Here is a 40,832-nt window from a genome sequence, read left to right as displayed (position 1 = left end):
GATGAGCAGCATCAATCCGGTGCTGCTACTACCCGCGGCGCTCGAATTCCGCGGCGCCGAGCTGGGTGCCGCCTTCGCCGGATCGCTGACGCTCGGCGCCGGACAGTTCTGCACCAACCCCGGTCTGGTGCTGGCGGTCGAAGGACCTGGCCTCGACGCGTTCACGAAGGCCGCTGCCGACGCCGTCGCCGCCGACGCCGGAGCCACCATGCTCACCAAGGGCATCGCCGACCACTACGCCGCCACCGGCGACGCCCTCGCGGCCCGGGAAGGCGTCGAGGAATCCGCACACGGCGGCCGGCCCGACAGTGCGGCGTGTGGCCGCGCCCGGCTGCTGACCGTCGACGGCGCCCGGTTCGCCGCCGACCCGCGGCTGCAGACCGAGATCTTCGGCGCGACGTCCCTGATCGTCCGATGCGCGGACGCCTCCGAGCTGACCGCGGCGGTCGACGCGCTGGAAGGCCAGCTCACCGCGACCGTGCACGCCGACGAGGCCGATCATCCACTCGCCGCGACCCTGCTGCCGCTCCTGGAGGAGCGGGCAGGCCGCGTCCTGTTCGACGGCTGGCCCACCGGGGTCGAGGTCGGACACGCGATGGTGCACGGCGGGCCGTTCCCGGCCACGACCGACCCACGCAGCACTTCCGTCGGAACGCTCGCGATCGAGCGCTTCCTGCGCCCCGTTGCCTACCAGGACGCGCCGACCGCGCTGTTGCCTGCTGAGCTCCGTGACGAAAATCCGCTTGGTGTATGGCGCCGGCTCGACGGTGAACCCGGTCGAGACGCCCGCGCCGTCGACAGCGCCAGCTGACCGTCGGCCGGGTGAGCCGTTGTCCACCTGGCCGAGGTCCGGCCACGCCGGCCACACCCGCGACTGCCCAGTGGCAACCCTTCCAATGTTGTGAGGACGAAATGACACTGCGATGGCTCTCGCCGTCCCCATCGTCGCGCCGGATACCGGCCGCGTCGCCCCTCCCCGCCACAGGTTCCTGTTGGCGTAGTACACACCCCCAGCCCGTAGCCGCGGCCCTGTCCGCGCACGGCGCGCCCTTTGACGGGAGGTTCAGCCATGGCCTCTCCTGAAGTCGGCGAAGCCGGTCCGGAGAACCTGCTTCGGACCTCGCCCGGGGCAGCGCCCGGTGACCCGACGGCAACCAGACCGAGAATGCTCAGCCGTGACTCGATCGTGGTCGGTGCGAAAGCAGTCGCCGGGATCGTCGGACTCTTCGTCGTCTGGCAGCTGCTGGTGATCGTCTTCGACCCGCCGGAGTACCTGGCCGTCGGGCCTCTCGCGGCCTTCGCGGAGCTGATCGAACGGCCCGAGTACTTCGCGAGCAACACTTTCGTCACCTTGCAGGAGGCGCTCGCCGGGTTCGCGCTCGGCACCGCGCTCGGGGTCCTGTGCGGCGCGGCGCTGCATTACTCAAGCACCGTGCGCAGCTTCCTCTACCCCGCGCTCATCGCGATCGACACCATCCCCAAGGTGGCACTCGCACCGCTGTTCATCGTGTGGTTCGGGTTCGGCTTCGAGTCGAAGGCGTTCGTCGCGATGGCCATCGCCTTCTTCCCTCTGGTGATCAACACCTATGACGGCCTGAGCGCGGTGCCCCACGAGCTGCAGGAACTCGCGCGGATCAACAAGGCGTCGCCGTGGAAGAAGATGACGAAGATCGATTTCATCTACGCGATCCCGTCGATCTTCTCCGGAGCGAAGATCTCCATCTCGCTCGCCGTGGGCGGAGCGGTCGTCGGTGAGTTCATCGCCGGCTCGAAGGGGCTGGGATACGTCATCCTCCTCGCCAACAGCCAGGTCGACCTCCCGTCGATGTTCGCGGCCTTCATCGTGCTCGCCGCCATCGCCCTCGCGTTGTTCTTCCTCGTCGACTTCGCGGGACGAAAGCTGGCCCCGTGGAAGAACCACGCGAAGTGAGCGCGGGATCGGAGACTCGAATGCGTAACTCGATCCGCGGGATCTCCGCGATCACCGGGATGGTGCTCCTCGTGACCCTCTCGGGCTGCGTGAGCAGCGGCGGGAAGAATTCGATGACCCTCATGCTCGACGTGGGGTACCTGCCGAAGCACGCCCCGTTCATCTCGGCTGTCGAGCGCGGCTTCTTCAAGGAGGAGGGCCTCGACGTCACGGTCATGCCGGGGTCCGGTTCGACCAACACGGTCACCTCCGTCGTCACGGGCAAGGTCGACGTCGGCTGGGCCGACTTCGGCGCCACCGTCACCGCCCAGGGCAGAGGAGCCGAGGTCAAGCAGGTCAACCTCCTGCAGGCCAGGTCCGCCTACGCGGTCGTCGGCCTCGCGGGCACCGGCATCAAAGGATGGGACGACCTCCCGGGCAAGACCGTCGCCACCGAGGGCGGCGGCGCGATGACCGCGATGTGGCCGCTCGCGATGAACAAGCTGGGACTCAAGGAGGGCGATGTCAACGTCGTCCCCGCCTCCAGCGCGTCGAAGATCCCCGGACTGCTCGCCGGTCAGTGGGACGCCAACCTCGCCCTGTACGTCTCCGACCAGCCGGCCATCGACGCACTCGGCCGGAAGGCCGTCGTACTCAAGTGGTCCGACCTGGGCATCGACCTCTACGGCAACGGGATCGTCGCCTCCGACGAGAAGCTCAAGAAGGATCCCGAGCAGATCCGGCGATTCAACCGGGCGATGCAGAAGGGCTTCCTGTGGGCGTGCGGGCACACGGCCGACGCCGCGAAGGACTTCCAGAAACAGGTCTCGGGCTACGAGACGAAAACCATCACCCTCGCGATCGACGCGCAGTGCGCTCTCAACCGCAGCACCGGTGAGTCGGTGAACCAGTACGGCGTCATGGACGACGCGGGCGTCCAGGAAATCATCGACGTCGCCCAGAAGTTCCTCGGCCTGAAGCAGGGCAGCAACCTCACGCCCGAGGACGTGTACAGCAACTCGTACCTCACGCCGCTGAACTCCACAGAGACCATTCAGGCCCCGTGACGGCCGGACGGAGAGTCACATGAACAGTCACATGAACAACGAGTACGCCATCTCGGTCAACAACGTGAGCAAGACCTACCGTTCCCGGGACGGCCAAGACAACACGGTACTCAAGGGGCTGGACTTCCACGTGAAGCCGGGCCAGTTCGTCTCGATCGTCGGACAGTCGGGCAGCGGGAAGACCACACTGCTCAAGACGATCTCCGGCCTGCAGGAGCCCACCGAGGGCGAGATCATGGTCAAGGGGCGTCCGATCCGCGACGGGATCGAGGACATCGCCATGGTGTTCCAGAGCCCCGTGCTCCTGCCGTGGCGCAACAACATCGACAACGTGCTCCTGCCCCTGGAGTTCCGCGGAACCCGCACCGACGAGTCACGCCGCTACGCCCAGGAACTGCTCGAGATGGTGGGTCTTGGCAACAAGACCAAGCAGTACTCCTACGAGCTCAGCGGTGGTATGCAGCAACGAGTGGCCATCTGCCGCGCGCTCGTCTCCCACCCCTCGCTACTGCTCATGGACGAACCCTTCGGCGCGCTCGACGCCATGACCCGCGATTCGATGAACTTCGAGATCCAGCGCATCTGGCAGACCACGGGGTGCAGCGTCCTCTTCGTGACGCACAGCATCCCCGAGGCGGTCTGGCTCGGCGACCGGGTGGTCGTCATCGGCGACCGCCCCGGCCGGATCGTCGCCGACATCTCGGTCGACCTCCCGCGGCCCCGGGGCAAGGAGCACCGGTTCTCGACGGCTTTCTCCGACTACACCACGGAAATCGAATCCCACATCGGAGTCGTGACCGGAATCAGCTGACCGCCGCCGGCCCGGAAACCGACACCGAAATCGACACCATAGGAGCACCCATGCTGAGCCTCATCGCAGACGCCTCGCAGGTCGAGGCAGCCTACGGACTCAACGCACGCAAGAGCTTCCTGTTCTCCGCGATCCGCCTCGACTCCTACCCGTTCGTCGCACCATTGATCGCGCGGAAGGACGAGCAGCAGTACCTGCTCGTGCGCCAGCAGGAGCAGGGCAACGCTCTCTCCGCCGGGGTCCCGAAGGAGCAGATCAGGTTCTACGCCCCCTGGGTCACGATCGACCCTCGAATCGTCGCCGACACTCCCGCCTCGGCGTCCCTGACGAGCCTGGTGCGGGAACTCGCCGACGGCGCCGCGGTGCACCTCGCCGCCGACATCGTCTACAGCCACTACCTCACGTTGTCCGGCTCCTGCGAGCTGGTCGTCGCCGACCAGGACCCCACTCCGGTCACCGCCTACGAGCTCGATCCCGATGAGGTCCTGGCGGGGTTCGCGTCGTGGCGCGAGACGGGCGTGCGCACCGCGCGCCGGCTCATTGAGAACGTCGAACACCTCTCCGGCCTGGCGGAGGAGTTCACCGCCGGCGAGGACAGCCGTTTCTCGGCGCTGAAAACGCTCGTCGGGGACCGCTCCCTCGACGCGCTGCTCCTCGCCGCACCCCCCAACTTCACCGAGGCGACCGGGTTCGCGCAGCCGGATGGCGCGGTCGGCCTGTGGCTGGCCGGCTCGGACAAGCTGATCGTGCTGGCGCCTGAGGGAACCTCCGGGGTCTCCGGGACGGCCGTCGGCCGGTTCCCGTCCATCGGCGCCGCCGTCCGAGCGCTGACCGACGGCGCGCGGACCGGGGTCGAGGAAGAGTGGATCAGCGTCGGTCTGGCCCGCGAGCTGGAGCGCGAAGGTGCGGAACTGGTCCCGGTCTCGGCAGACCTCGGCCACTGGCGGGACATCCGTGACCACGAGGACCTCGCCTTCCAGGTCGTCGCCGCCCGGGCGAGTGTGTTCGCCATCGAGGAGGCGCTGGCCTGGGCGGAGGAGGGCCTCGACGCCGGCCGCTCTTTCACCGAGCTCGACATCAACGCGGTGTACGTCAAGAAGGTCGCCGAGTTCCGCACGGTGAACGAGATCCCCTTCGGTATCGAGCCGTACTTCACCAACCTCCACTCGTCGAACCGGATGCTCTTCCCCGGCCCGCCGGTCGACTACCCGATCAACGACGAGACGACCTGCATACAGCTCGACGCCGGGGTGCGCGTCGTGTTCGACGGGGTCAACGTCGCCACCTCCGACATGGCTCGCTCGCTGCCTCGCACCCCGGCCGCGAAGGAGGCGTACGAGTTCTTCTTCGACGTGGTGCGTGAGGGGATCATCGGGCAGCTCAAGCCCGGCGTGGTGTGCGAGGACGTGCATGAGGGAACCCTGCGCTACCTGGCGCCGCACCTGGACCGGATGGTCCAGATCGGAATGCTCGGGACGGACGTCGACTTCAACACGGAGTACCGCAAGCGCAACGTCGGCCACCTCATGGGCAAGCAGGAGTCATTCGCCAACGAACTCCGGCCCGGCTACAAGCACGTCCTTGAGGTCGGTTCGTACGGCGCCGCCGAGATCCCATGGCGCTACGAGAACGCGGCGATCGGCACAGAGGACCTCTGGTACATCGGACGCGACCGTACCTACATCGTGAGCAAGCGATGACGGCTGAACCGCTCAAGAGCCAAATCGTTCGCAGGGAGCGGCGCGCTGTACAGAACGCGCGGCCGTGTCGCTCGTCCGACTTGTTGAACCGGGATGCAACATGACTGACGTGCAGGAGCGCCTCAAGGCGCTGTCCATCGAGCTTCCAGTGCTCGGCGCGCCCCGCTACGCCTATGAGGCGACCGCTCGATGGGGCGATCTGCTTTTCGTGTCCGGCCAGATCTCACGGACCGCCTCGGGCGAGACCCTGCGGGGCCGCTTGGGAGATGATGCCACCTTGGCTGATGGAGTGACCGCCGCGAGGACGTCCGCGCTCAATCTCCTGGCGCGCATAGACGACGCAGTCGGCCTCAACAATGTGCAGCAGATACTGAAGCTCAATGCCTGGGCATCGAGTTCACCGACCTTCGTGGACCAGCCGTCGGTGATCGACGGGGCTTCGCAGCTGTTGCTCGACGTCCTGGGCGACGCGGGCCGTCACGCTCGGACGGCCTTGCCGGCCCATGTGCTGCCCCAAGGCGCGCTGGTGGAACTCGACGCCACGATCGCTATCCGCGGCTAGGGCCTGTCTTTTGGATCAGGCCGGTTCAGGGAGCGGGGTCTGGTGCGTGCGATCGCAAGGCGGAGGAGGGAGGCATGGCGGGGCCATGCCTCCCTCCTGCGCTGTCAACGCGGCGAACGTGCGTGCCAGGGACCGCGAGCCCGGCAAGATCCGAAAGACAGGCCCTAGGTCTAAAACTGACGGAGGTTATTGGCGACACGTCGACCGCCAGGACCAGGCGCCCGCCCTCGAACCGGGGCAACGACAGCCCGGCGAGCAAGATCCGCACCTCTCGACGTCGATCCGGCCCCGATCAAGAGCTCCGTACAACGCGCCGGGGCTCGCTCCTTGTCCCCATGGGAGACCAATGGGAGAAAGAGTAAAGCTAGAGCAAGCTGACTAAGGCTGGATATCTACCATGCATTCCAGCAGGTGAGCCGCTGACCAGCGACCTTCTGGGTCACACCGTTGATCCAGACGATCACGGTTCCCCCTCTTTCGTAGCCCCATGTGGATTGCCCGCACCACCCGGCAGTGGAAACACGTGGCCGATTCCGGCTGCCCCGCCGACACCTCGCCGTTGCCGGTCCGTGGCCTGATCGCCACCTCTTACGGAGGCGGTGCGGCGTTCTGCCTCACGGAGCGTTTTGGGCCGGAGCCGTAACACACACGGACGGAGGGTCGTTGGACACGGATGTGACAAGGGGGTATGCGATGCACCGCGTCGTACTGGAGACATTTCCGGCCGGGGACCCGCGGGGGAGCCGGCCCGCCGAGGAGTTCGCGCGGGCTCGGCGGGACGAGGGCACTCCCGCGGAGGTGGTGATGGACCTGGAGTCGGACGTCTTCCTCGTCGTGGTGGTGCCGCAGCAGTCCAGAGAATCCGCCTCCTGAAGAAGTCCCGGCCCTCCACGGCCCCCGCCGGCTCAGCCCTTGCCGGATCCGAGGGTGAGGCCGGCGATGAAGTGCCGCTGGAGCAGCAGGAAGACGATGATCGTCGGCAGGGCCACGATGAGCGACCCGGCCGCCAGGAGGTTGTAGTCCGTGAAAAACTGCCCGCGCAGATTGTTGAGCGCCGAGGTCACCGGCAGTTTGTCGCCGTCGGAGATGAAGACCAGCGCCCACAGGAAGTCGTTGTACATCCAGGTGAACTGGAGCGTGCCGAGGGCCGCGAGGGCCGGCCGGCACAGCGGCAGGGTGATCCGCCAGTACTGCGCCCAGACGCCCGCCCCGTCGACGATCGCGGCCTCCAGGATCTCGATCGGCAGCGTGCGCATGAAGTTGGCCAGGACGAAGACGCAGAAGCCCATCTGGAAGCCGACCTGGACGGCGACGACGGCCCAGTACGAGTCGTACATCGTCATCGAGTCGGACATCCAGTACGGCAGCGGGATCCGGTTGAACAGCACGTACAGCGGCGTGATGATCACCTGCTGCGGCAGCAGGTTGCCCGCCGTGAACAGCATCAGCAGCACGATCGACCCGCGCATCCGCAGCCGCGCGACGGCGAAGGCGACGAACGAGGCGAGGAAGAGCGCGAGCAGCACTCCGGGAACGGCGATGATCAGGGTGTTGACGAAGTACTTCGTCATCCCGGAGTCGGTGAACGCCTGCCGGTAGTAGTCGAGGGACAGCCTGTCGGGCAGCGAGAAGTAACCGCGCTCGGACGTCTCGTCGTACGGCCGCAGCGAGGCGTACACCGCCAGCAGCAGCGGCGCGAGGAACCCAAGCGAGACGGCCATCAGGAAGGCGTGCACACCGAGCCGCCCCGGGGTGACGCGGCGCCTGCGGGCGGGCGTCGGGGCGGCCGGGGCGGCGGTGTCGGCGTGGGCGTGGGCGCTCATCGGGACTTCTCCCCTCGGATCTCCTGGACCAGATACGTCACGACGAAGCCCATGGAGACGACGAGCAGGACGACGGCGATCGCCGATCCGAAGCCGATCCTGCTCGCCTCTCCGATGATGTTGTCGGTGACGAGCACCGAGAGCAGTTCGAGGCCGTTCCTGCCCTTGTTGACGGCGTAGACGATGTCGAAGGCGCGCAGCCCCTCGATCACCGTGATCACGCCGACGATGACGTTGACCGGTCGCAGGGTGGGGAGGACGACCCGGAAAAATGTCTGAGTCTCGCTCGCACCGTCGATGGCCGCCGCCTCCTTGAGAGAGGCGTCGACGGCCTTGAGGCCCGCCAGATAGAGGATCATCACATAGCCGGTGTGACGCCAGGCCGCCGCCAGCAGCACCATCCAGATGTTGATGTCCGGATCGCCGAGCCAGTCGGTGGGATTCGCGGTGTCACCGAGGATCGCGTTGAGCGCGCCCTGGTCGCGGGAGAAGACGAGTTGGGCGATGAAGCCGACGACGGCCAGCGAGAGCACGACCGGCAGATAGATCGTCGACTGGTAGAAACGGCTGAAGCGCACACCGCGGTCGATGAGTACGGCGAGAAGCAGCCCGAACGGGGTGGCGACCAGTCCGAGGAAGGCGAGCCACAGGAGGTTGTGCCGGACGGCGGGCCAGAACTGCGGGTAGTTGGTGAACAGGTTCTCGTAGTTCTCCGTGCCGACCCACTCGATGTCGCTGATGCCGTCCCAGCCGGTGAAGGACAGCACGATCGAGGCGACGGTGGGGCCCCACACGATGACGAGGTCGAGCAGGAGGGGTATGCCCAGCAGCACAGCGAGGACGGCACGGTCCCGGGCGGAGAACCGCCGCGGGCCCCGCCGCCGGGTGCGCCGCGCAGTGAAGATCGCCACGGATCAGAGCTCCTGGTCGGAGTCGGCGGACGGACGACGGACGGAAGGACGGTGCACGCCGCAAAGGCCGGCGGACAGGAGCCCGCCGTCCGGGCTCAGTTGCCGGCGTCGGAGGCGAACAGGGTCTTCTTCTGCCGCTCGATCCCGTTGACCAGCCCGTCGATGTCCTTCGGGTCGTTGATGAAGCTCTGAATGGCCTGGATCATCACCGTGGAGGCGAAGTCGGGCCGGGTGTCGCGGTCCATGAACTGCGATATCTGCTTCGAGCCGGCGATCAGCTCCACCGCCTTCTTCTGCAGCGGTGTGTACTTGGCGATGTCCGCTTCGTCGCTGACCGCGACGTTGTTCGGGTCACCGGCCAGATAGACGTCCTCGGCCCTGCCCGTGGCCAGCCACGACAGCAGGTCCCTGGCGCTCTCCATGGTCCGGTCGTTCTTCAGGCTCTTGGAGTTCTTCGCCAGCAGGAATCCGTCGATGGGGGCCTCGACCGCGTCCTGACCGTGCTCCGGGTTGATCTCGGGGAAGGCGAAGAAGTCGATGTCGTCCTGCTCGGCCTCGGGGAACTGCTGGCCGGGGTGCGGGAGTCCGAAGACGGCCATCCCCGTCTCCTTCTTCTGGAGGCTGCTGGCGGCCTCCTGCCACGTACGGCCGTTGGCGCCCTGCTGGCAGAAGGGGAGGATGGAGCGCCAGGTGTCGAAGACGTCCTTGACGCGCCTGTCGGTCCAGGCCTCCTCGCCCGCCATCAGGGACTTGTGGAACTCGTAGCCGTTGGTGCGCATGTTGATGTAGTCGAAGGTGCCCATCGCGGGCCAGCCGTCCTTGTCGCAGAAGGCGATGGGGGTCAGCTTGTCCTTGCGCATCTGCCTGGCGAGCGCCAGGTACGCGTCGAGGGTGCGCGGCGCCTCGTAGCCGTACTGCGCGAAGACGCTCTTCCGGTGGAAGACCGCCCACGGGTAGTAGTAGTACGGCGTGAGGTACTGCTTGTCGTCGGAGCCGGTCGACTGGGCCCTGAGCGCGTCGGAGAAGCCGGTGTAGTCGCCCCAGAGGTCGCTGATGTCGTGCAACAGCCCCTTCTCGGCGAAGAACTGCATCCGGTAGCCGGCGAACCACATGAAGACGTCGTCCGGCTTGCTCTGCAGATAGCGGCTGATGTTCTCCTGGAAGCTGTTGTGGTCGACGGTGTTGACGTCGACCGTCCGCTTGTCCTTCGACTGCTTCTCGTACGCCGCGAACGCCTGGGCGAACGCCTTCTTGGGGACCGGGTCGGAGGCGTTGGAGCCCACCGTGACGGTCTTTCCGTCACCGCCGGGGCCACCACCGCAGGCGGCGAGCAGCGACGGCAGCGTGATCGCGCCCGCCCCGGCCGCCGCGCCGCGCAGAAGATTTCGCCGGGAGATCGGACGGCCCGCCAGACTCGCCGGTACCGCCGAACCGTTGAACGGAGATCGAGACATGTCCCCCTCCTCAGGGGTTCAACCCAACACAACCGAACGCGAGGATTGGATCTCACTCCCCTGAGTGGGAGCCGTCAAGGGTTCTGACGGGATATCGAACAACCGTTACCCGGCCTCATTCAACAGAGTTGAACAGGCCCCACCGCAAACGCGCGCAAGGGCACAGGGTTGAAGAGAGCGTCGGCGGAGCGACTTTGACGGTTCGTCACATCGCTCTCCGGACGTCTTCCCTGACGGTCTGTCACAGCGCAGTCGGCGCGCTCATCGCCGTGTCGGCCTCTCTCGGCGCGGCGGGCGCGCGGCCCAGCGAGGCAGCCGCGGCGGCTCCCACCAGACCGGCGTTCGTACCGGTCAACGCCGGTGCCACGGTGAGGTTCTGGACGAACGACAGCGTCGCGTACTCGCGCAGCGCCCGGCGCAGCGGCAGGAAGAGCACATCGCCCGCGTTGGCCACTCCCCCGCCGACGACCGCGATGCCGATCTCGACGAGCGTCGCGGTCGCGGCGATCCCCGCGGCAAGTGCCTGCGCGGCGCGCTCGAACGAGGCGATCGCGACCGGGTCGCCGGTACGGGCCGCCGCCGCGACCGCCGCCGCGGAGGTGTCACCGTCCGGGCCGGGCCGCCAGCCGCCCTCCAGCGCTCGCCGGGCGATGTTCGGTCCGCTGGCGATGCGCTCGACGCAGCCGCGCCCGCCGCACGGGCAGAGGTCGCCGTCGAGGTCGACGCTGATGTGGCCGATGTGGCCCGAGTTGCCGGAGGGGCCGGGGTGGAGCTTGCCGCCGAGCACCAGTCCGCCGCCGACGCCGGTGGAGACCACCATGCACAGGGCGTTGTCGTGGCCGCGGGCCGCGCCCTGCCAGTGTTCGGCGGCCGTCATGGCGACACCGTCGCCGACGAGCGTCACCGGCAGGCCGCCGGTGGCCCGCCGGACCCGCTCCACCAGCGGGAAGCCGCGCCAGCCGGGGACGTTCACCGGGCTGACGGTGCCGGCCGCCGCGTCCACGGGCCCCGCGCTGCCGATGCCGAGAGCCGTCGCGCGCGTCCACAGCGGCGAGGCACCGACCTCCGCCAGCACCTCCGTGACCGCGCGCATCACCGACTCGCCGTCCTCGGTCGCCGGGGTCGGCCGGCGAGCCTGTACGAGAATCCTCCCGTCGCCGTCCACCAACGCCCCGGCGATCTTGGTACCGCCGATGTCGAGAGCGGCTACGAGGTCGTTATGCATCAGTGTCGGATCTCCAGTGGACGAGTGTTCCCCGCGGGCGGGGGTTGGTGTGGACGCGCGTGGGACCTGCGGGTTCGTGGAACAGTCTCCATTCACCTGACAACGTTGTCCAGGGCCTATGCTCAACGCCACAAGCCTTGCACGACAACCGAACGACGACAGGACAGCGCACCGTGGCCGACACCGCCCGTCACCCTGAGCCCCGCTACGGTAATCGGCCCACCATGAAAGACGTGGCAGCCCGTGCCGGTGTCGGCCTCAAGACGGTGTCGCGCGTGGTCAACGCGGAGCCGGGCGTGACCCCCGACACCGAGCGGCGCGTCCAGGAGGCCATCGACGCGCTGGGCTTCCGCCGCAACGACTCGGCGCGGGTGCTGCGCAAGGGCCGTACCGCCAGTATCGGACTGGTACTCGAAGATCTGGCCGACCCGTTCTACGGCCCGCTGAACCGGGCGATCGAGGAGGTCGCGCGCGCCCACGGCGCGCTGCTGATCAACGGGTCGAGCGCCGAGGACCCGGACCGCGAGCAGGAGTTGGTGCTCGCCCTGTGCGCGCGCCGCGTGGACGGGCTGATCATCATTCCCGCCGGTGACGACCACCGCTATCTGGAGCCGGAGATCAAGGCCGGGGTCGCGACGGTCTTCGTGGACCGTCCCGCCGGCCGGATCGAGGCGGACGCCGTGCTCTCCGACAGCTTCGGCGGCGCGCGTTCGGGCACCGCCCACCTGGTCGCCCACGGCCACCGGCGGATCGGTTTCATCGGCGACCAGCCGCGGATCCACACGGCGGTCGAGCGGCTGCGCGGCTACCGCGCGGCGATGGCCGAGGCCGGTCTGCCGGTGGAGGACTCCTGGGTGTCGCTGGGCACGACCGTTCCCGAGCGGGTCCACGAGGCCGTCGTCTCGATGCTCGACGCCCCGGAGCCCGTCACCGCGATCCTCACCGGCAACAACCGTGTGACGGTGACGGTCGTACGGGCGCTGGCCGCGCACGAGCGGCCCGTCGCCCTGGTCGGCTTCGACGACATCGAGCTGGCCGACCTGCTGAACCCCGGGGTCACGGTCATCGCGCAGGACGCGGCCACCCTGGGGCGTACGGCGGCGGAGCGGCTGTTCCGCAGGCTGGACGGGGCGGCCGAGGCGCCCGGCCGGGTGGTGGTCCCCACCAGGCTGATCGCGCGCGGCTCGGGTGAACTGCCGCCGCCGGCCGACCGGTAGACCCGGCGGCCGGGTCGGTACGTCCGGCTGGGCCGTGTCCGACAAATGGCGCGTCCGCCCGCAGGGCGGGCGCCGGCAGCGGCTGATGCGGTGCATCGCAAGGTGGGGCCGGGCCCCGGCCAGCCGACGACAACGCGGCGAGGTGCCGTGCCCGCCGCCACGGGCCGGGGGGACTTCGAAGACAGGCCCTACGGCGCCGAGACCGTCAGGTCCGCGCGGCGCGGGGCCGCGTAGCTCCCCAGCTCGGCGCGGGAGAGCCCGGTCAGCCGGGTGACCTCGTCGCCGTCGAGGGCCCCGCAGTCCAGTCCGCGCAGCAGGTAGCCGCTGAGCGCCTTGGCGGTGGCGGGTTCGTCCATCACGTCGCCGCCGGCCTTGGACACGTACGCGGCGAGTCGCGCGGCGGCCTGCTCCAGTCCCTCGCGGTAGAAGGCGTAGACGGCCGCGTAGCGCGTGGGCAGGTGGCCGGGGTGCATGTCCCAGCCCTGGTAGTAGGCGCGGGCCAGGGCGCGGCGAGTGAGCCCGTAGTGGAGCCGCCACGCCTCGTGGACCTGGGCGGTGGGGCCGACGGGCAGCACGTTGGTCGAGCCGTCGCAGACGCGGACGCCGGTGCCGGCGGCGGCGACCTGCATGACGGCCTTGGCGTGGTCGGCGGCCGGGTGGTCGCTCGACTGGTAGGCGGCGCTGACGCCGACGCAGGCGCTGTAGTCGAAGGTGCCGTAGTGCAGTCCGGTCGCGCGGCCGTCCGCCGCGACGATCATCCGGGCCACCGCGGCGGTGCCGTCCGCGGCGAGGATGGACTGGCTGGTCTCGATCTGGATCTCGAAGCCGATCCGGCCGCGCTCCAGCCCCCGGGCCTTCTCGAACTCCTCCGTCAGCCGCACCATCGCGGCGACCTGTTCGGGATAGGTGACCTTGGGCAGCGTGAGTACGAGCCCTTCGGGGAGTCCGCCGGCCTCCATCAGTCCGCTGAGGAAGATGTCGAGGGTGCGGATGGCCCGGTCCCGTACGGGGGCCTCCAGGCACTTCATCCGGATGCCCGTGTACGGGGCCGCGGTGCCGTCGGCGTACGCCGCGTGGACGAGGCGCGCGGCGCGCGCGGCGGCGAGGTCCTCCTCCTCGTCGGAGCGCGGTCCGTAGCCGTCCTCGAAATCGATCCGCAGGTCTTCGACGGGCTCGCGCTCCAGCTTGGCCCGCACCCGCTCGTACAGGGGTTCCGCGAGTTCGCCGGGGAGGCCGAGGGCGCGCGCCAGTGAGCCGGCGTCGGGGGCGTGTTCGTCGAGGGTGGCGAGGGCCCGGTCGCCCCAGGAGCGGACGGTGCCCGCGTCGAAGGCGTCGGCGGGGACGTAGACGGTGTGGACGGGCTGGCGGGTGCCGGGGTCTCCCGGGTACCGGCGGGCGAGTTCGGCGTCGACCGGCGCGAGCGAGGCGCTGATACTCGCGCCGACCGCGCCCGCGAGGCTCGTCGTCACCTTCTCCTGCTGGCCCTGACCCATTCCCACGCCTCCGTCTGCCGCGCTCGATTTTCCGCTATACGGAATGCGTCATCCGCATGGTGAAGTTAATCGCCCGATCCGGGATGCGTCAATGGTCGCCCGGCGCGGGCGGGGAGGCGAGCGCACATCACACGGGGGCCGCGCGGCGGTGATCCCGCCGCGCGGCCCCCGGGAGATGCCGTGACTCAGCCCTCAGCCCTTGCGCGCCTTGATGGCCTCGGTGAGCTGGGGGACGACCTGGAAGAGGTCGCCGACCACGCCGTAGTCGACGAGGTCGAAGATGGGCGCCTCGGCGTCCTTGTTGATCGCGACGATCGTCTTCGACGTCTGCATGCCGGCCCGGTGCTGGATCGCGCCCGAGATGCCGGAGGCGATGTACAGCTGCGGGGAGACCGACTTGCCGGTCTGGCCGACCTGGTTGGAGTGCGGGTACCAGCCGGCGTCGACGGCGGCGCGCGAGGCGCCGACGGCCGCGCCGAGGGAGTCGGCGAGCGCCTCGATGATCGCGAAGTTCTCGGCGCCGTTGACGCCGCGTCCGCCGGAGACGACGATCGCGGCCTCGGTCAGCTCCGGGCGCCCCGTGGACTCGCGCGGGGTGCGGTCGACGACCTTGGTGCCGGTGGCCGCCTCACCGAAGGTGACGGCCAGCGCCTCGACGGTGCCCGCGGCGGCGGCCGGCTCGACGGGGGCCGCGTTGGGCTTCACCGTGATGACCGGAGTGCCCTTGGTGACGCGGGAGTTGGTGGTGTACGCGGCGGCGAACACGGACTGTGTCGCCACCGGGCCCTGGTCGCCGGCCTGGAGGTCGATCGCGTCGGTGATCAGACCCGAGCCGATGCGCACCGCGAGACGGGCGGCGATCTCCTTGCCCTCGGCGGAGGACGGGACGAGTACGGCGGCCGGAGACACGCTCTCGTAAGCGGCCTGGAGCGCGTCGACCTTCGGGACGACGAGGTAGTCGGCGAACTCGGGGGCGTCGGCGGTCAGCACCTTCACCGCGCCGTGCTCCGCCAGCTTGGCGGCGGTGTCGGCGGCGCCCGCGCCGAGCGAGACGGCGACGGGGTCACCGAGGCGACGGGCCAGCGTCAGCAGCTCCAGGGTGGGCTTGCGGACGGCACCGTCCACATGATCGACATAGACGAGGACTTCAGCCATGGGTTCTGTTCTCCTGCGAATGCGTGTGCGTGAGGGTTCCGGGACCGGCTACTGCGGCGGCACGGGGCGTGGCCCGGGTGCCGCGTTCCGTCAGATGAACTTCTGGCTCACGAGGAACTCGGCCAGTTCGTCGCCGCCCTTGCCCTCGTCGTTGACGATCGTGCCCGCCGTACGGGCGGGGCGCTCCGTGGCGGAGTCGACCGCCGTCCACGCGCCTTCGAGGCCGACGTCCCCGGCCTCGATGTCCAGGTCCCCCAGGTCCAGGGACTCCACCGGCTTCTTCTTCGCCGCCATGATCCCCTTGAACGAGGGGTAGCGGGCCTCGCCCGACTGGTCCGTGACCGACACGACGGCCGGCAGGGACGCTTCGAGCCGGACCGTCGCCGCGTCGCCGTCGCGGCGGCCCTTGACGGTCCCGCCGTCGACCGACACCTCGGACAGCAGGGTCACCTGCGGGACGCCCAGGCGCTCCGAGAGCATCGCGGGCAGTACGCCCATCGTGCCGTCGGTGGAGGCCATTCCGCAGATCACCAGGTCGTAGCCGGTCTTCTCGATCGCCTTCGCGAGGACCAGCGAGGTGCCGAGGGCGTCCGTGCCGTGCAGATCGTCGTCCTCGACGTGGACCGCCTTGTCGGCGCCCATCGACAGCGCCTTGCGCAGCGCGTCCTTGGCGTCCTCGGGGCCCACCGTCAGCACGGTGACCTCCGCGTCGTCACCGGTGTGGTCCCCGGCGATCTGGAGCGCCTGCTCGACCGCGTACTCGTCCAGCTCGGACAGCAGACCGTCCACATCGTCACGGTCCAGCGTCAGGTCATCGGCGAAATGCCGGTCGCCCGTGGCGTCGGGCACGTACTTCACACAGACAACGATCCTCAAGCTCACGCCGGCTCTCCTACTGCATCGTCATTTCTGGGCTGCCTTGTTGCTCGCAGCATAGGCGCCTGATGGGAGGTTTTCCGGTCAGGTCGACCGGCGCACCGACCATAATATTACTCGCCGGTACATTGATCTGTTGCCCGCTGACCGACCGCTTCGAACTGTGACGTTCCCAACGCCCCACCGGCCCGCCGGCCGGGAACTCTCAGCCGCTCGGCGTCGTGCCCGACACGGCCACGCCCAGCGCGGCGATCACATCGGCCCTGCGCGGCGCTCCCGCCGCCCGGCGGACGATCCGGCCCGCCGCGTCGAGGACGAGCACCGTCGGCGTTCTGAGGATGCCCAACTCGCGCACCAGCTCAAGGCGGTCCTCGGCGTCGAGTTCCACATGGGCGACGCCGTCGACCATGCCGGTCACCTCGGCGAGCGTGCGCCTGGTCGCGCGGCAGGGCTGGCAGAACGCGCTGGAGAACTGGACGAGCGTGGCACGCTCCCCCAACTCCGCGCCCAACTCGGCCGCGCCGAGCCGCCTTTCGCCGTCACGCCCGCGCACCTTGAGCCTCCCGTTCGTACGGCGGTGCAGCACACCGAAGAGACTCGCCGCCGCGAGCACCGCCACGCACACCATCACTCCGGTCACCGTCATCCCAGGTGGAGCGTTCACACGACCGCAAAATATTCCGCGTTCCCGGCCGGGCGGCCCTGAGTGATGCTGGTGTCATGAACATAGATGTCAGGGGCCCCCGCTTCGGCGCGGCCGTCACCGCCGCCGTCCTGGCCGTGGTGCTCGTCACCGGCAGCGGCGCGCTCCTGGGCTGGCAGGCCCTGTGTTTCGCGGTGGGCGCGCTGGCCGGTGTGGGGCGCTCGCCGTACGGATGGCTGTTCCGCACCGTCGTACGGCCGAGGCTCGGACCGCCCACGGAGTTCGAGTCCCCGCGGCCGCCGCGCTTCGCCCAGGCGGTCGGACTGGTCTTCGCCGTGGCCGGGTTGGCGGGCCATCTGTGGGGTCCGCTCTGGCTCGCCCTGGCCGCCACCGCCTGCGCGCTGGCCGCCGCCTTCCTCAACGCCGCCTTCGCCTACTGCCTCGGCTGCGAGCTGTATCTCCTGCTGCGCCGCACGACCGCCGCCCCGCGTTGAGCTGCGGCGAACGTGCCGGACAACCGGGAATGACGTGATGAGAATCTCGCTCCGCGCCGTCGGCAGGACTGGCCACAGGCCCTCGTTTGGGGCACGATCTGCCCAATGCCGAAAACCTACGGCTGCGTAACTTCCGTCGGGAGAACCCTCCCCGGGAACAGAAGGGTCTCCTCCAGATGGCAGAGCTCGTCTACCGGCCGGTCGTCGGCGCCGCCCGCACGATGTTCAAGGCGCTGGACCTCAAGATCGAGACTCAGGGCTCCGAGAACATCCCGCGTACCGGCGGCGCCGTGCTCGTCAGCAACCACATCAGCTATCTGGACTTCGTCTTCACCGGGCTCACCGCGCTCCCCCAGAAGCGGCTCGTGCGCTTCATGGCGAAGGACTCCGTCTTCCGTCACAAGGTCTCGGGGCCGCTCATGCGCGGCATGAAACACATCCCGGTCGACCGGAAGCAGGGCGAGAGCGCCTACGCGCACGCGCTCGACTCGCTGCGCTCCGGCGAGATCGTCGGTGTGTTCCCCGAGGCGACCATCTCCCAGTCGTTCACGCTCAAGTCCTTCAAGTCGGGCGCGGCGCGCCTGGCGCAGGAGGCGGGTGTGCCGCTGATCCCGATGGCGCTGTGGGGCACCCAGCGGATCTGGACCAAGGGACGCCCGCGCAACTTCCGGCGCAGCCACATCCCCGTGACGATGCGGGTCGGTGAGCCGCTGGAGGCTCCCACCGACCAGTACGCGGGGGCGATCACGCGGCGGCTGCGCGAGCGGGTGCAGGAGCTGCTCGAAGCGGCCCAGCGCGCCTATCCGGTACGGCCCAGGGACGCGAGCGACACCTGGTGGGTACCGGCGCACCTCGGCGGTACGGCTCCGACACCGGCCGAGGTCCGCGAGGCCAACTGAGCGGGCCCCGGCGGCGACCGCACCGAAACGTCACTGCTGGAGCGGTCGCCGGGTGGGACGTCAGCCCGCGGGGTGGACGGTGATCCGTGCCCCGGGGCTCAACTTCTCCAGGGATTCGGCGAGTTCGGTACCCGCGGCGTCAAGTGCCGCGCGGCTCATGGGGGCCAGGCTCTCCAGCAGGAAGACCGCGTTGACCGACTCCTCGGTGAGCCGGGTACGCACGCCCTGGCGCCAGTTCCAGCGACGGCAGGTGACGCCCTCGTCGTCGCGCCACACCACCTCGCCGGCGTCCGGGTGTTCGACGACGGGCTCGCCGCCCGCGGCGGTGTGGAACGGTTCGTCGCCGGTGGCCCGTACGAGCCGCATGGCGCCCACGACGCTGTCGATGTCCTCGCCGCCGACGGGGATCAGATGGGCCACGCTGATCGCGTTGTAGAGATCGACCAGGAGATTGATCCGGGGCAGACCGCCGTCGGCGAGCGCCCGCTTGGCCAGCGCCTCGGCGGAGTTGCGGGTACGGGACGGCTTGCTGCCGAAGGCCGAGTACGCCGCGCGCCAGGCGACCATGTGCGGGTCCTCGTGCGGCGCGCGCCCGTCGAGGCGTTCGGTGAGCCGGCGGGCGGCGTCGTCCAGCAGCGCCGAACTGGCCTCGTTGCTGGGGCCGTTCACCAGGCCGTGGGCCTCGACGGCGAGCGGGGTGAAGCCGGGGACGAGGGTGTGCACCTCGTCCGACACGGTGAGAGTCAGGGTCATCGTCAGCCTTGCCTCGGGACATACGGAAGCGGTGCACCACGGCACACCATGAGGTCCACTGTAATGCACCGCCCAGCCCGAGGTTCCCGCTCCTGGGTGAGGGCTTGTCTTGTTTCAGGCGCTAATCGGCCATCTCTTCCTTGAGGGCCTGGACGAACGCGTCGACGTCGTCCTCGGTGGTGTCGAAGGCGCACATCCAGCGCACGTCGCCCGCCGCCTCGTCCCAGAAGTAGAAGCGGAATCGCCGCTGGAGGCGGACGCTCACGTCGTGCGGCAGCCGGGCGAAGACGGCGTTGGCCTGGACGGGGTGCAGGATCTCGACGCCGTCGATCCCGCGTACGCCGTCGGCGAGCCGCTGCGCCATCGCGTTGCTGTGCCGGGCGTTGCGCAGCCACAGATCACCGGCGAGCAGCGCCTCCAACTGCACGGAGACGAACCGCATCTTGGAGCTGAGCTGCATCGACAGCTTGCGCAGCCGCTTCATCGCGCGCACCGCGTCCGGGTCGATCACGACGACGGCCTCGCCGAAGATCGCGCCGTTCTTCGTGCCGCCGTAACTCAGCACGTCCACACCGACGGTGTTGGTGAAGGTGCGCATCGGCACGTCGAGGAAGGCGGCGGCGTTGGATATCCGGGCCCCGTCGAGATGGACCTTCATGCCCCGCCCGTGGGCGTGCTCGCACAGCGCCCGGATCTCGTCCGGGGTGTAGACCGTGCCCAGTTCGGTGTTCTGGGTGATCGACACGACCTGCGGCATGGCACGGTGCTCGTCGTCGAAGCCCCAGGCCTGCCGGTCGACCAGCTCCGGGGTGAGTTTGCCGTCCGGGGTCGGCACGCTCAGCAGTTTGAGCCCGCCGACCCGCTCGGGCGCCCCGCCCTCGTCCACGTTGATGTGCGCGGACTCGGCGCAGATCACCGCGCCCCAGCGGTCGGTCATGGCCTGGAGCGCGACGACGTTCGCCCCGGTGCCGTTGAAGACGGGGTACGCCTTCGCGGTGGGGCCGAAGTGGCCGTGCATGACGCGCTGGAGGTGGTCGGTGTACTCGTCCTCGCCGTACGCGATCTGGTGACCGCCGTTGGCGAGGGCGAGCGCGGCCAGGACCTCGGGGTGGGCGCCGGCGTAGTTGTCGCTGGCGAAACCGCGCGTCTCGGGGTCGTGGTGCGCACGCGCGGCCGTCGTACGGGCCCTCATGACTCGGGGGTCAGCCACAGGCGGTTTCCGTTCACTTCACCGGCGGGCCGGTCCCAGACTCCGGCGATGGCGTCGGCCAGCTCTCCGGCGTCCGTGAAGCCCGCGAACTTCGCATTGGGGCGCTCGGCGCGCATCGCGTCGTGCACCAGTGCCTTGATGACCAGGATCGCAGCCGCCGCGCGCGGTCCCTCATCGCCCCCGGCCTTGCGGAAGTCGTCACCCAGCGCCAGCGTCCAGGCCTCGGCCGCCGCCTTGGCCGCCGCGTAGGCGGCGTTGCCCGCCGTGGGCCTGCTCGCGCCGGCGGCGCTGACCAGTACGTAGCGGCCCCGGTCGCTGCGCAGCAGCCCGTCGTGGAAGGCGAGGGAGGTGTGCTGGACGGTGCGGATCAGCAGCTTCTCCAGCAGGTCCCAGTCGGCGAGGTCGGTGTCGGCGAAGGTCTTGCCGCCGCGCCAGCCGCCGACGAGGTGGACCAGCCCGTCGACACCGCTCCGGCCCTTCCCGTGGTCCTGCTCGACCCTGGCCGCCCAGGCGCGGGTGGCCGCCGGATCGAGGAGGTCGACTGTGTCGCCGGTGACGGTGGCGCCGCTGTGGGCCCGGCGTGCGGCGTCGACGGCCTCGGCGAGGCTCTCCGCGTCCGCGTCGGCGCCGACGACGGTCGCTCCGGCCGCGGCGAGGCGCAGCAGGGTCGCGCGCCCTGCGGGCCCGCCGGCGCCCGCGACCGCCACGAGGGCGCCGTCCAGCGCGCCCGTTCCGCCGCTTCCGCTCATGGTCGTCGTCTCCGTCATTCCGGTGTCCCCCGTGTCGGCGTTGTCGTTGTCGGCGTGGGCCTCGCTGTCGCGGCCCGGTCGGGTCGTGGGCTCACGCGGCCCGCTGCTCGGCACCGGCCGCCGTGATGCCCTTGGTCGAGGCGATCACGGTCTTGAGCTTCTTGGCCAGTGCCTCGTAGAACATGCTGAGCGGAAACTCGTCGGGAAGCACGTCGTCCACCAGCTTGCGCGGGGGCAGATCCAGGTCCAGGGCGTCCGGGCCCTTGGCCCAGCGGGATCCGGGGTGCGGGGCCAGATAGGTGGATACGAGGTCGTAGGCGGCGAACCAGTGGACCAGCTTCGGGCGGTCGATACCGGCCCGGTAGAGGGTCTCGATCTCGTCCAGGAGCCGCTGGGTGACCTCCGGGGCCCTCTCCCAGTCGATGCGCAGGGTGTTGTCGGTCCAGCGCACCACGTCGTGCTGGTGGAGGTAGGAGAAGAGCAGCTGGCCGCCGAGGCCGTCGTAGTTGCGCTCGCGGGCGCCGGTGACGGGGAAGCGGAACATCCGGTCGAAGAGGACCGCGTACTGCACGTCGCGGCCCTGGGTGACGCCGTCGGCCTGCAGCTTCACGGCCTCACGGAAGGCGGTGAGGTCGCAGCGCAGCTCCTCCAGGCCGTACATCCAGAACGGCTGGCGCTGCTTGATCATGAAGGGGTCGAACGGCAGGTCGCCGTGGCTGTGGGTGCGGTCGTGGATCATGTCCCAGAGTACGAACGCCTGCTGGCAGCGGTCCTGGTCGCCGATCATCTCGCGGATGTCGTCGGGGAGTTCCACGCCGAGGATCCCGACGGCGGCCTCGGTGACGCGGCGGAAGCGGGCCGCCTCGCGGTCGCAGAAGATGCCGCCCCAGCTGAACCGCTCGGGGGCCTGCCGGACGGCGATCGTCTCGGGGAAGAGGACCGCGGAGTTGGTGTCGTACCCGGCGGTGAAGTCCTCGAAGGTGATGCCACAGAAGAGGGGGTTGTCGTAGCGGGTGCGCTCCAGCTCGGAGAGCCACTCGGGCCAGACCATGCGCAGGACGACCGCTTCGAGGTTGCGGTCCGGGTTGCCGTTCTGCGTGTACATGGGGAAGACGACCAGGTGCTGGAGCCGGTCCACGCGGTCGGCCGCCGGCTGGAAGGCCAGCAGCGAGTCCAGGAAGTCGGGTACGGCGAAGGCTCCGTCGCCCCAGTTGCGGAGGTCCGTGACGAGCGCCCGGTGGTACGCGGCGTCGTGCGGCAGCAGGGGTGAGAGCTGTTCGACGGCGGCGATCACACGGTCGAGCGTGACGTCGGCGAGGGCGCGTGAGGGCGCCTGCTCCGCGTCGAAATCTATGGAGCCGTCCTTGGACTGCCAGGGGCGGATCTCCTCGACGGCGTTCTTGAGCTCGGTCCAGGCGGGGTGCCCGATCACCGGCTCGTCGTCGGCCGAATGCCGTGCGGTCCGGTCCTGCACAAGAATTTCCGTCATGTCACGTCCTCCACGGGAGAAGCGGGCGTCAAAGCACCGTATAGGTCTCTGATTCTCCCGCACAAGGGAGCGCGAGACAAATTATCCTGCCGCACTCAAGGTTTACGGGCGATTTTCCTGCCGTTGGCAGTACGGACGGCAGGCTCCGGCGCGCACGGCTCCGACCCGGGTCCGTCCGGCGCGCTGACCGTTAGGCTGCCGCCGTGCCGCGTGGGGCACCAGCGCCGCGCGGGAGCCGCCGACGACGGAAGCGAGTCAGCCTTGACTTTCCTCACCATCGGTCATCGTGGAGTGATGGGTGTCGAACCGGAGAACACCCTGCGCTCCTTCCGGCACGCCGAACGAGCCGGTATGGACGCCATCGAGCTCGACCTCCATCTGAGCAAGGACGGCGCACTCGTCGTCATGCACGACGCCGAACTGGACCGCACCACCGACGGAACGGGGCCGATCGCCGACCGGACCCTCGCCGAGCTGCGGGAGCTCGACGCGGGGCGGGGCGAGCGGGTGCCGGTCTTCGAAGAGGTCCTGGACGCGGTGGGGTCACCGCTCCAGGCGGAGATCAAGGATGTGGCGGCGGCCCGCGCGCTGGCCGAGGTGATGCACCGGCGCAAGCTCGTGGGACGGGTGGAGGTGTCCTCGTTCCACGACGAGGCCGTCGCCGAGATCTCCGCCCTGGTGCCGGGTGTACGGACGGTGCTGATCGCCAGCCGGTGGAGCGCCGACGTGGTCGACAGGGCGGTCGCGGTGGGCGCGGACTCGCTCGCGCTGAACATCCGGCGCCTGACGCTGGAGGTCGTCGAGCGGGCGCACGCGGCGGAGCTCGGGGTCATCGGCTGGGTGGTGAACACCCCCGACCAGTTGCGGCTGGTCAGGGCGTTCGGCCTGGACGGGGCGACCACCGACTTCCCGGAGATCCGGCGCACCGGCCGTTTCACGGCCTGACGGCGCCGGTACGGCGGCCCGGCCGGGACGGGCCGCCGTCGGGTGTGGCCGCCGGGCGTCGTCGGTCAGGCTTCCTGGTCCAGCGCCTTGACCAGCAGCTCGAACGCCAGACCCTCGCGCTTCGGTATACCGAAGCGCTCGTCGTCGTACGGGAAGGGGGTGAGCTGCCCCGTACGGCGATAGCCGCGGCGCTCGTACCAGGCGATCAGATCCACGCGCTGGATTATCACGGTCATGTGCATCTCGCCGGCGCCCCACTCCGCACGGGCCCGGCGCTCCGCCTCGGCGATGACGCGCTTGCCGAGACCGCCGCCCTGCGCGTCCGGGTGGACGGCGAACATGCCGAAGTACGCGGCGGGGCCGCGGTGCTCCAGCTGGCAGCAGGCGACGAGTACGCCGTCCGCCTCGACCATCAGCAGGCGGCTGCCGGGGGCCTCGATCACTTCGAGGACGCCCCGTACGTCGGTGCGCTGGCCGCCCAGCAGGTCGGTCTCGGAGGTCCAGGAGGCGCGGGCGTCCTTGCCGCGATAGGCGGCCTCTATGAGCGCGACGAGCGGATCGACGTCTTCTGCGGTGGCGTCCCGGAAGGTGAGCCGACCGGGAGCGGGGTGCGGTGCGGTGGTCATGGTGCGCGTTCTCCGATTCTCCGCCGCAGGGGCGGCGCGCCCGACTCTAACCCCACGTCCCGCGGGCACGTCAGTGGGGTGCGGGGACGAATCGCGAGGCCGGCGGGCCGTTCACGCCGCTTGTGCGGCGCTCGCCCCGGCGTCCGTCACCCGTCACCCGCTGGGGCGCCGGCCCCGGCGTCCGCGTCGAGCGCGTTCCTGCGGTGCTTCGGGGCGAAGCCGAGCAGCCGCGCGCACGCCGTGGTGTCGAACAGCGAGGCGTGGCCGGTCAGCTCGGCGAAGTACGGCACACCGGGATGGTGCTCGTCGAGCAGTCGGGCCGTCGGCAGGGGCGACGAGGTGTCCTCGGCCGCCACGTTGAGCACATGACAGCCCGTCAGTTCGGCGTGGAGCGCGTACCGTACGGCCCTCGCGGCGTCCCTGGTGTCGAGCCACCCCCACAGGTCCGTCCGGTGGGCGGCCGGATCGTCGCGTACGGCGGCGAGTTGCCTCGCCAGCCGCTCGCCGGTGCCGGTGAACGGGAAGCGCATACAGACGATGTCGGTGCCGTGGCGCCGGTGGGTGGCACGGGCCGTCTCCTCCAGCACGACCTTGGAGAGCCCGTACGGGTCCTGGACGAGTGTGGGGTGTTCCTCGTCCAGCGGTACGTAGCGCGGGGACTGCGGCCGCGGCGACCAGGCGAGTCCCACCGCCGCCAGGCTGGAGGCGGCGACGACACGGCGGACGCCGGTGCGGCCCGCCTCGTCCAGGACCCGGTGCGCGGTGAGGCAGTTGGTGGCGAACAGGGCACTGTCGTCGTCGGAGTTGGGGTGCGGAATCGCGCCCAGGTGGACGACGGCGTCGGCGCCGGCCATGGCGTCGCGTACGAGGCCGGGATCGCTCAGATCGCCGGTGTGGACGCGGTCCAGCCGGGGGTCGTCGACGGGGACGAGGTCGGTGGCGACGATCCGGTGGCCGTGGGCCAGCAGGTCGTCGATGACATGGCCGCCGATGTGTCCGGCGGCTCCGGTGACCAGTACGCGCATCAGCCCTTCACCGCCCCGACGAGTCCGTTGACGAAGTAGCGCTGGAGACAGAGGAAGAGCAGCACGACGGGGATGACCACGATGAGGGCTCCGGCCATCAGGTTGTTGTAGTGGGGCACGTTCTCGGCCGCGAGGGTCTGGAGGCCGAGCGGCAGGGTGAAGGTGGACCGGTCGGTGAGTGAGACACGGGTGAGCAGGTACTCGTTCCAGGTCGGGATCGCGGTGAGCAACGCGACGGTGATCAGGGCGGGTTGGGCCAGTGGCAGATAGATGTTGAGGAAGATCCGGAACTCACTCGCGCCGTCGACCCGGGCGGAGTCGCGCAGTTCGGCCGGGACGGCGCCGAACGCGCCGGTCATCAGCAGGATCGACAGCGGGGCACCGCCGTTGACGAAGGGCAGCACCAGTCCCCAGTGGGTGCCGAGGATGCCCAGCTCGTTCTCCAGCAGCACGATCGGCAGCATCACCGTGACGCCGGGCACGAACAGCAGGGAGACGAACAGCCGGGACAGAAAGGTGCGTCCGGGGAAGCGCAGCACGGCGAACGCGTAGCCGGCCGCCGCGTAGACGACCAGTGTGAGGACCACGGTGTAGAGGGTGACCAGCAGGCTGTTGAGGAAGAAGTCGAAGAAATGCAGCTTGTTCCAGGTGTCGATCAGGGTGTCGAAGGTGGGGTTCCTCGGGATCAGATGACCGCCGCCGATCACCTCCAGCTGGTCCTTGAAAGCCGCCGACACCATCCACAGGAACGGATAGACGCTGACCGCCGCGTATCCGGCGAGCAGCAGTCCGACGACGACGCGCGCCAGTCGCGGGCGGTGACGGGCTCCGCCGCCGCCCGGCCGCCTGCCACGCCCGCCGGCCTTGCCGGGGCGTCCGGTCGCGTGGGGGCGCTTGTCCGCCACGGGGATCGAGGTCATGTCTTGCTCCGCAGCGCTCGCAGATTGATCAGGGCCAGTACCAGGGCGGCGGCGAACAGCAGCCAGCCGAGTGCGCTGGCGAGCCCGAGGGTGGGGCGGAGCTGTTTCAGGAAGGCCAGGCTGTACGCCTCCAGGCCCAGCACGTTGGTGTGGTCGCCCGGCCCGCCGTTGGTCATCACCAGGAAGGTCTGGAAGCCCTGGAGCGAGTCGCGCAGATTGAGCAGGACGACGATCGCCGTGATGGGGCGCAGCAGCGGCCAGACGACCGAGGCGTTCGTACGCCACCAGCCGGCGCCGTCGAGCTGCGCCGCTTCCAGCAGGCTGCGGTCGATGGTCTGGAGCCCGGTCAGATACAGCAGCATGGACACGGGCACGGCGCCCCACACGGTCACCACGATCAGGGTGGGCAGCGCGGTGTCGGGGTTGCCGAGCCAGCCCTGGGGCTGCTGGAGGGAGCCGAGTCCGAGCCGGCCGAGGAGCAGGTTGACGGCGCCGTCGGGCTGGAGAATGTACTGCCAGGCGAAGAAGACGGCGATGCCGCTGGTCACGTACGGCAGGAAGAACACCGAGCGCAGCACGGCCTGCATCCTGCGTGCCTGGTTGAGCAGGACGGCCAGGGGAAACGAGACCATGACCGTCAGCACGGGTACGGCGATCATCACCCAGAGGGTGTTGAGGCCCGCGTCGCGCACGCGTGGCGCGTAGACGGGGCTGCGCCAGAGCAGGTCGGCGTAGTTGTCCAGGCCGACCCAGGTCCAGTGCGGCGTGAAGCCGTTCCAGGACGCGAAGCTCAGCAGGAAGCCGTAGCCGACGGTGTACAGGCCCATGACGGCGAAGAGGACGACCGCGGGAGCGACGAACAGGTATCCGGCGAGGGCCTCGCCGCCGAACTCGCGGCGCCGGGGCCGCTTGCCGGGGCCGGGGGCGGTGTCCGCCGCCCCGGCCGGGAGCGTACGGCTGTCGCCGCCGCTCCCGGCCTCCCCCACCGAGGTGGGCCGGGGTGCTGTGGTCACTGGGTCGCCCAGTAGTCGCTGTTGAGTTCGCGGAGCTTGGCTCCCGTCCGCGCCGGCGCCTCCCGGCCGAGCGGGCTCAGGTTGGTGAGGATCTCACCGGCCACGTCCTGGTCGTAGCCCGGCGGCCGGAAGTCGTTGCGGCTCGGGTCGTACGTGGTCTCCTCGGTGCCGTCGAAGCTCTCCATCATGGCGGTGAGCGCGGGGCCCAGCACCTTCGCGGAGTCGGCGCCCAGTTCGGTGGCGGGCAGGTCGGCCGACTCCTTGGCGAAGCGCGCGGCGACGTCGCTGCCGGAGAGGAACTCCATCCACTTCCTGGCGTTCTCGGGCTGCTCGCTGGTGGCGGTGAGGCTCAGTCCGGTCAGTGCGAGCGGGCCGAGCGCCCGGTCGGGTACGGCGCCGTCCTTCGGCGCGGGCAGGCCGAAGGCGAGGACGTCGTCGGCCGTCATGTCGTTCTGCTGGAGGAAGGCGAGGGTGAAGGTGCCGCCGACGGCGAAGGCCGACTTGCCCTGGGCGAAGGCCTGGTCGGCCTCGTCGATGCTCAGCGTCTGGCTGCCGGGCATCCAGTACGGGGTGAGCTGGTCGTACATGCTCAGAACCTTGGTGCCGTTGGCCGAGCCGAAGTCGGTGGCCTTGTCCTTGCCGAAGAGGTCCCAGTACGCCTGTTTGCCGAGCTGGGCGAACGCCAGCGGCTGGAGCACCCAGGTCAGTCCGGTCGACTTGACCTTCAGACCGAGACTGATCCCGCCGGTCCTGGGGTCCTTGTGGTGGGTGGCCTCGACCGCCGCCAGGAACTCCTCCCAGGTGGTGGGGGCCTTGGTGATCCCGGCGTCGGCCAGCTTCTTCTTGTTGGCGTAGACGATGCCGAACGTGCCGGCGGTCAGGGGCACGCTGAAGCGCTGGCCCTCCTCGACGCCCTTGAACGTGGAGTCCTTGGCCTGCGACTCCTTGAACTTCTGCGGGGTGACGGTGCCGGAGCCCTTGATCGCCTCCTGGAAACGGCCGCTCCAGGCATCGGGGATGTCGTCCTGGAGGTCGGCGGTGACGCCGGCCGCGCCGAGAACGAAGTCCTCACCGTCGGAGTGCACTTCGAGGACGTCGGGGAGGCCGTTGGTCTTGGCCGCGCTCTGCACCTTGGTGGTGTAGGCGTCGTCGGGTGTGTACACCTCGACGTCGACCGAGATGCCGGTCTCCTTCTTGAACTCGGTGGCCGCCGCGCGCAGGGCACCGACGTGGGACTGCTTGAAGGTCCACATCTCCAGCGACGTGGAGTCGGAGCCGGAGTCGGAGCCGGAGTCGGAGCCGCCGCAGGCGGAGAGCGTGGTGAGTGTGAGCGCGGTGGTCGTGGCCAGAGCCACGAGCCGGACATTCCGTGCGAAAGGTATGCGCATGGCCCCTACCTAAGAATCAACCCGTTCAGAAGGCCGAATGACGTTGGAGTGACTGAACTTATGGTTGCGGTGATATAGCGTCAAGACGCACGTCGAGAATCGTGCTGACCGGTCCGCCGAGGGGCGCCGGTGCGGGGAGCGGAGGTTGACGTGGAATCGGTGGCAGCGGCAGCGCGAGGGCGTAAGCCCGAGGAGGTCAAGTCCGCGGCTCGGGTGCTGGAGGTGCTCGAACTGCTCGGAACCGAGGGCGCCCGGCTCTCGCTCGCCGAGATGGCGAGCGAGATGGCCGTGCCGAAAAGCAGCCTGCACGCGATCCTGCGGACCATGGAGGCCCGGCGCTGGGTGGACCTGGACGCCTCGGGCACCCGCTACAGCCTCGGGCTCAAGGCCCTGCTCACGGGCACCGCGTATCTGGAGGGCGACGACGTCACGAGCCTCGCCGGGCCGGTGCTCGACTCCCTCGCCGAGGAGACGGGCGAATCGGTGCATCTGGGCAGGCTGGACGGCACGGACGTCGTCTACCTGGCCAAACGGGAGTCGCGGCACGCGCTGAGGATGTACTCGGCGGTGGGCCGGCGGCTGCCGGCCCACGCGACGGCGCTCGGCAAGGCGATGCTGTCGCAGTACGACGCGGCCGAGGTGCAGCGCAGGCTCGACTGGCCGCTGGCGGAGCTCACCCCCGACACCGTGACCGATCCCGACGAGCTGATCCGCCAGCTCGCCGAGGCGCGGCTGCGGGGCTGGGCGATGGACGACGGCGAGAACTCCGTGGACATCCGGTGCGTGGCCGTGGCGCTCGGCACCGGGCACGGCGGCGGCGACGCCATCAGCTGTTCGGCCCCCAAGAGCCGGATGGACGACGCCCGTGTGCGGGAGATCGCCGGAGCCGTCACGGAGGCCGCACATTCACTGCGGACCCTCCTCAAGCGGCTCGGGCAGCACTGAAGACCGCTCCCCCCATATTTGGTAAACTCATTGACAAATTAAAGATGTTCTCTCTACGTTCGGATAGCAGTACATCATCCTGCTATCTGTACGCTGGAGTTCGTATGGCTCAGCCTGATGCCCGCTCCGACATCCTCGCGCCCGCTCCCTGGGTCGAGGAACGCGGTGCGAAGATCCGCATCACGGCCGTCTCCACCTTCCTCACCGCACCGCACGGCTGCCCCCATCTCGTCGTCCGCGTCGAGACCAACGAGCCGGGGCTCTACGGCCTCGGCTGCGCCAGCGACCCGCAACGCACCCTCGCCGTGCGGTCCGTGCTCGACGACTACCTGGGCCCGATGCTCGTCGGGCGCGATCCCGACGACATCGACGACATCCATCGGCTGCTGCTCAACAGCGCCTACTGGAGGGGCGGTTCGGTCACCGGCAACGCGCTCGGCGGTGTCGACGTCGCCCTGTGGGACCTCAAGGCCAAGCGTCTCGGAGCACCCCTGTACTCGCTGTTCGGCGGCCGGGTCAGGACCCGCGCCGACGCCTACACCCATGTCAGCGGCGCCGGCGCCGGCGAGATCGCCGAGAAGGTCGTGGCGGCGCGCGAGCGCGGCTACCGCCATGTCCGCGTCCAGGCTTCCGTGCCCGGCTCCGACACCTACGGCACCGCCGCCGCCGGATCCGCCGACGCGCACGCGCTGCGCACCCGCTCGGTGCCGTGGGACTGTGCCGCGTACGTACGCACCGTGCCACGCGTCCTGACGGCGGTACGCGAACAGGTCGGCGACGAGGTCGAGTTGCTGCACGACGTGCACGAACGGCTCGACCCCCGGCAGGCCCGCGACTTCCTGCGCCGGGTGGAGGACGCGGGGCTGTACTTCGTGGAGGACCTGCTCGCCCCGGAGGACGCGCGCCACTTCGCCGCGCTGCGCGCCGGCTCCCCCGTACCGCTCGCCGTGGGTGAACTCTTCCACGACGTCGCCCAGTTCCTGCCGCTGCTCGACGGCCCCGACATCGACTTCGCCCGGATCCGGGTCCCGACGCTCGGCGGTCTCACCCCGGCCCGCAAGCTCGCCGCGTACTGCGAATTGCGCGGTGTACGGCTCGCCCCGCACGGTCCGGCCGACGTCAGTCCCGTCGCGCAGGCGGCCACCCTCGCCATGAACATCAGCAGCCACGCCTTCGGGGTGCAGGAGGCAGCGGTGTTCAAGCCTGCCGTCCTCGACGTCTTCCCCGGTACGGTCGTGGCGCACGACGGCGCGCTGTCCCCGCACGAGACACCCGGTCACGGGGTGGACTTCGACGAGGCGGCGGCACGCCGGTATCCGGTGCCACAACCGCTGGAACACGACCGCTGGGCCCTGCTGCGCAACACCGACGGGAGCGTGCAACGACCATGACCGCCCACCCCTCCTCCGGCCCGCCCCCCGTCTCACGGCGCGCGCTGGTCGTCCGCGGCGGCTGGGAGGGCCACGAGCCCGTGAGGACCACGGATCTCTTCCTGCCGTTCCTCCGGGAGAACGGCTTCACGGTCGAGACCTCCGACACCCTCGACGTCTACACCGACACCGCGCTCCTGGCCGCCACCGACCTCGTCGTCCAGTGCTGGACCATGGGCGAGATCAGCGCGGAACAGTGCGCCGGACTCACCTCGGCGGTCCGCTCGGGAACGGGCCTGGCCGGCTGGCACGGCGGCATCGTCGACTCCTTCCGCGGCAGCGTCGGCTACCAACTCCTCACCGGCGGACAGTTCCTGACGCATCCGCCCGGCTTCCAGGACCACACGGTGCGGATCGCGCCGGAGCGGGCGGACCATCCGGTCGTCGCCGGCCTCGCCGACTTCGGCGTGCACACCGAGCGGTACTGGACGGCCACCGACCCGCTGATCGACGTCCTGGCGACCATCGGTTTCGAGGCGGACGAGAACCGGTCGCGGCCGGTCACGATGCCGGCCGTCTGGACCAGGACCTGGGGGGCGGGCCGTGTCTTCGTCTCCACGATCGGCCACAAACCGGACGACTTCGACGTGCCCGAGGTGCGGGCGCTGACCGGGAGGGGGCTGCTGTGGGCGAGCCGCTGAGGGTCGGCATGGTCGGTGCGGGCAAGATCAGCGGCGCGTATCTGACGACGCTCGAACGGCTGGACGACATCAGGCTGACCGCCGTGACCGACCTCGACACGGGCCGCGCCGAGGCCGTCGCCGCGCGGACACCGGGCGTCGCCGTCGCCGCCTCGGTCGCCGAGCTGGTCCGGCGCCCCGACGTCGACGCCGTACTGAACCTGACCCTGCCCGCCGTCCACGCCGAGGTGGCGCGTGCCGCGCTCGACGCGGGCAAGCATGTGTACGGCGAGAAACCCCTGGCCATGACCCGCGAGGAGGCCGACGGTCTGCTCGCCCTGGCGCGGGAGCGGGGGCTGCGGATCGGCTGCGCCCCCGACACCGTGCTGGGTACGGCGACACAGAGCGCGCGGGCGGCGGTGGACGACGGGCTCATCGGCGCCCCCGTGGCCGCCACCGCGTTCATGACCACACCCGGCCACGAACGCTGGCATCCCGACCCGGAGTTCTACTACCGCCCCGGCGGCGGGCCGCTGCTCGACATGGGCCCGTACTACCTCTCCGCGCTCGTCCATCTGCTCGGGCCGGTCGGCCGGGTCACCGGCGCCGCGTCCCGGCCGCGCGCCGAGCGCACCATCGGCGGCGGGCCGCGGGCGGGCGAGCGCTTCGACACCGAGGTGGACACCCATGTCACCGGGCTCCTGGAGCACACGGGCGGCGCGCTCACCACTCTGGTCATGAGCTTCGACGTCCACGCGGCGCGGCTGCCGCGCATCGAGGTGCACGGCACCGAGGGCTCCCTCTCCGTACCCGACCCCAACGGCTTCGACGGGCCGGTGGAGTTGCACCGGGCGGGCGGCGAGTGGGAGCGGCTGCCGGTGGCGGGCGGCTACCGGGACGCCGGGCGCGGGACGGGACTCGCCGATCTCGCGACCGCGCTCGCGGACGGCCGGCCGCACCGGGCGTCCGCCGAACTGGCCCACCATGTCCTCGACACCATGCTGACGCTGCTCGACGCGGCACGCGAGGGTCTCTGGCTCCCGGTGCGCAGCGGGTGCGCGAGGCCGGAGGCCGTAAGGCCGTAGCCGGGGCGGCCCGTCCGCACCCACCCCACACGAACGGCAGGAAGGCGGCGGCCTTCCTGCCGTTCTTCATGCCTTTCCGCCCCGTCTTCCTGTCGCCGGATTCGTCAGGGCAATTAATTTCCAGAAGGGGAACTCTACGGGCGGGAATTCGGCTGACAATTCCCTCGCGAGGCCCTCACCACCAGGAACTCAGAAGTAATCGGAACAGGCGTTGACTTGATAACACTCTTGGTTTTACATGGCGGTCACCGGCTGGACAGGAAGGGCCGCCCATGCATGACCGAAGGAAGTCCCAAGAGGCGCGGACAGCCCATTTCCTCGACCGCCGGCTGCGCCCCGCGCTGTACACCGAGCGGCTTCCCATGGAGGTCGGGGCCTGGCACATCCCGGGCGAGCCGGTGCCCGTCGACGTGGCGCTGCGCGCCGGGTACACGCCGTTCGTCGTCGGCGAGACCTGGGGCGGCGGGCCCTGGTCCACCAGCTGGTTCCGGCTCGGCGCCGACGTTCCCGAGCGCTGGGCGGGCCTGCGGGTCGAGGCGGTGGTCGACCTCGGCGGCGAGGGGGCCGAGGGTCTGGTCCACGACGAGCACGGCACCCCCCTCCAGGGCCTGCATCCGAACAACAGCGCCGTGACCGTCACGACGGCCGCACGCGGCGGCGAGCCCGTACGACTGCTCGTCGAGGCCGCGGCCAATCCGGCGATCGACGCCGCCACGGGAGCCGGTGCCCATTTCGGCAACCCGGTCACCGCCGGGGACGAACCTCTCCACCAATTGCTCCGCGCGGACCTCGCCGTACGCGACGAGAACATCTGGCAGCTCATTCATGACATCGATGTCCTGTACAGCCTGATGCGCGCGCTCCCCGTCGAACTGCCGCGCCGCCACGAGATCCTGCGGGCCCTGGACCGGGCCGTCGACGCCGTCGACCCCCGGGACATCCCGGGTACGGCGGCCGGCGCGCGGGACATCCTCGCGCCGGTACTGGCCCGCCGGGCGCACGAGTCCGCGCACACCGTCGCGGCCGTCGGGCACGCGCGCCCCGGAGCCGCCCGGCTGCGGCCGATGCGGGAGAGCGTGCGCGCGAGTGCCCGCGCCTTCAGCAGTATGGCCGCGCTCGCCGAGGAGTACCCGGAGCTGGTGTTCGCCGCCTCGTCCGCGCAGCAGCACGCCTGGATGAAGGACCGGCATCCCCATGTCTTCGAGCGGATCCGCAAGGCGGTCGCGCGGGGCAACTGGGTTCCGGTGGGCGGCATGTGGGTGGAGCCGGACGCGATCCTGCCCGGCGGGGAGTCCCTGGCGCGGCAGCTCGTGCACGGCCGGCGTTTCCACCGGGAGGAACTCGGCCTGGACTCCGACGGCGTCTGGCTCCCCGGCCCCGGCGGCATGAGCGCCGCCGTTCCCCAGCTCGCCGCGCTGGCCGGGGCGAGCTGGCTGCTCGGCCACACCTTCGCCGAGCACGACACCAACTCCCTTCCCCACCACACGTTCCGGTGGGAGGGCACCGACGGCAGCCGGATCTTCACGCACTGCCCGCCCGCCGGCGCCGGCCACGCGTCGCTCACCGGGCCCGAGTTGGCCGACGTGGTCGCGGCGTACGCGGACAAGGGCGGCGGCACGCGCTCGCTGCTGCCCTTCGGCCGGGGCCCGGCCGTGGACGGTGCGGGCGACGACGGTGCGGGCGGCGCGGACCGCGAAGGGCACGGCCCCACCCGCGAGACGCTCGAACGCGCCCGCAGGCTGGCCGATCTGGAGGGCTCACCGCGCGTCGAGATCCAGCACCCCGCGCACTTCTTCCGGGACGCGCTCGACGAGTACCCGCACGCGCCGGTGTGGCGGGGCGAGCTGTACGCGCAGACGCACCACGGCTCGTACACCAGCCAGGCCCGCACCAAGCGCGGCAACCGCCGGAGTGAATCGCTGCTGCGCGAGGCCGAGTTGTGGTCGGCGACGGCGGCCGTGCGGGACGCGGTGCCCTACCCGTACGACGAACTGGACGCGCTGTGGAAGCGGGTACTGCTGCACCAGAGCCGTGACATCCTGCCGGGCGGCGCCATCGCGTGGGTGCACGAGGAGGCCGAACAGGCCCACCGCGAGATCCGTCGCAGACTCCAGGGCCTGATCCGGAGGTCGGCGGGCGGGCCGGACGGGGACACGGTCCTCAACGCCGGCCCGCGCGCCCGCCGCGAGGTCGTCGTACTCGACCGGGACCGGCTCACCGGGCCGGGCGCGGTGGGGGCGGGCCAGCCGCTGTCCGACGGGGGGCTCGCCGTGCTGGCCGAGGCTCCCGCGCTCGGCCGGGGCCCGGCCGGACTGCCGCTCGGCGGCACGGCGCCGGTGACCGTCACCGCCGCCGGTCCAGCCCGGGGCGGCGGTCATCTCCTGGACAACGGGCTGCTGCGGGTCCATGTCGACCCGGCGGGCCTCGTGCGCTCCGCGCGCGATCTGACTGCGGACCGCGAGGCCATCGCGCCCGGCGGCGCGGGGAATCTGCTCCAACTGCTCCGGGACGACCCCGCGCGGTGGAGCGCGTCCGCCCTCGACGTGCCGCGCCCCGACACCCGCCGTGACGCGGCGGTCGGCGTCCGGCGCGATCTCGACACCGCGTCGTGCGTCGAAGTGACCGACAACGGACCGCTGTTGGCGCGGATCCGGGTCGCGCGCGGCACGGGCAGGTCCACCGTCACCCAGCGGCTGACCCTGACGGCCGGCAGCCGCGCGCTGACGATCGACACCGACGTCGACTGGCGCGAACAGGACACGCTCCTCAAGGCCGCCTGGCCGCTGGACGTACACGCGGAGAACAGCTGCGGCGAGATCCAGTACGGCCATGTCGAGCGCCCCACGCACGAGAACACCAGCTGGGACGCCGCCCGTTACGAACAGTGGGCGCACCGCTGGATCCATGTCGGCGAGCACGGCTGGGGGGTGGCGCTGGCGTCCGACGCGACGTACGGCTACGACGTGTCGCGCCACACCCGCGCCGACGCGGGGACCACCACCCTCGTCCGCCTCTCGCTGCTGCGTGCCGCCCACAGCCCCGACCCGCACGCCGACCGCGGGCCGCACAGCTTCCGGCACACGCTGCGCCCCGGCGCCGACGTCGGTGACGCGATCTCCGAGGGATACGCCCTCAACCTGCCGCTGCGGCCCGGCCCGTCGGCCGGGCCTGCGGAGCCGCTGGTGGCCGTGGACGATCCGGACGTGGTCGTCGAGGCGGTGAAGCTCGCCGACGACCGGTCGGGCGATGTCGTCGTGCGGCTGTACGAGTCGCGGGGCGGCCGGGCCCGTGCGACGCTGACCGCCGGATTCCCGGTGACCGCCGTGCGGGAGACGGACCTCCTGGAGGAGACGCTCGCGATCCGCGCGCACACCGGCCGGTCGGTGGCGCTGACGCTGCGGCCCTTCCAGATCCTGACCCTGCGGCTGGTCCGCGGCGGCGGCCCGGAGGGGGGCTCGGGTGTCTGACGTACGGCCCGCCGAGGACGCGCCCGCGCCGCCGTCCTCCGCCGACGGCGCGCTCTCCCCCGAACTCCGCGCCGTCCTGCGCCGTTGGGCCGACGAGGGAGGTCCGCTCGCCACCCGTGCCGGGGTCGTCCTGCTGGCGGCCGACGGGCTGCGGGACGCGGAGATCTCGCGCCGCCTGGGGGTGTCGCGGCAGACGGTGGGCAGTTGGCGTCAGCGCTGGACGAGCGCGGGCATCGACGGTCTCGAACACCGGCCGCGTACCGGCAGACCGGCGACGGTCGACGAGGCCGAGGTCGTCACACGTACGCTCCTGGCGCCCGGCGGCAGCGGCGCCTCACGCGCGGTGGCAAGGGAGTTGGGTCTGTCCCACGCCACGGTGGCCGGCATCCGGCGCCGCTGGCGGCTCGTCCCCGACGAGCCGGTCGCCCCGTCCGTACCGACCCGGCCGCCACTGCCGGACGCCGACGTGTGGGTGATGGGCCTGTACGTGGACGCGCGGCGCGCGGTCCTGCTGGCCGGCACCCGGCTGGTCCCGAGCGCCCCGGTCACGTCGGGCACGGTGATCGGCGCGGACGTCCTGGCCGGCCTCGACCGCTCGCTGGACGCGGCACGACGGGCCTTTGGCCCGGAGTGGGCTGCCCACAAGGACGAGGGCAGTGGCGGGGACAGTGCTCCCGGGGAGAGCGGGGAATCCGTCAGCGACTCCGGGCACCCGCCGGGACCGGCGGAGCACGGCCCCGGCCGCACCGCCCGCGCCGCCGCCCCGGCCGCGGGGCCCCGCCTTCCGGCGCACGGCACCGGCGCGCACACCACGACCGCCGGGCAGAACCCGCCGTCGCACACGGGCCCCGGCCACAGCCACGCCACCGCCACGGGCGCGCGCGCCAGTCATTCGCACAGCCCCGGCATGGACGGTACGCCCGCCGCGCGCGGCCCGGCGCGGCACAACCCCACGGGCAACACCGCCGCAACAGCGGCCACGGCCGAAGGCGATCCGGCACCCGGCACGGGACCCGCCCACCTCGCCGCCAGGGCGGCGGCCCGCCGTCCGGCACACACCGCGCCCGCCGGGCGCGGCCCCACGCCGCGAACGGACACCGGCCACACCGCCCACGTCACCGCCGAAGGCGATCCCGCGCTGGGCGCGTATCTCGCGCAGGCGAGCCGGCGGCACCCCGATCTGGCGCTGCACGCGATCACGCTGTGGGACGACGCGGTCGCCGACTTGGCCCCTCAACCTCCCCACTCCGCAGAGCCCGTGACGTTCCATCACATTCCCGCGCGGTCCACCTGGCGCACCTTCCTGCGGGCCATGATCGCCCTCGACAGCACCAGCCACCCGGAGTCCTCACGGCGCGTCTATCTCGACCTGGCCGCCGAACTGGAGCGGTACGCGACGGGCCGCGCCGACGACCCGTACCGCACCGTGCGCTGGCTGCGCGAGAACGTCGCGGGCCATCTGGGGACCGGGGACGCGAGCGACACATCCGCACGCGGCCAGACCTGGAGCGGTGTCAACCAGATCGACCTGGGGTCGTTCAACGAGTGCGTGGTCATCGAGACCGTGCGGCTCTCCGGCACCATCACGCGCGGTGAGATCGCCCACCGCACCGGCCTCACCCAGCAGTCGGTGTCCCGGATCGCGCGCTCCCTGCTCGACCGGGGCATCCTGATCGAGGACGCGCAGTTGCGCGCGACGTCGGGCAAGCCGCGTACTCCCGTACGGCTGCGCGGCGCCGCCGCGCACGCGCTCGGGATCCATATCGATCCCGAGCTGCTGACGGCGGTCGTGATCGACCTCGACGGCGCGATCGTGTGCACCCGCACCCGGTCCGTCAGCGCGGACACCGACCCGGCGGAGTTCGTCGAGCGGGTGGCGGCGCTGGGCCGGGAGACGCTCGCCGAGGCGGGTGGCGCCGTTCGGCCCGAGGGGTTCCTGGGCATCGGGGTCGCGGTGCCGGGGCCGGTGGACATCGCGTCCGGAACCGTGCTGGGGCCGCCCCTGATGTCGGCCTGGGGCGATCTGCCGCTGCTGTATCTCCTCAAGGACCACTTCCCGTGCCCGGTCATCATGGAGAAGGACTCCACGGCCGCGGCGGCGGGCGAGCGCTGGATCGGCCGCGACCGGCGGGCCAGGGACTTCGCGTATCTCTACCTCGGTACGGGGGTCGGCACCGGGCTCTATCTGAACGGTGACATCTACCGGGGCGTCAGCTCGAACGCGGGCGAGTTCGGCCAGCTCTGCGCCATCGCGCTGGGGCGGGTGGACGAGGACGGCCGTCCGGAGATCCTGCCCGAGTGCAATCCGCCGGTGTCCGTGCCCGGTCTGGCGGCGCGCGGCGGCCTGCCTCCGGCGGACGCCACGAGCGGGAGCACCGCCGCGTATCTGGCGGTGGGGCGGGCGGCCGCGGCGGGCGACCGGGCGGCGAAGGCGGCCGTACGCGAGGTGGCGCGGGCGATCGGGCGGGGGGCGCTGGGCCTGACCGACCTGCTGGACATCGATCTGATCGTCCTCGGCGGGCCCTTCTTCACGGACGATGTCGCCGACTTCTACCTGGCCGAGATCGCCCGTACGGTCAACGAGTACCCGACCGCCCGGCGGCTGCGCCGGGTCGAGGTGGAGCCGTCGGTGCTGAGCGCGGGGGCCGCCGCCGTCGGGGCCGCGTCCACGATCTTCCACGCGACGTTCACGCCGAGGCTGCGGGGGCGGGAGACGCGGGCGCGGCATCTGCCCGCCGGCTGACCGCGCCGGCCGCCGGGGTCTTCGTACCTTCCGGCGGCCGGCGCGGACGGAGTCGCGTTACCTCGGCGGAGTCGGCCGGGTCGCGGTGAGCCCGATCTGCTTCTTCAGCATCCGCCCGCCGTCACCGGTGAGCCGGAGGTAGTAGTCGGACGAGCAGGACGTGCCGTCCTCGTCGAGGGCCCAGATACCGGAGCCCGACGGGACCATCGAGCCGTTCTCCGCCGTCTTGGCGATCTGGTTGCCCTCGTTGTACTCGTCGAACATGGAGATGTAGATCCCCGCGACGCCCAGCCGGCACATGTTGTAGAACTGCCGCCACATGAAGTCGCCGTGCGCGCGGTGCCTGGACTGGAGGTCTCCCGGCATCACACACGGCTGGTAGTCGATGCCACTGGCGTCGCAGTCGGCCTTGTCCGGGGTGTTGACGTCCCGGTAGAACTGGTCGGCCTGGGCGACGTTGCCCATGCGTCCGACCATCCACGGCGAGATCATGTTGAACGCGTGGTAGACACCGGAGAAGCCGGGCCTGGAGTCGCTGTTGCCGTTGCGCCAGTGCGTCGGCACGCCGCCGATGACGTAACAGCCCTGCCCCTTGAACCAGTTGATGACGTCGAGGCACTCCGGCGGCGCGAACGGCCGCTTGTCGTCGGCGAATCCGAAGCCCCAGATACAGACGACGGGCTTGCCGTTCTGCCGGGCGTACATGCTCGAAGACGTGTACGCCCTCATCTTGTTGGTCCAGTCCTGCTTGATCTCCGACTGCATGGCCCGCCAGTCGGTGACGTCGTACATGATGTAGAACTTCCGGCCGTTCGCCTCCGCCGACTGGCGTACCTTGCGCGCCATCGCGTCCCGGATCGGGCCTTCGCCGCCCATCGGGCTGAACCGCTGGAGCGCGGCGGTGTCGCAGTTGTTCTCGCGCATCCACCGGAAGTGGGTGTCGACGGTCTGCTGGTCGTGCGAGGAGAACAGCGAGGCCGGCTGGCCATTGTTCAGATTCGGATACGCCGTGGGGAAAGTACGTGTGTACTCCCGCATATCCGGCCACGACTTGATGGTCGTATTGCTGAGGGACGGCGGCTGGCCGGCGTTCTGGCTCCAGTGCCACCAGCTGTCGATGGGGGAACCGTCGCCCTTGCAGGCGAACCAGCCCTGATACCCGACGCTGATCTTGCCGACCACATCGCCGGGCGGACTCGCGGCGGGTGCCGCCTGGGCCCTGGATCGCCGGGCGGGCGCGGCGCTCGCCTGCTGACTGCCGAGGACACCACCGGCCGCTGCTGTACCGGCCAGCGCCGATGCGATGACGGCGCGTCTTGAAATACTCATGGAGTATTTCCCTCCCACTAGAAATCTGCCTGAAATACGCTGATCCACGGAGGTGGGGGGAATTACAGGCGGCGGCAGCCCGCCCGCCTCCACGGCGCACCATCGCAAAGTAACCGCTTTCAGAGGGCCGCCACAAGGCCCCTACCCAGGCTTTGTCCAGACCAATTCGAATGGACGTGTCAGCCTATTTTCTTTACGTTTTCCGTTTCCAGCGGAATGCGAAAAGGACGTGGTTTCCGTGCCCGTGATCACGAGCCGTGTCCCCCGGTGCGCTCCCCCCGTGTCTCCCTGCGCTCGCGTGCGCCTCGAACGACCGGGGCATTTCACCGTTGACACCGTTTGTGTGGACATCGTTGGAGCCGGGGCCCGCTCCGAAGGACGGGCCCGGGCGAGGGGGAGGTGTGCGGTGCACGGACCGGCGGCGGCCGGCTGGCTGGTCGTGGCGCTCTGCGCGGGGGCCGGCGCCTACTGTCTGCTCCGGCGGCGCGGGGCCGAGGGCGCGGAGCGCGGCACGGCGGGCGGCGAGGCGCTGATGGGGTTCGGGATGGCTGTGATGGCCGTACCGGCCGCAGTGGTCCCGCCCCCACGCTGGATCTGGCCGGTGTACGTGGCGGTGTTCGGGGTCGCCGCGCTGCGCGCGCTGGGGCCGGCCCTCAGGACGTCGCACCATCTGCACCATCTCGTGGGCATGCTCGCCATGGTCTACATGGCGGTGGCGATGGCCCTGCCCCCGGACGGCGCGCACGGGGCGCACAGCGCGGGCGGGACGCCGCTGGCGACGGGTGTGCTGTTGATCTACTACGCGGGATACGTGCTGTGGACGGGCGCCCGGCTGCTCCCGTTGCAGACCGTGACC

At 70.5% G+C, this 40,832-nt stretch carries 35 protein-coding genes and 1 pseudogene; 18 read left to right on the top strand and 18 right to left on the bottom strand.

The window, feature by feature from the left end; all coding sequences use genetic code 11:
• From GXP76_RS12470 to GXP76_RS12440, 7 genes and pseudogenes are all read left to right on the top strand, one after another.
• A pseudogene (locus GXP76_RS12470) lies at window positions 1–811 on the top strand (aldehyde dehydrogenase (NADP(+))); the annotation flags it as partial.
• Window positions 812–1,165: 354 nt separating this feature from the next.
• Window positions 1,166–1,930 (top strand): ABC transporter permease, encoded by a 765-nt coding sequence (locus GXP76_RS12465; RefSeq protein ID WP_242571560.1) that lies wholly within the window; start codon window positions 1,166–1,168, stop codon window positions 1,928–1,930.
• Between the two features lie 20 nt (window positions 1,931–1,950).
• Complete coding sequence (locus GXP76_RS12460; protein ID WP_242571559.1) at window positions 1,951–2,976, top strand: ABC transporter substrate-binding protein; 1,026 nt, start codon at window positions 1,951–1,953, stop codon at window positions 2,974–2,976.
• A 19-nt stretch (window positions 2,977–2,995) separates the two neighbouring features.
• Complete coding sequence (locus GXP76_RS12455) at window positions 2,996–3,787, top strand: ABC transporter ATP-binding protein (RefSeq protein WP_242571558.1); 792 nt, start codon at window positions 2,996–2,998, stop codon at window positions 3,785–3,787.
• Window positions 3,788–3,837: 50 nt separating this feature from the next.
• Window positions 3,838–5,487 (top strand): M24 family metallopeptidase, encoded by a 1,650-nt coding sequence (locus tag GXP76_RS12450; RefSeq protein ID WP_242571557.1) that lies wholly within the window; start codon window positions 3,838–3,840, stop codon window positions 5,485–5,487.
• Between the two features lie 100 nt (window positions 5,488–5,587).
• On the top strand, window positions 5,588–6,049 hold the full coding sequence (locus tag GXP76_RS12445) for a RidA family protein (protein WP_242571556.1): 462 nt from the start codon (window positions 5,588–5,590) through the stop codon (window positions 6,047–6,049).
• A gap of 693 nt (window positions 6,050–6,742) precedes the next feature.
• The gene (locus GXP76_RS12440; RefSeq protein ID WP_242571555.1) at window positions 6,743–6,922 is read left to right on the top strand and encodes a hypothetical protein; all 180 of its coding nucleotides are present in this window, start codon (window positions 6,743–6,745) and stop codon (window positions 6,920–6,922) included.
• Window positions 6,923–6,954: 32 nt separating this feature from the next.
• On the opposite strand, the gene GXP76_RS12435 is transcribed toward GXP76_RS12440, so the two are convergent.
• The 4 genes from GXP76_RS12435 to GXP76_RS12420 all read right to left on the bottom strand — a co-directional run bounded on the left by GXP76_RS12435 (window position 6,955) and on the right by GXP76_RS12420 (window position 11,462).
• The gene (locus GXP76_RS12435) at window positions 6,955–7,872 is read right to left on the bottom strand and encodes a carbohydrate ABC transporter permease (protein ID WP_242571554.1); all 918 of its coding nucleotides are present in this window, start codon (window positions 7,870–7,872) and stop codon (window positions 6,955–6,957) included.
• On the bottom strand, window positions 7,869–8,783 hold the full coding sequence (locus GXP76_RS12430; protein WP_242571553.1) for a carbohydrate ABC transporter permease: 915 nt from the start codon (window positions 8,781–8,783) through the stop codon (window positions 7,869–7,871). Before GXP76_RS12430 ends, GXP76_RS12435 begins: the two co-directional genes overlap by 4 nt.
• Window positions 8,784–8,878: 95 nt before the next feature.
• Window positions 8,879–10,237 carry an ABC transporter substrate-binding protein gene (locus tag GXP76_RS12425; protein WP_242571552.1) on the bottom strand — a complete coding sequence of 453 codons (1,359 nt, stop codon included), beginning with the start codon at window positions 10,235–10,237 and terminating at the stop codon, window positions 8,879–8,881.
• A 241-nt stretch (window positions 10,238–10,478) separates the two neighbouring features.
• A complete protein-coding gene (locus GXP76_RS12420) occupies window positions 10,479–11,462 on the bottom strand; it encodes an ROK family protein (RefSeq protein WP_242571551.1) in 984 nt (327 codons plus the stop codon).
• Window positions 11,463–11,635: 173 nt separating this feature from the next.
• Between GXP76_RS12420 and GXP76_RS12415 the strand changes: the two genes are divergently transcribed.
• Window positions 11,636–12,679, top strand: coding sequence for a LacI family DNA-binding transcriptional regulator (locus GXP76_RS12415; RefSeq protein WP_242571550.1), 1,044 nt, complete (start codon window positions 11,636–11,638; stop codon window positions 12,677–12,679).
• Window positions 12,680–12,867: 188 nt separating this feature from the next.
• Here the strand turns inward: GXP76_RS12415 and GXP76_RS12410 are convergent, their stop codons facing one another.
• The 4 genes from GXP76_RS12410 to GXP76_RS12395 all read right to left on the bottom strand — a co-directional run bounded on the left by GXP76_RS12410 (window position 12,868) and on the right by GXP76_RS12395 (window position 16,843).
• Window positions 12,868–14,172, bottom strand: coding sequence for an aldolase/citrate lyase family protein (locus GXP76_RS12410; RefSeq protein WP_242571564.1), 1,305 nt, complete (start codon window positions 14,170–14,172; stop codon window positions 12,868–12,870).
• A 192-nt stretch (window positions 14,173–14,364) separates the two neighbouring features.
• Window positions 14,365–15,327 carry an electron transfer flavoprotein subunit alpha/FixB family protein gene (locus GXP76_RS12405; protein ID WP_242571549.1) on the bottom strand — a complete coding sequence of 321 codons (963 nt, stop codon included), beginning with the start codon at window positions 15,325–15,327 and terminating at the stop codon, window positions 14,365–14,367.
• A 90-nt stretch (window positions 15,328–15,417) separates the two neighbouring features.
• A complete protein-coding gene (locus GXP76_RS12400) occupies window positions 15,418–16,209 on the bottom strand; it encodes an electron transfer flavoprotein subunit beta/FixA family protein (protein WP_242571548.1) in 792 nt (263 codons plus the stop codon).
• A 199-nt stretch (window positions 16,210–16,408) separates the two neighbouring features.
• Window positions 16,409–16,843 carry a thioredoxin family protein gene (locus GXP76_RS12395; protein ID WP_242571563.1) on the bottom strand — a complete coding sequence of 145 codons (435 nt, stop codon included), beginning with the start codon at window positions 16,841–16,843 and terminating at the stop codon, window positions 16,409–16,411.
• Window positions 16,844–16,923: 80 nt separating this feature from the next.
• Between GXP76_RS12395 and GXP76_RS12390 the strand changes: the two genes are divergently transcribed.
• Both GXP76_RS12390 and GXP76_RS12385 read left to right on the top strand, forming a co-directional pair.
• On the top strand, window positions 16,924–17,340 hold the full coding sequence (locus GXP76_RS12390; RefSeq protein WP_242571547.1) for a DUF4395 domain-containing protein: 417 nt from the start codon (window positions 16,924–16,926) through the stop codon (window positions 17,338–17,340).
• A gap of 176 nt (window positions 17,341–17,516) precedes the next feature.
• Complete coding sequence (locus tag GXP76_RS12385) at window positions 17,517–18,239, top strand: 1-acyl-sn-glycerol-3-phosphate acyltransferase (RefSeq protein ID WP_242571546.1); 723 nt, start codon at window positions 17,517–17,519, stop codon at window positions 18,237–18,239.
• Between the two features lie 60 nt (window positions 18,240–18,299).
• Here GXP76_RS12385 and GXP76_RS12380 read toward each other — a convergent pair whose 3' ends face one another.
• The 4 genes from GXP76_RS12380 to GXP76_RS12365 all read right to left on the bottom strand — a co-directional run bounded on the left by GXP76_RS12380 (window position 18,300) and on the right by GXP76_RS12365 (window position 22,440).
• Window positions 18,300–18,992 (bottom strand): B3/4 domain-containing protein, encoded by a 693-nt coding sequence (locus GXP76_RS12380; protein WP_242571545.1) that lies wholly within the window; start codon window positions 18,990–18,992, stop codon window positions 18,300–18,302.
• Between the two features lie 121 nt (window positions 18,993–19,113).
• Complete coding sequence (locus GXP76_RS12375; RefSeq protein ID WP_242571562.1) at window positions 19,114–20,184, bottom strand: low specificity L-threonine aldolase; 1,071 nt, start codon at window positions 20,182–20,184, stop codon at window positions 19,114–19,116.
• Window positions 20,181–20,951: an SDR family NAD(P)-dependent oxidoreductase gene (locus tag GXP76_RS12370; protein ID WP_242571561.1), complete on the bottom strand. Its 771-nt coding sequence runs from the start codon at window positions 20,949–20,951 to the stop codon at window positions 20,181–20,183. The genes GXP76_RS12375 and GXP76_RS12370 overlap by 4 nt, the downstream gene beginning before the upstream one ends.
• Window positions 20,952–21,042: 91 nt before the next feature.
• Window positions 21,043–22,440: a DUF6421 family protein gene (locus GXP76_RS12365; protein ID WP_242571544.1), complete on the bottom strand. Its 1,398-nt coding sequence runs from the start codon at window positions 22,438–22,440 to the stop codon at window positions 21,043–21,045.
• Window positions 22,441–22,701: 261 nt separating this feature from the next.
• Between GXP76_RS12365 and GXP76_RS12360 the strand changes: the two genes are divergently transcribed.
• Window positions 22,702–23,385, top strand: a complete 684-nt coding sequence (locus GXP76_RS12360) for a glycerophosphodiester phosphodiesterase family protein (protein ID WP_242571543.1) — start codon at window positions 22,702–22,704, stop codon at window positions 23,383–23,385.
• Window positions 23,386–23,450: 65 nt separating this feature from the next.
• Here GXP76_RS12360 and GXP76_RS12355 read toward each other — a convergent pair whose 3' ends face one another.
• The 5 genes from GXP76_RS12355 to GXP76_RS12335 all read right to left on the bottom strand — a co-directional run bounded on the left by GXP76_RS12355 (window position 23,451) and on the right by GXP76_RS12335 (window position 28,324).
• Window positions 23,451–24,011, bottom strand: coding sequence for a GNAT family N-acetyltransferase (locus tag GXP76_RS12355; RefSeq protein ID WP_242571542.1), 561 nt, complete (start codon window positions 24,009–24,011; stop codon window positions 23,451–23,453).
• A gap of 146 nt (window positions 24,012–24,157) precedes the next feature.
• On the bottom strand, window positions 24,158–25,036 hold the full coding sequence (locus tag GXP76_RS12350) for an NAD(P)-dependent oxidoreductase (RefSeq protein ID WP_242571541.1): 879 nt from the start codon (window positions 25,034–25,036) through the stop codon (window positions 24,158–24,160).
• Complete coding sequence (locus GXP76_RS12345; RefSeq protein ID WP_242571540.1) at window positions 25,036–25,956, bottom strand: carbohydrate ABC transporter permease; 921 nt, start codon at window positions 25,954–25,956, stop codon at window positions 25,036–25,038. The genes GXP76_RS12350 and GXP76_RS12345 overlap by 1 nt, the downstream gene beginning before the upstream one ends.
• Window positions 25,953–26,969 carry a carbohydrate ABC transporter permease gene (locus GXP76_RS35835; RefSeq protein WP_242571539.1) on the bottom strand — a complete coding sequence of 339 codons (1,017 nt, stop codon included), beginning with the start codon at window positions 26,967–26,969 and terminating at the stop codon, window positions 25,953–25,955. Before GXP76_RS35835 ends, GXP76_RS12345 begins: the two co-directional genes overlap by 4 nt.
• Window positions 26,966–28,324 carry an ABC transporter substrate-binding protein gene (locus tag GXP76_RS12335; RefSeq protein ID WP_242571538.1) on the bottom strand — a complete coding sequence of 453 codons (1,359 nt, stop codon included), beginning with the start codon at window positions 28,322–28,324 and terminating at the stop codon, window positions 26,966–26,968. The genes GXP76_RS35835 and GXP76_RS12335 overlap by 4 nt, the downstream gene beginning before the upstream one ends.
• 183 nt (window positions 28,325–28,507) lie before the next feature.
• Here GXP76_RS12335 and GXP76_RS35830 point away from each other — a divergent pair, with 183 nt between their 5' ends.
• The 6 genes from GXP76_RS35830 (at window position 28,508) to GXP76_RS12305 (ending at window position 38,647) form a co-directional block, all read left to right on the top strand.
• Window positions 28,508–29,302, top strand: coding sequence for an IclR family transcriptional regulator (locus GXP76_RS35830; RefSeq protein ID WP_242571537.1), 795 nt, complete (start codon window positions 28,508–28,510; stop codon window positions 29,300–29,302).
• 104 nt (window positions 29,303–29,406) lie between these two features.
• A complete protein-coding gene (locus GXP76_RS12325; protein WP_242571536.1) occupies window positions 29,407–30,693 on the top strand; it encodes an enolase C-terminal domain-like protein in 1,287 nt (428 codons plus the stop codon).
• The gene (locus GXP76_RS12320) at window positions 30,690–31,373 is read left to right on the top strand and encodes a ThuA domain-containing protein (RefSeq protein WP_242571535.1); all 684 of its coding nucleotides are present in this window, start codon (window positions 30,690–30,692) and stop codon (window positions 31,371–31,373) included. The genes GXP76_RS12325 and GXP76_RS12320 overlap by 4 nt, the downstream gene beginning before the upstream one ends.
• A complete protein-coding gene (locus tag GXP76_RS12315) occupies window positions 31,358–32,437 on the top strand; it encodes a Gfo/Idh/MocA family protein (RefSeq protein ID WP_242571534.1) in 1,080 nt (359 codons plus the stop codon). Before GXP76_RS12320 ends, GXP76_RS12315 begins: the two co-directional genes overlap by 16 nt.
• A gap of 272 nt (window positions 32,438–32,709) precedes the next feature.
• Window positions 32,710–35,904 (top strand): glycoside hydrolase family 38 C-terminal domain-containing protein, encoded by a 3,195-nt coding sequence (locus tag GXP76_RS12310; protein WP_242571533.1) that lies wholly within the window; start codon window positions 32,710–32,712, stop codon window positions 35,902–35,904.
• The gene (locus GXP76_RS12305) at window positions 35,897–38,647 is read left to right on the top strand and encodes an ROK family protein (protein ID WP_242571532.1); all 2,751 of its coding nucleotides are present in this window, start codon (window positions 35,897–35,899) and stop codon (window positions 38,645–38,647) included. Before GXP76_RS12310 ends, GXP76_RS12305 begins: the two co-directional genes overlap by 8 nt.
• Before the next feature lie 57 nt (window positions 38,648–38,704).
• On the opposite strand, the gene GXP76_RS12300 is transcribed toward GXP76_RS12305, so the two are convergent.
• Window positions 38,705–39,976: a glycoside hydrolase family 71/99-like protein gene (locus GXP76_RS12300; RefSeq protein WP_242571531.1), complete on the bottom strand. Its 1,272-nt coding sequence runs from the start codon at window positions 39,974–39,976 to the stop codon at window positions 38,705–38,707.
• A gap of 406 nt (window positions 39,977–40,382) precedes the next feature.
• On the opposite strand from GXP76_RS12300, the gene GXP76_RS12295 reads away from it, so the two are divergent.
• Window positions 40,383–40,832, top strand: a 450-nt coding sequence (locus GXP76_RS12295; protein WP_242571530.1) for a DUF5134 domain-containing protein, incomplete at its 3' end; no start/stop codon positions are given.

The organism is Streptomyces sp. NP-1717 (assembly GCF_022695985.1).
In the GTDB taxonomy this organism is placed as follows: domain Bacteria; phylum Actinomycetota; class Actinomycetes; order Streptomycetales; family Streptomycetaceae; genus Streptomyces.
This window is presented reverse-complemented; position numbering and strand designations above follow the sequence as displayed.

Bases quoted from the DNA above. Each gene is read 5' to 3' on its own strand.
- GXP76_RS12325 (WP_242571536.1), top strand. From the start codon at position 29,407: ATGGCTCAGCCTGATGCCCGCTCCGACATCCTCGCGCCCGCTCCCTGG.
- GXP76_RS12440 (WP_242571555.1), top strand. From the start codon at position 6,743: ATGCACCGCGTCGTACTGGAGACATTTCCGGCCGGGGACCCGCGGGGG.
- GXP76_RS12300 (WP_242571531.1), bottom strand. From the start codon at position 39,976: ATGAGTATTTCAAGACGCGCCGTCATCGCATCGGCGCTGGCCGGTACA.
- GXP76_RS12420 (WP_242571551.1), bottom strand. From the start codon at position 11,462: ATGCATAACGACCTCGTAGCCGCTCTCGACATCGGCGGTACCAAGATC.
- GXP76_RS12365 (WP_242571544.1), bottom strand. From the start codon at position 22,440: ATGACGGAAATTCTTGTGCAGGACCGGACCGCACGGCATTCGGCCGAC.
- GXP76_RS12465 (WP_242571560.1), top strand. From the start codon at position 1,166: ATGCTCAGCCGTGACTCGATCGTGGTCGGTGCGAAAGCAGTCGCCGGG.
- GXP76_RS12445 (WP_242571556.1), top strand. From the start codon at position 5,588: ATGACTGACGTGCAGGAGCGCCTCAAGGCGCTGTCCATCGAGCTTCCA.
- GXP76_RS12320 (WP_242571535.1), top strand. From the start codon at position 30,690: ATGACCGCCCACCCCTCCTCCGGCCCGCCCCCCGTCTCACGGCGCGCG.
- GXP76_RS12435 (WP_242571554.1), bottom strand. From the start codon at position 7,872: ATGAGCGCCCACGCCCACGCCGACACCGCCGCCCCGGCCGCCCCGACG.
- GXP76_RS12425 (WP_242571552.1), bottom strand. From the start codon at position 10,237: ATGTCTCGATCTCCGTTCAACGGTTCGGCGGTACCGGCGAGTCTGGCG.
- GXP76_RS12370 (WP_242571561.1), bottom strand. From the start codon at position 20,951: ATGAGCGGAAGCGGCGGAACGGGCGCGCTGGACGGCGCCCTCGTGGCG.
- GXP76_RS12355 (WP_242571542.1), bottom strand. From the start codon at position 24,011: ATGACCACCGCACCGCACCCCGCTCCCGGTCGGCTCACCTTCCGGGAC.
- GXP76_RS12405 (WP_242571549.1), bottom strand. From the start codon at position 15,327: ATGGCTGAAGTCCTCGTCTATGTCGATCATGTGGACGGTGCCGTCCGC.
- GXP76_RS12375 (WP_242571562.1), bottom strand. From the start codon at position 20,184: ATGAGGGCCCGTACGACGGCCGCGCGTGCGCACCACGACCCCGAGACG.
- GXP76_RS12450 (WP_242571557.1), top strand. From the start codon at position 3,838: ATGCTGAGCCTCATCGCAGACGCCTCGCAGGTCGAGGCAGCCTACGGA.
- GXP76_RS12390 (WP_242571547.1), top strand. From the start codon at position 16,924: ATGAACATAGATGTCAGGGGCCCCCGCTTCGGCGCGGCCGTCACCGCC.
- GXP76_RS12410 (WP_242571564.1), bottom strand. From the start codon at position 14,172: ATGGGTCAGGGCCAGCAGGAGAAGGTGACGACGAGCCTCGCGGGCGCG.
- GXP76_RS12460 (WP_242571559.1), top strand. From the start codon at position 1,951: ATGCGTAACTCGATCCGCGGGATCTCCGCGATCACCGGGATGGTGCTC.
- GXP76_RS12310 (WP_242571533.1), top strand. From the start codon at position 32,710: ATGCATGACCGAAGGAAGTCCCAAGAGGCGCGGACAGCCCATTTCCTC.
- GXP76_RS12385 (WP_242571546.1), top strand. From the start codon at position 17,517: ATGGCAGAGCTCGTCTACCGGCCGGTCGTCGGCGCCGCCCGCACGATG.
- GXP76_RS12455 (WP_242571558.1), top strand. From the start codon at position 2,996: ATGAACAGTCACATGAACAACGAGTACGCCATCTCGGTCAACAACGTG.
- GXP76_RS12350 (WP_242571541.1), bottom strand. From the start codon at position 25,036: ATGCGCGTACTGGTCACCGGAGCCGCCGGACACATCGGCGGCCATGTC.
- GXP76_RS12380 (WP_242571545.1), bottom strand. From the start codon at position 18,992: ATGACCCTGACTCTCACCGTGTCGGACGAGGTGCACACCCTCGTCCCC.
- GXP76_RS12345 (WP_242571540.1), bottom strand. From the start codon at position 25,956: ATGACCTCGATCCCCGTGGCGGACAAGCGCCCCCACGCGACCGGACGC.